The organism is Plantactinospora sonchi (assembly GCF_036422035.1).
GTDB classification, from domain to species: Bacteria; Actinomycetota; Actinomycetes; order Mycobacteriales; family Micromonosporaceae; genus Plantactinospora; species Plantactinospora sonchi.
Genome location: NZ_JAZGQK010000036.1, coordinates 57,672 through 115,342, shown reverse-complemented (window position 1 = coordinate 115,342; position 57,671 = coordinate 57,672). Strand labels below are relative to the sequence as shown.

Annotated in this window: 40 protein-coding genes and 1 pseudogene (2 of these 41 cut by a window edge); 26 read left to right on the top strand and 15 right to left on the bottom strand. The window is 71.9% G+C overall.

The window, feature by feature from the left end; translation table 11 throughout:
- Positions 1-1,269, top strand: partial view of an ABC transporter permease gene (locus V1633_RS33245; RefSeq protein WP_331218285.1) — the 3' portion only. 1,077 nt of this gene lie to the left of the window's left edge; only the last 1,269 of its 2,346 coding nucleotides appear in the window; its start codon lies off the left edge, out of view; it ends in the stop codon at positions 1,267-1,269.
- 101 nt (positions 1,270-1,370) lie between these two features.
- On the opposite strand, the gene V1633_RS33240 is transcribed toward V1633_RS33245, so the two are convergent.
- On the bottom strand, positions 1,371-3,014 hold the full coding sequence (locus tag V1633_RS33240) for a DUF885 domain-containing protein (protein WP_331218284.1): 1,644 nt from the start codon (positions 3,012-3,014) through the stop codon (positions 1,371-1,373).
- A 92-nt stretch (positions 3,015-3,106) separates the two neighbouring features.
- Here V1633_RS33240 and V1633_RS33235 point away from each other — a divergent pair, with 92 nt between their 5' ends.
- Positions 3,107-8,263, top strand: coding sequence for a HEAT repeat domain-containing protein (locus V1633_RS33235; RefSeq protein ID WP_331218283.1), 5,157 nt, complete (start codon positions 3,107-3,109; stop codon positions 8,261-8,263).
- A gap of 133 nt (positions 8,264-8,396) precedes the next feature.
- On the opposite strand, the gene pdxR is transcribed toward V1633_RS33235, so the two are convergent.
- Positions 8,397-9,836, bottom strand: a complete 1,440-nt coding sequence (pdxR, locus tag V1633_RS33230; protein WP_331218282.1) for a MocR-like pyridoxine biosynthesis transcription factor PdxR — start codon at positions 9,834-9,836, stop codon at positions 8,397-8,399.
- Between the two features lie 67 nt (positions 9,837-9,903).
- On the opposite strand from pdxR, the gene V1633_RS33225 reads away from it, so the two are divergent.
- Positions 9,904-10,842, top strand: a complete 939-nt coding sequence (locus V1633_RS33225) for a DMT family transporter (protein ID WP_331218281.1) — start codon at positions 9,904-9,906, stop codon at positions 10,840-10,842.
- A gap of 158 nt (positions 10,843-11,000) precedes the next feature.
- Positions 11,001-12,194: a glycoside hydrolase family 3 N-terminal domain-containing protein gene (locus V1633_RS33220; protein ID WP_331218280.1), complete on the top strand. Its 1,194-nt coding sequence runs from the start codon at positions 11,001-11,003 to the stop codon at positions 12,192-12,194.
- Between the two features lie 65 nt (positions 12,195-12,259).
- Here the strand turns inward: V1633_RS33220 and V1633_RS33215 are convergent, their stop codons facing one another.
- Complete coding sequence (locus V1633_RS33215) at positions 12,260-13,249, bottom strand: nucleoside triphosphate pyrophosphohydrolase (RefSeq protein ID WP_331218279.1); 990 nt, start codon at positions 13,247-13,249, stop codon at positions 12,260-12,262.
- Positions 13,250-13,295: 46 nt separating this feature from the next.
- A complete protein-coding gene (locus tag V1633_RS33210) occupies positions 13,296-14,027 on the bottom strand; it encodes a hypothetical protein (RefSeq protein WP_331218278.1) in 732 nt (243 codons plus the stop codon).
- 200 nt (positions 14,028-14,227) lie between these two features.
- Between V1633_RS33210 and V1633_RS33205 the strand changes: the two genes are divergently transcribed.
- Positions 14,228-14,638 (top strand): YbjN domain-containing protein, encoded by a 411-nt coding sequence (locus tag V1633_RS33205; protein ID WP_331218277.1) that lies wholly within the window; start codon positions 14,228-14,230, stop codon positions 14,636-14,638.
- Between the two features lie 51 nt (positions 14,639-14,689).
- Here V1633_RS33205 and mfd read toward each other — a convergent pair whose 3' ends face one another.
- Complete coding sequence (mfd, locus tag V1633_RS33200) at positions 14,690-18,328, bottom strand: transcription-repair coupling factor (RefSeq protein ID WP_331218302.1); 3,639 nt, start codon at positions 18,326-18,328, stop codon at positions 14,690-14,692.
- Positions 18,329-18,736: 408 nt separating this feature from the next.
- Between mfd and V1633_RS33195 the strand changes: the two genes are divergently transcribed.
- From V1633_RS33195 to fxsT, 7 genes are all read left to right on the top strand, one after another.
- On the top strand, positions 18,737-19,642 hold the full coding sequence (locus V1633_RS33195) for a helix-turn-helix domain-containing protein (RefSeq protein WP_331218276.1): 906 nt from the start codon (positions 18,737-18,739) through the stop codon (positions 19,640-19,642).
- Positions 19,643-19,958: 316 nt separating this feature from the next.
- The gene (locus tag V1633_RS33190; protein WP_331218275.1) at positions 19,959-20,858 is read left to right on the top strand and encodes a DUF4231 domain-containing protein; all 900 of its coding nucleotides are present in this window, start codon (positions 19,959-19,961) and stop codon (positions 20,856-20,858) included.
- A 237-nt stretch (positions 20,859-21,095) separates the two neighbouring features.
- Positions 21,096-23,456: an FxsB family cyclophane-forming radical SAM/SPASM peptide maturase gene (locus V1633_RS33185; RefSeq protein ID WP_331218274.1), complete on the top strand. Its 2,361-nt coding sequence runs from the start codon at positions 21,096-21,098 to the stop codon at positions 23,454-23,456.
- On the top strand, positions 23,453-24,280 hold the full coding sequence (locus V1633_RS33180; RefSeq protein WP_407952152.1) for an aminoglycoside N(3)-acetyltransferase: 828 nt from the start codon (positions 23,453-23,455) through the stop codon (positions 24,278-24,280). Before V1633_RS33185 ends, V1633_RS33180 begins: the two co-directional genes overlap by 4 nt.
- A 76-nt stretch (positions 24,281-24,356) precedes the next feature.
- Positions 24,357-25,037 carry a TIR-like protein FxsC gene (locus V1633_RS33175; RefSeq protein WP_331218273.1) on the top strand — a complete coding sequence of 227 codons (681 nt, stop codon included), beginning with the start codon at positions 24,357-24,359 and terminating at the stop codon, positions 25,035-25,037.
- Positions 25,024-26,286 carry a hypothetical protein gene (locus V1633_RS33170; RefSeq protein ID WP_331218272.1) on the top strand — a complete coding sequence of 421 codons (1,263 nt, stop codon included), beginning with the start codon at positions 25,024-25,026 and terminating at the stop codon, positions 26,284-26,286. The genes V1633_RS33175 and V1633_RS33170 overlap by 14 nt, the downstream gene beginning before the upstream one ends.
- Complete coding sequence (fxsT, locus tag V1633_RS33165; RefSeq protein WP_331218271.1) at positions 26,283-30,206, top strand: FxSxx-COOH system tetratricopeptide repeat protein; 3,924 nt, start codon at positions 26,283-26,285, stop codon at positions 30,204-30,206. The genes V1633_RS33170 and fxsT overlap by 4 nt, the downstream gene beginning before the upstream one ends.
- Positions 30,207-30,232: 26 nt before the next feature.
- On the opposite strand, the gene V1633_RS33160 is transcribed toward fxsT, so the two are convergent.
- Positions 30,233-31,168, bottom strand: a complete 936-nt coding sequence (locus tag V1633_RS33160) for an alpha/beta fold hydrolase (RefSeq protein WP_331218270.1) — start codon at positions 31,166-31,168, stop codon at positions 30,233-30,235.
- A 539-nt stretch (positions 31,169-31,707) separates the two neighbouring features.
- Between V1633_RS33160 and ppc the strand changes: the two genes are divergently transcribed.
- Positions 31,708-34,494: a phosphoenolpyruvate carboxylase gene (gene ppc, locus V1633_RS33155; protein ID WP_331218269.1), complete on the top strand. Its 2,787-nt coding sequence runs from the start codon at positions 31,708-31,710 to the stop codon at positions 34,492-34,494.
- Between the two features lie 104 nt (positions 34,495-34,598).
- On the opposite strand, the gene V1633_RS33150 is transcribed toward ppc, so the two are convergent.
- On the bottom strand, positions 34,599-35,126 hold the full coding sequence (locus tag V1633_RS33150) for an AAA family ATPase (RefSeq protein ID WP_331218268.1): 528 nt from the start codon (positions 35,124-35,126) through the stop codon (positions 34,599-34,601).
- Between the two features lie 80 nt (positions 35,127-35,206).
- Here V1633_RS33150 and V1633_RS33145 point away from each other — a divergent pair, with 80 nt between their 5' ends.
- Positions 35,207-35,668: a GNAT family N-acetyltransferase gene (locus tag V1633_RS33145; protein ID WP_331218267.1), complete on the top strand. Its 462-nt coding sequence runs from the start codon at positions 35,207-35,209 to the stop codon at positions 35,666-35,668.
- Positions 35,669-35,677: 9 nt separating this feature from the next.
- Here the strand turns inward: V1633_RS33145 and V1633_RS33140 are convergent, their stop codons facing one another.
- From V1633_RS33140 to V1633_RS33125, 4 genes and pseudogenes are all read right to left on the bottom strand, one after another.
- Entirely contained in the window at positions 35,678-36,388 is a 711-nt protein-coding gene (locus V1633_RS33140; protein WP_331218266.1) for an ABC transporter permease, read from the bottom strand.
- 6 nt (positions 36,389-36,394) lie between these two features.
- On the bottom strand, positions 36,395-37,300 hold the full coding sequence (locus V1633_RS33135) for an ABC transporter ATP-binding protein (RefSeq protein WP_331218300.1): 906 nt from the start codon (positions 37,298-37,300) through the stop codon (positions 36,395-36,397).
- Positions 37,301-37,302: 2 nt separating this feature from the next.
- Positions 37,303-38,163: an ABC transporter permease gene (locus tag V1633_RS33130; protein WP_331218265.1), complete on the bottom strand. Its 861-nt coding sequence runs from the start codon at positions 38,161-38,163 to the stop codon at positions 37,303-37,305.
- An 86-nt stretch (positions 38,164-38,249) separates the two neighbouring features.
- A pseudogene (locus tag V1633_RS33125) lies at positions 38,250-39,143 on the bottom strand (ABC transporter ATP-binding protein); the annotation flags it as partial.
- 332 nt (positions 39,144-39,475) lie between these two features.
- Between V1633_RS33125 and cysC the strand changes: the two are divergent.
- From cysC to V1633_RS33100, 5 genes are all read left to right on the top strand, one after another.
- Complete coding sequence (gene cysC / locus V1633_RS33120; RefSeq protein ID WP_331218264.1) at positions 39,476-41,005, top strand: adenylyl-sulfate kinase; 1,530 nt, start codon at positions 39,476-39,478, stop codon at positions 41,003-41,005.
- A 126-nt stretch (positions 41,006-41,131) separates the two neighbouring features.
- The gene (locus tag V1633_RS33115; RefSeq protein WP_331218263.1) at positions 41,132-43,159 is read left to right on the top strand and encodes a beta-galactosidase; all 2,028 of its coding nucleotides are present in this window, start codon (positions 41,132-41,134) and stop codon (positions 43,157-43,159) included.
- Between the two features lie 64 nt (positions 43,160-43,223).
- Entirely contained in the window at positions 43,224-44,003 is a 780-nt protein-coding gene (locus tag V1633_RS33110; RefSeq protein ID WP_331218262.1) for a DeoR/GlpR family DNA-binding transcription regulator, read from the top strand.
- Positions 44,000-45,079, top strand: coding sequence for a galactose-1-phosphate uridylyltransferase (gene galT, locus V1633_RS33105; RefSeq protein ID WP_331218261.1), 1,080 nt, complete (start codon positions 44,000-44,002; stop codon positions 45,077-45,079). Before V1633_RS33110 ends, galT begins: the two co-directional genes overlap by 4 nt.
- Before the next feature lie 47 nt (positions 45,080-45,126).
- Entirely contained in the window at positions 45,127-46,302 is a 1,176-nt protein-coding gene (locus V1633_RS33100; protein WP_331218260.1) for a serine hydrolase domain-containing protein, read from the top strand.
- A 59-nt stretch (positions 46,303-46,361) separates the two neighbouring features.
- On the opposite strand, the gene V1633_RS33095 is transcribed toward V1633_RS33100, so the two are convergent.
- A complete protein-coding gene (locus tag V1633_RS33095; protein WP_331218259.1) occupies positions 46,362-47,030 on the bottom strand; it encodes an NAD(P)-dependent oxidoreductase in 669 nt (222 codons plus the stop codon).
- Positions 47,031-47,122: 92 nt separating this feature from the next.
- Here V1633_RS33095 and V1633_RS33090 point away from each other — a divergent pair, with 92 nt between their 5' ends.
- Together V1633_RS33090 and V1633_RS33085 are read left to right on the top strand one after the other, a co-directional pair.
- Positions 47,123-47,506 (top strand): winged helix-turn-helix transcriptional regulator, encoded by a 384-nt coding sequence (locus tag V1633_RS33090; protein WP_331218258.1) that lies wholly within the window; start codon positions 47,123-47,125, stop codon positions 47,504-47,506.
- A 14-nt stretch (positions 47,507-47,520) separates the two neighbouring features.
- Complete coding sequence (locus tag V1633_RS33085) at positions 47,521-47,979, top strand: VOC family protein (RefSeq protein WP_331218257.1); 459 nt, start codon at positions 47,521-47,523, stop codon at positions 47,977-47,979.
- 357 nt (positions 47,980-48,336) lie between these two features.
- On the opposite strand, the gene V1633_RS33080 is transcribed toward V1633_RS33085, so the two are convergent.
- Complete coding sequence (locus V1633_RS33080; RefSeq protein ID WP_331218256.1) at positions 48,337-49,554, bottom strand: NADP-dependent isocitrate dehydrogenase; 1,218 nt, start codon at positions 49,552-49,554, stop codon at positions 48,337-48,339.
- 81 nt (positions 49,555-49,635) lie between these two features.
- On the opposite strand from V1633_RS33080, the gene V1633_RS33075 reads away from it, so the two are divergent.
- Together V1633_RS33075 and V1633_RS33070 are read left to right on the top strand one after the other, a co-directional pair.
- Positions 49,636-50,472 carry an MBL fold metallo-hydrolase gene (locus tag V1633_RS33075; RefSeq protein ID WP_331218255.1) on the top strand — a complete coding sequence of 279 codons (837 nt, stop codon included), beginning with the start codon at positions 49,636-49,638 and terminating at the stop codon, positions 50,470-50,472.
- 62 nt (positions 50,473-50,534) lie between these two features.
- Positions 50,535-52,193 (top strand): alkaline phosphatase D family protein, encoded by a 1,659-nt coding sequence (locus V1633_RS33070; RefSeq protein WP_331218254.1) that lies wholly within the window; start codon positions 50,535-50,537, stop codon positions 52,191-52,193.
- A 65-nt stretch (positions 52,194-52,258) separates the two neighbouring features.
- Here the strand turns inward: V1633_RS33070 and V1633_RS33065 are convergent, their stop codons facing one another.
- Positions 52,259-53,209: a malate dehydrogenase gene (locus tag V1633_RS33065; protein WP_331218253.1), complete on the bottom strand. Its 951-nt coding sequence runs from the start codon at positions 53,207-53,209 to the stop codon at positions 52,259-52,261.
- Between the two features lie 189 nt (positions 53,210-53,398).
- Positions 53,399-54,280 carry a bifunctional methylenetetrahydrofolate dehydrogenase/methenyltetrahydrofolate cyclohydrolase gene (locus V1633_RS33060; RefSeq protein ID WP_331218252.1) on the bottom strand — a complete coding sequence of 294 codons (882 nt, stop codon included), beginning with the start codon at positions 54,278-54,280 and terminating at the stop codon, positions 53,399-53,401.
- Between the two features lie 477 nt (positions 54,281-54,757).
- On the opposite strand from V1633_RS33060, the gene V1633_RS33055 reads away from it, so the two are divergent.
- From V1633_RS33055 to V1633_RS33045, 3 genes are all read left to right on the top strand, one after another.
- Positions 54,758-56,389, top strand: coding sequence for a peptide ABC transporter substrate-binding protein (locus V1633_RS33055; RefSeq protein WP_331218251.1), 1,632 nt, complete (start codon positions 54,758-54,760; stop codon positions 56,387-56,389).
- 110 nt (positions 56,390-56,499) lie between these two features.
- Positions 56,500-57,438 (top strand): ABC transporter permease, encoded by a 939-nt coding sequence (locus tag V1633_RS33050; RefSeq protein WP_331218250.1) that lies wholly within the window; start codon positions 56,500-56,502, stop codon positions 57,436-57,438.
- A gap of 13 nt (positions 57,439-57,451) precedes the next feature.
- On the top strand, positions 57,452-57,671 hold the beginning of the coding sequence (locus V1633_RS33045) for an ABC transporter permease (protein WP_331218249.1). 698 nt of this gene lie beyond the right edge of the window; only the first 220 of its 918 coding nucleotides appear in the window; it begins with the start codon at positions 57,452-57,454; the stop codon falls past the right edge of the window.

The window sequence follows — 57,671 nt, the reverse complement described above, 5'->3', positions numbered from 1 at the left end:
CTGGCGGCGCTGCTGCCCGCCAACCGCGCCCGGCGGTTGTCGGCGGCGGAGGCGATCAGCGCAGGCAGCGCACCCCGGACCGGGCGCGGACTACGGGTGCAGCGCTGGCTCGGCGGGACCCGGCTGCCCCGGCCGGTCAGCCTCGGGCTGGGCCTGCCGTTCACCCGGCCCGGACGGACCGTCCTGACCATGGCCGCCGTCCTGCTCGGGGTCACCACGGTCACCTTCGCCACCGGCCTGACCAGCACGGTGACCCGGTACGCCGACGCCACCGACGGCAACGACGCGGTCGGGGTACGGGCCCGCGACAGCACCTCGTTCGGCGGCACCCGGTCGACGCTGACCGACCCGCAGATCGAGGCGCTGCTACGCGGGCTACCCGGTACGGCCCGGGTCACCGTCAACCTCACGGTGACCTTCTCGCTGGTCGGCTCCACCCAGCCGGTGACGGTGAACTTCCTGCGCGGTGACGTCGACGCCCCGGGTTACCCGGAGCAGATCGTCGAGGGACGCTGGCTGGCCCGGCCGGGCGAACTCGTGTTGCCGTCCGAACTGCTGAGGGAACGGGGACTGGCCGTCGGGGACTCCGTCGTACTGGAACTCGGCGGGCGGCGGAACACCGCGACGATCGTCGGCGAGATCCTGGGCGGCCCGATCGGCGGACCCGCCATGCTCGCCGACTGGCAGACGTTCCACCTGCTCGCACCGGACCACCGGTTCGCCAACCACGAGTTGCTCTACCAGGTGGCGCTCACTCCCGGCACCGCCATCCCGAGTTACGTCGCCGCGGTCGCCGCCGCCGACCCGGGGCTGGACGCCTGGAACAACAGCGGCGGGGACGACTTCACCGTGGCCGCGGTCAGTCTCGCGGTGGTGCTGACCCTGATGCTGGGCACCGTCACCGCCCTCGGGGTCTTCAACACGGTGGTGCTGGAGACCCGGGAACGCCGTCGCGACCTCGGCATGCTCAAGTCCATCGGAATGACTCCCCGGCAGGTCACGGCGATGATGGTGACCGCGATGGCGGCCCTGGGTCTGGTCGCCGGGCTGTTCGGCATCCCGGTCGGGGTGCTCGCGCACCACCTGATCGTGCCGGTCGCGGCGGACGCGGCGCAGATCGGCGTCGCGAAACTCCTGCTCGACGTCTGGCAGGGTCCGGTGCTCGGCGTCCTGGCCCTGGCCGGACTGGTGATCGCGGTACTCGGCGCGTTCCTCCCGGCCCGCCGGGCGGCGCGGCTCACCATCGCGGACGTGCTGCACAACGAGTGAGTCCGGAGCCGACCGGCGAACGGCGGCGACCGCGCGGGCCCGACGGGCCGGCCGGTCGCCGCCGTCCGTCGTTCAGCTGACCCCGGCGCCGACCGTGGACGTCACCAGGCGTCGAGGTCGGCGCCGTCCAGCCCGAGCAGGGCGGGCAGGTGCCGGGGCGGCGGGGAGCCGTGCGCGAGCATCGCGTCGTGCCACTCGCGGAGTGGTACGCCGGACGGCCGGCGCGCGGCGACCTCGGCGACCTGGGTGTAGCCGACGAAGTACGTCGAGAGCTGGGTCGAGGTGAGCAGCGCCCGCCGCCACTTGCCGGTCGCCTCGCCCTCCTCCTGGAAGCCCCGCCCGATCATCAACTCCAGCCCGTCGGCCTCGGTCATCCCCTCGCAGTGCACGAGCTGGTCGAGAATCGCATTGATGGTCATCCGGAGCTGCATCTTGAGCTGCTGCAACCGGACCGCCAGGCCGCCGAAGCCACGCTCGGCCATCACCTGCTCGGCGTAGACCGCCCAGCCCTCGACGAACGGACCGGAGTGGCCGAGCGCCCGGACCCGGCTGCTGCCCCGGTAGCGCCGGGCGTGCGCCAACTGGAGGAAATGACCCGGCATCGCCTCGTGCACCGTCAGGTTCCGGACCATGTGGTTGTTGTATTCGCGGTAGAACGACCGGATCCGGTCGGCCGGCCAGTCGGCCGGAGTTGGCGCGATGCAGTAGAACGTCGGCACGTCGGCGGTCTCCAGCGGGCCGGGCGCGTCGCAGTACGCGACCGCCACCCCCCGGTCGTGCTCCGGCATCTCCTTGATGACACAGGGATCGTCCACCAGGGACACCAGTTCGGCGTCGGCCACGAAGTCGGTCGCCTCGTCCAGGGTCACCTTCGCCAGCGGCACGATCGAAGCGTCGTCCGGGTGCTCGTCGGCGAGCAGCCGCAGCGCCTGGCGTACCGCGTCGTCGGAGGCCGGGCCACCGACCAGCTCGACGGCCGCCGCGCGGATCTCCCCGGTGACCCGCTCCAGGTTGGCCCAGGCCCGCTCCAGCACCTCGCGGGCGGACAGTTCGGTGTCCAGGGTGTGCCAGAGCCGGGCCTCCCAGAGCCGACGGCCCAGCCTCGGATCGCGGCCCGGTCCGGCGTCGTCGTGCAGGCCGGCGCGCAGCCAGTCGGCGAATCCGGCCAGTTCGCGTGCCGCCACCTCGGCGGCCGGCTGCACCGTGCCGCGCAGCCCCGGCTCCCGGTCGAGCAGCGCCGGAAGCTGGTCGCGCAGCAGCGCCGCCGCGCCGTCGTACTGGCCGGCCGCCGTCTCGGCGTGGATCCGGGGCATGTCGCGGAGCAGCGCCCGGGCCGTGGCCAGCGCGTCGGGTACGGCGGCCAGTCGGCCGGCCAGGCTGGTCAGCCGTACGTCGGCCGGGGCGAACGGCCGGGTCAGCAGTTCGTTCAGCAGGTGGGCGGGGTTGTGCGCGATCGGGTTCCACTCGTGCGAGCGGACCTCGGTCAGCTCGAAGAGCCCCCGGTCGACCAGCGCGGAGAGCACCGCGTGGTCCACCCGTTCCGCCGTCGGCAGCTCCTCGGCCTCCACCTCGGAGAGCGCGTGGGCGGCGTCCCGGAGCATCGTCACCCGCCCGGTCACCGCGTCGGCGGACCAGTCCGGAAGCTGGTCGTCGGAGCCGTGCTCGCCGACCGAGGAGGCCAGGGCCGGGTCGGTGGCCAGCAGCGCATCGACGATCCGCTCGGCCAGTGGAACAAATGGTGGCATGCGCAGAACCTAACCGATCAGGCGGACGAAAACGTAAGGACCGGACCGCCGGCGGGCCCGGGAGGTGTGGTCCGGGACTACCATCGGACGCCGTGACGCGACCGGGCCGGCTGACGCGACGTGAACGCGATGCGGTGCGGCAGGCGGACGTCGGCTGGCTGGCCGGCCATCTCGACGCGACGGAGGAACTTCCGTCCGCGCTGGTCGCGACCCTGCTCCGGCACGACGACCCCGGACTGCGTCACCTGGCGCTGAGCCACCTCGACGCCCGGACCCGACAGGCCGGGCGGCACGGGTCCGAGCTGGGGCGGCTCGCCACGCTGCTGCCGGAGACCGTGCTCGGGCCGCCGGAGAGCGCACTCGTCCAGGCCGGGCTGTACCAGCGGCTGGGCCGACACCTGCCGCCGGCACGTCGCCCGGAGTGGCGTACCGCCGACCTGCCGGTACCGGTGCGGATCGCCTGGCTCCGGGCCGAGATCCTCCAGCATCCGGAGGTGCTCCGTCGGGAACAGCCGGGCGAGCTGCTCCACCGCGCGGTGGAGCAGCTCAACCTCGTCGACGCGTACCGGCCGGAGGAGCTGGTCCGGGAGCTGGTGGCCAGCGGTGTCGGGGTGCTGCACGCGACCGCGTTGCGGCTGGTCCGGGACGGGCTGCGCGACGCGTTGCTCGCACCCGCCCGGGCCCGGGAGCACCTCGTCGGACTGCTCGACACCCCGGACGTCGCGGTCGCCGCCGGTACGCTGCGCGAACTCGCCGAGCCGTGGGCCGCCGCCGGCCCGCTCCCCCGGGAACGGCTACGTCGGTTCCTCACCGCCACCCGGTCCGCACCGGACGGTACGCGATCGCCGGTCGTCGCCACGGTGGACGCCGGACTGCTGGCCGCGGCCCGGCACGGGCACGGCGACCTGCTCTGGGAGGTGGTCGCCGAACCGGCCATGCCGCCGGAGTCCCGCCGGTCGGCCCTGGCGATGCTCGGTGAACTCGCCGTCGGCGCGGATGTTCCCGACCTGACCGGTACGGCACGCGTCGATCCGCTGCTCTTCGGCGACGCGGTGTTCCGGTGCCTCCGGGCGATGCACCGACGCGGGGTCTTTCCCGACGAGGCCGCCGCACCGTCCATCGTGGAGATCGCACTCGCCGACCACGGCGTCGCGGCGGCCGAGTTCGCCACCATCGCCTTCCCCTGTCGACGCGCGGCGGTCGCGGCCCTGCTGGCGGCGCCGCCCGACGATCCGTCCTGGCCCCGCAGGCTGGCCCTGCTGGTCGCCCTCGCCGGACAGGGCGACGACACCCTTCCGGTCGGCGAGGCGGTCACCGCCGCCCTGGCCACCGCACGGCGACCGGAGCCCTTCCTCGCCGCGATCCGTACGCTGCGGTACGCCGCCGCCGAGCCGGTGGTCGTCGACATGTTGCCGGTGGCTCCCGAGGCGGCCCTGGACACCCTCGCCGCGATCGGCGGACCACGGACCGTGGCCGCCCTGACCGAACGACTGGGCCTGACCGACATCCTCACCGGCCCGGACCGCACCGACGCCGCCACCACCGGTCCGGCCGCCACCACCGAGCCGGCGCGTGCCACCGGCCCGACCGCCACCACCGAGCCGGCGAGTGCCACCGACCCGGCCGGTGCCCGGTCGGCCCGCACCGTCGGTGGCGTCGCGGCGTACCTGCGTCCGGTCCGGCACCGGGCCCTCGAACTGCTGTGGCACCTGACCGGAGACCCCCGACGGCGACGGGCGCTGCTCGCCCGACTCGACCCGCGTGACGTACCGGAGCGGATCGCCCGCGACCTCGGCGGGCCCGACCGGCGGGAACTGGCGCTGCTGGCGGCCGACGCCGACCCCGCCCGGCCCGTCGAGGTGCTGCTGCGGCTCGCCGCCAACGGCGACGCCGACGCCGTACCGGCCATCGCCGGCCTACTGCTGCGGATCGTCACGGAACTCGCGGCGTCAACCCGGCCGGACGCCCCGGTACGTCCCGGCGCCGACCGCAGGACCGACTGGGACGAATCACCCAGACGGCGGTCCGACGGGTGGTCACCCGCCGATCCCGTGGTCCCCGACAAGGTGGTCCGGGCCATCCACGCACTCGGCCGCCGACTGCACCAGCGGGGCAGGATCCGACCGGTCTGCCTGCTCGACCCGGCGACCTCGGACGAGGCCGGGCACGCACTCGTCGCGACCGTCGGGTTGGACCTGCTCCACCGTCCCGGACTCACCGCTGCCGAGCAGGTCATCCTGCTGACGCTGCTGGCCGGCACCCGCCGCACCGGCACCCGGGCCGGGATCCTGCGACTGCTCCGCCACCCCGACCGGCAGGTACGCCGACACGCCATCCCGCTGCTCGTCGGAGACGGGTCCGGCGACGACGCCGAGGCGCTCTCCGCCACCCTGATCGCGCTGACCCGCGACCGCGACCCGGAGACCGTACGGCAGGCGCTGGTGGTGCTCGGCCAGGTCCGGGCCAGGTGGGCGGCACCGGCGATCGCGGCCGGACTCGACCATCCCGCGATGAGCGTGAAGAAGACCGCCGCCTCGGCACTGGCCGACGCCGGTACGCCCGCCGCCGTACCGAAACTGGTGTTCTGGCTCGGTCACCACGACAACCCCGGTTTCCGTACGGCCCTGGTGGCGGCACTGCGGGCGATTCTCGGTGCCGCGTACCCGGCCACCGTCCTCGCGGCGGCCGAACAGCCCCGCGACGACCGTTCCCGCGTGCTGCTGCTGGACGCGCTGGACCGGCTGCTGTCGGCAGGTGCGGTCAACGCGCTCGCCGAACAGCGGTCCCCGGTGGCGTCGACCCTGCTCGGCCGGATCGCCACCGGCCGGTTGACCCTCGGCACCGGCAGTGTCACCGAACTGGCCGAGCAGTTCGCGGCCTACCGGATCGCCGCACCGGCCGAGCCGCCGACGCCACCCGCCGATCCGCCCGACCCCGACGTCGACGCGCTGGTGCGGGGCGGTTGGCAGCCGGTGGTCGCGATGCGGATCGTGGCCCGGCACGGCCGGCGGCCGGACCGACTGACCGCCGCGGACCGCGACCGGTTGCGTCCGATGCTGGCGGACTGGTTGCGCCTGGCCGGGCAGCGGCCGGCCGAGCTGCGCCAGATCGTGCGACTCGCCCTGGCCGTCTGCCCCGCGCCGTGGTCGGCCGACGAGGTCAGGGTCTTCGCCGGGACGACCGGCGTCCTGCTCACCGCCCTGTCCGACGCCGTCACGCAGCCGGCCGCGAGCGCGGAGACGGGCGCGACCGCGGCGACCGGCGCGACCGGGAAAACCGGCGCGACTGAGGAGACCGACGCCAACGGGGAGACCGGCGCGAGCGTGGGGACCGGTACCGCCTCACCGACCGGCCCGGCTCCACGGACCGGCACGACGCCGACCGGCACGTCACCGGGTGGCGGCCCGGACGACGCCACCGGCGTACCCGAGTGGGACGTGATCCTCGCGGTGCTCGACGCGGTGGCGCCGACGCTGCACCCGGCCCAGGCACTCGGTATCGCCACCCGGCTCCGTACGCTTCCGCCACCCACCGGCGGTGCCGGGTGGCTCGGCGTACTCCGCCGGTACGGGGCGGTGCTGACCCGGCCCGACGTCGAGCGGGCGCTCGTGGCGGCGCAGTCCGGTCCCGACCCGTGGCGGGCGGAGCGCGCCATCCTCCGTACGGCGTTCGTCGTCGACGACGCCGCCCCGGCCCCGCCCGACGACCCGACGGTCGGGGCCGGGACCGCCGACTGGCGTCGGGGCATCAGTCTGGCGGTACGGAGCCCGGAGGCACTGGCCACCTTCCGGGCCGGCGACGCCTACCCGGTCCCGGCACGGGAACGCCTGGCCGGCCTGATCGAGGTCTTCTCCTCGGCGCCCCCGGCGGTACGCCCCACGCTGCTGGACTGGCTGGAGGCCCTGCAGCCGATCGGCGCACCGCCCTGGACCCGGGCCGAGCCGGCCCGGCCCACGGGATTGACACCCCGCGCCCCGCAGCTCACCGACCTCGACCAGCCGCGCTCGGCCAGCCAACGGGAACGACTGCTCGACATGTTGGACTCGGCCGGTGCCGACCGCCGCGACAGTGCGGCGGCCCAGCTGATCCGCTGGCCCGAGCCGGAGATCAGGCAGGCGGTACTCCGGGCGTACCTGAACGGGCGGATCGAGGTACCGGCCGTCGCCGATCTCGCGGAAGCCCTGGCCACCAGTGATCCGGCCGAACTGCCGACCGGTGACCCGGATGGCGCGGGTTCCGCCGAGCCGGTCCGCGAACGGGTCGCCCGGGTCGCCGTACACCTCGCGCCGGCCGATCTGCGCCGCCTGACACCGATGCTGCTGACCTGGTGGGAACAGGGCGGACCGGCCGTCCGGGCGGCCGTCGAAGAGGCGCTGCACAGCCGTCCCGGGGACGCCGACCGGCTCGCGGAACACCTGCACGACCGCCTGGCAGCCGGCGCCTGGGGCTTCCTCGACCTGCTCGCCGGTCGACCCCTGCTCCGTACCCCGGCCCTGGCCGAGCTGCGACGACGGCTCCGCGCCGAGCGGGGTCCGGAAGCCGCCGACCGCCTGGTCCTGGTGACCGGTCCGCTCACCACCGGCCCGGACGGCACCGCCGGGCCGGACACCACGCCCGCACGGGCGACCGCCGGGCAGGCCACCGCCGGGCAGGGCACCGCCGCCACACCGGCGATCGGCGGGCGGGGCACCAGCGCCGAGCCGGCCCGGCGGGCCCGGCCGCCACAGCCGGCCGGACCCTCCCAGCCGGAACTGGTCAGCCTGGTCCGGACCGGTCACCCGGAACAGGCCCGGCGGGCCCTCGGTCGGCTCGCCGAGACGTGGGAGGAGCCCGGCCGGACGGCCCGGAGACCCGCCGCGCGGCCGGACCCCGAACCGGCGGACCTGCTGGCCGAGCTGCTCCGTCACCCCGAGCGCCGGCTCCGGGCGTACGCGCACCGGATCGGTCGCCGGGTCCTGGACCGGACGACGTACCTCGAACACAGCACGGTACTGCTCGGCGACACCGAACCGGAGATCGTCCGTACGGCGACCCGGGCGCTCTGCCACGCGACGTACCGGCCCGCGATCCCCGCCGTCGTCACCCTGCTCGCCCACGCCGACCCGACGGTCCGCAGAACCGCCGCGGACGGTCTCCGACTGTTCGGACCGTCGGCGGTTCCCGCGCTCCGGCACGCGGCCGGCCGCGCCCGCCCGGACCGGCGGCACCACTACACGGCCCTGCTCGACGAACTCGGCAGCGTGTCCTGACCGCTGCCCCGGCAACCGACCGGTCGTTGGGGTGGGGGGTCGCCACACCGCCGCCCGGTCGGGTCGACGACCGCGTCACCGGGCGGACGGTCATCCGGACAAGCCGGGTCGACCGCGTCACCGGACGGGACGGTCAACCGGCCAGGTCGGCGAGCGTCGCCACCGCCTGCGTCAGTACGTCCGGCGGGTGGGTGGCGTAGCCGAGGACCAGTCCGGGCGGGCCGCCCGGATCGACGCGGAGCCGGGACAGCGGCAGGGGTCCGAGTCCGGCCTGCGCGGCGGACCGGGCCAACGTCACGTCGTCGGTCCCGTCCGGCAACTCCACCACCAGGTGCAACCCGGCCGCGATGCCGGAGATCCGCGCCGACGGCAGATACCGGCGTACCGCCGTCACCACCGCGTCCCGGCGGATCCGGTGCATCCGGCGCAGCCGCCGCAGATGCTGGTCGTAACCGCCGCTGGCGAGCAACTCGGCGAAGGCCAGCTGCTCCAGTACCGGGCCGCAGACGTCGGCGGCCAGTTTCCCGGACCGCACCGCCGCCCGCCACCGGGGCGGTACGGCCAGCCAGCCGAGCCGCAGCGCCGGAGCGAGCGCCTTGCTGGCCGAGCCGATGTGCGCGACCAGTTCCGGGGCGACTCCCTGCAGACAGCCGACCGGGTCGCGGTCGTACCGGAACTCGGCGTCGTAGTCGTCCTCCACGATCAGCCCGTCGACCCGGCGGGCCCAGCCGAACAGTGCCGTCCGCCGGTCCGGCGCCAGCACCACCCCGGTCGGGAACTGGTGTGCCGGAGTGACCAGTACCGCCCGTACGCCGGTGCGCTCCAACGCGGTCACGTCGAGCCCACCGGCGTCGACCGGTACCGGCACCAGACCCACCCCGTGCGCGACGAGGTGTTCGCGGATCGACGCGCTGCCCGGCTCCTCCATGCCGACGGCGGTGACGCCGGCGGCCCGCAGTGCCCCGGCCACCAGCCCGAACGCCTGTCCCGCTCCGGTGGTGGCGAACAGGTCGCCGGGGTGCACCCGGGCGGCCCGGACCCGGCCGAGGTAACCGGCGAGTTCGGCCCGGAGCCGGGGCGCACCGGCCGGGTCCCCGTAGTCGAGGTCGACGGCGCGGGCCTGACGCAGCGCCCGCTCGTACGCCCGCCGCCAGGCCACCCGGGGAAACATTCCCAGATCCGGTACGCCCGGCCGCAGCGGCCGGATCCGGTTCACCGGCTGCGCCCGACCGGACTCCCACCGGTCCGGCCCTTCCCGCCCGGACTCCCGTCGACCTGGTTCTGCCTGACCGGAGTCCTGCCGACCGGATGCCCGCTCCGGCTGGCCGGGCGCCACCGTGGTGCCGGAGCCGCGCCGGGACAGCAGCCTGCCCTCGGCGACCAACCGCTCGTACGCCTCCACCACCACGCCCCGGGAGAGCCGCAGGTCGATCGCGAGGTCCCGGCTGGACGGCAGCCGGTTGCCGGCGACAAGCCGACCGCTGACGATCGCGTCACGTAGTGCCCCGGTGAGCCGGTCGGCCAGCCCGGGGCCGGTGCGGTCGAACTCGACCAACGCTTCCAACAGCGCCAATTGGTCCTCCAGAATGCGACGCCAATGGACCTGTAGAGCGGACCATCCGCACCCTAGCCTCGGCCTCGTGACCAACTCGAACCTGGCTGCCGTCCTGCTCTGCGTCAGCGGAATGGTGATCGTCGGCAGCTCCGTGTCGATCAGCCAACTGATCCTCGACTACCCGCACCTCACCGGACAGGCGGCCCGGTACGCGCTGGCCGCCGTCGTGCTCTTCGCGCTGGCCCGTCGCTTCCCCGGGCTGCTGACCGGCGGCGGCCCCCGACCCGGTCGACCGACCCGGCGGGAACTGGTCATCCTCACCGCGCTCGCGGCGACCGGAATGGCCGGATTCAACGCCTGCATCCTGATCGCACTGCCGCACGCCGAGCCGGCCATGGTCGGCACCGTCATCGGGGCGGCACCGCTCGGCCTCGCCCTGCTCGGTCCGCTGTCCCTGCGCCAGCGCCCGGCCGGCCGGCTGGTGGCCGCCGCCGCGATCGTCGTCGCCGGAACGGCGCTGGTCCAGGGCAGCGGACGGGCCGACACGATCGGCGTACTCGCCTCGCTCGGCGCGTTCGGTGGGGAGATCGCGTTCACCCTGCTCGCCGCCGCCGTCCTGCCCCGGCTCGGGCCGGTACGGGTGGCGGCGTACAGCTGCGCGCTCTCCGTACCGCTGCTCCTGCTGGCCGCGCTGCCCGCCGGCGAGTACGCCCGACTGCGCCTGCCCACGCCGACCGAGGCGACCACCCTCGGCTACCTGGCCGCGTTCATGACCGTGGTCGCGTTCCTGGCCTGGTTCACCGGTCTACGCCACCTCGGGGTCGAACGGGCCGCTCCGCTGGTCGGGCTGATGCCGATCGCCACCCTGCTCACCGCCGCGATCCAGGCCGGCCGGCCACCGGAGATCGGCGCCAGCGCCGGTGTCCTCGTCGTCGCGCTCGGCATCGCCGTCGGTCTCTCCGCGCACGCCCGGCCGGTACCGTCACCCGACCCGGCGCACCGAATGGCGTCCGGCAGCGTGTGACATGACCGGGCCGCACGTCGCGAGACTGCACCAGCGCGGCAGGCGGCGGGCGGCCACCTCCGGGTGGCCGCCCCCCGTACCGCCGGCCGGTCCACCCACAAGGAGGAGCAGGGGCGATAAACCTCCTGGCCGTGGTCGGCGCCCCTAGCGTGGGACGGGTGGACAACCTCCGCCTGACCCGTCGGCTGCTGCTCAGCGGCATCGGCTCGACCGCGGTGGCGGCGGGTACGGCCGGCTGCGAATCAGGTCCGGGCCGGCGGCCGCCGCCGGAGGCGGTGGCCACGCCGCGCTCCCCGACACCGCACCGGACCGCCCCCGGGCGGACCGACGAGGCGTCGCTCCGCCGCCGGATCGCGAGTCTGCTGGTGGTCGGCTTCCGTGGCGAGCAGCTCCGCCAGGCCCCCTGGGTCAGCACGGCGATCCGCGACGGCCTCGGCGGGGTCATCCTCTTCGACCGCGACCTGAGTACGGACGCGGTCCGCAACATCCGCTCGCGACAGCAGGTCACCGCGCTGGTGAAGAGCCTGCGTCAAGCCTCTCCCCGGCTCATCGTCTCGATCGACCAGGAGGGCGGCCGGGTCGCCCGGCTCAACCCCGGCAACGGCTTCCCGGCCACCAGATCCGAGGCCGAGATCGGCGCGGCGAACTCCACCTCGACCACCCGTAGCTGGGCCCAGGGGCTGGTGCAGGAGCTGACCTCGGTCGGCGTCACGCTCAACTACGCGCCGGTCGTCGACCTGAACGTGAACCCGAACAATCCCGCGGTCGGCAGACTCGGCCGCAGCTTCTCCGCCAACGCCGAGGTGGTGGTGAAGAACGCGACCGAGGAGATCCAGGTGCACCGGGCCGCCGGGATCAAGACCTCGCTCAAGCACTTTCCCGGTCTGGGCAGCGCGACCGCCAACACCGACTTCGCGGTGGCCGACGTCAGCGACTCGTGGCGTCCCACCGAACTCGAACCGTTCCAGCGGTTGATCAGCGCCGGTGCCGCCGACTCCGTCCTGGTCGGCCACGTACTCAACCGGCAGCTCGACCCGGACCGCCCGGCCTCGCTGTCCCGGGCCGTCGTCACCGACCTGCTCCGGGGCCGGCTGGGTTTCAAGGGCCCGGTGGTCAGCGACGACATGCAGGCGGTCGCGATCACCAGCCGGTTCGGCCGGGACGAGGCCGTCGCGCTCGCCCTGGCGGCCGGCGTCGACCTGCTCGTCTTCGGCAACCAACAGGTGTACGACCCGAACATCGTCACCGAGACGGTCAGCGGGGTGCTGAACCTGGTCCGGTCGGGACGGTTGACCGAGGCCCGGATCGACGAGTCGGTCGCCCGGGTCGACGCGCTCCGCCCGAAGGGCTGACAGCGGGGCGCACCGTCAGTGGAAACAGTGGACCGACCGAAGTGCTCGACCCTCGCCCCGGGCGCTCATTCGGCGGGGCGCTCGGCGGCCCGGAGCGTCGCCGCGTGGTCCAGGGTCGCCTGCCGCAGCGCCGCCTCGGCGTCCAGCCCGGCCGCCCGGGACCGGGCCACCGTCGCCAACAGTTCGGCGCCGAGCCGTGCGGCGGGCGCCGACTCCGCCGTCGGGGACGGCAGCGGCACCTCCAGGCCGGCCCGGTCGGCCCGGTGCAGGACCTTCGCGGCCAGCGCCAGCGCCGGCTGGGAGAGCGCGATGCCGTCGAGTGCCGAGGCGCGGGGTTTCTCGGTCCGCTTGATCTGCTCCCAATTCTCGGTGATCTCCTCGATGGTCTCCGCCGACACCCCGGCGAAGACGTGCGGGTTGCGCCGAATCATCTTCGCCACCAGCCCGCCAGCGACGTCGTCGATGTTCCAGCGTTCACCGTCGGGAAGTTCCTCGGCGAGCCGGGCGTGCAACACCACCTGCAGCAGTACGTCGCCGAGTTCCTCGCGGAGCGCGACCAGGTCTCCGGCGGCGATCGCGTCGTACGCCTCGTAACACTCCTCGAGCAGGAACTGGGCCAGGGTGGCGTGCGTCTGGGCCCGCTTCCACGGGTCACCGCCGGGCGACAGCAGCCGGTCCATGACCGTCACCGTGTCGAGCAGCCGGGCACCGGGCGGATCCCAGGAGCCGTACATCAGTTCCAGCTCGGCCAGCCCCGGTTCGCGGGCCAGTCGCAGCCCCAACTGTCGGGCCAGGTCCTCGTCGCCGGCCGGGCCGGCCAGCCAGGTCGCCGTACCGTGCGCGGCCGCCGTGGCCAGCAGTGCCGGTACCGGGTCGTCGGTGACGGTGACCTCGGCACCCGCCGCGCGCACGGCCGTGGTCAGCTCGCTCTCCGCCGCCGCCAGGACCGGATGGGCGCGTACGACGTCCCAGGCGGCGGCGGTCAGCAGCCCGGCCGGCAGCCGGGGCGAGGTGACCAGCAGGACGATCCGGGCGGTCTCGTCGGGCACGGTCATCTCGGTGGCGCGTTCCGTCGTCGTGTCTCGGTGGTCGGCCCGGTGGTCAGCGGGCGTCGACCACCATGTCCGGTCCTTCGTCACCGATCTGGACGACCACCAGGGCCGCGTCACCCAGCAGCAGCAGCGGGTACTCCTGCTGGCCGTAGCGGGGGTTGAGCTTCACGCGGTAGTCGGCCACCGCGGTGGTCAGCGTCTGGCGCAGGGCGAACCCGCCGCGCAGCGTGTCGCCGTCGTACCGCTGCCGGACCTGCTCGACGTCCACCTCGGGCGGCATCACACCGGCGGCCTGGCCACGGGCCATCAGGTCCGCCAGGTCCTGCTGGCTCGGCGCCACCGGTTGCCCGGTCGGCGCGGCGGAGATGCAGCTCTGCAGGTTGATGGCGTGCTGCACGTAGCGGGAGCCCACCGGCAGGCCCTGCTGCCCGGCCCACTCGTCGGCCGGGGGTGCCTGCGCCGGCTGGAAGCCCTTGTCGGCGGCGAGGCGGCGGCAGACCTCTTCCATGACCAGCACCCGGACGACCTCTCCTCGGGTGGGGGCCTTGACGGTCGACTCCGGTGGCGCACCGGCCTCCGGGGCACCGGCCTCCACGGTCGGGGTTGACGTCGGCGGCACCTTGCTCTTCGCGTCGTTGAGCACCGAGGTCACCTCGTTCTCGGTGATCTTCCGATCACCGACGTACGCGGCGACGTTGGGCTCGGAGCGGCAGGCGGAGAGAGCGGTGGTGCCGAGCACGGCAATGACCGCGATCGAAGCCAGACGACGGGCACGCTGCATGCCCGACACTCTCTCACGCGCCGCTGAGCCGCCGCAGCCGGGCCACCCCCGCTTCGGTGGCCGGTCTGTCGGAGTCCGACCCTACGATGATCACCGTGCGACACCCAGTGTGGGTGGCCCGCCTTCCCCGTGCCCGGGCGGCACGCGGAACCGACGCGGGCCGGGCGGGGAACGGCGACTCCAACAGAGCGGGAGAACAGATGACGGACGAGATCCTCACGCCCGAGGACGTGTCGACCGACCGGCTGCAGAAGATCTTCGACCAGGCATACCTGGAGACGTCGATCGACGACGACGGCGACCTGGAGGTTACCGACGGCATCAGCTGCTGGGTGCGGGGCAGTTCCGACGGCCGCCGGATCCAGCTGATGACCCTGGTCCAGGCCGATCCGGCGGCCACCATGGAGTCCCGTCTCCAACTGGCCAACCGGATCAACGACGAGATGATGGTCGTCCGGGCGGCCGCCACCGGCGAGGACGGCTTCTGCTTCGACCACTACCTCAACGTCGCCGGTGGCCTGCCGGTCCGCAACCTGGTGATGTCCGTCCGGGACTTCCTGCACGCGGTACGCGCCGCCTTCCAGTTCGACGAGGCGGGCATCCTCGGCTGACGCTCCGACGGAGTCCGGCCCCGACGCCCGGCGGCGTCGGGGCCGGGCTGGTCACCGGCTCGCCGTGGCCGCGGCGCCGACCTCGCCGAGCACGTCGCGCAGCAGCTGCGCGCACCAGTCCAGCAGGGCCTGGTCGCGCAGCGGCTCGCCGCCGATCCGCCGGGTCGTCGGCCGGGGGACGCTGACCTGGTCGGTCGCCGCCTTGTAGACCGCGTCCGGGTGGTAGCGCTTGAGCCGCAGCTGCTTCGAGTCGGGCAGCGGCAGCGGCGAGAACCGTACGTGCCTGCCCTGCATCGAGACGTCGGCCAGCCCGTACGCCCGGACCAGCAGCCGGAACCGGGCCACCGCGACGAGGTTGACCACCTGCTCCGGCGGCTCGCCGTACCGGTCGGTCATCTCGGCGACCACCTCGGTCAGTCGTGCCTCGTCCCGGGCCTCGGCGAGCTTGCGGTACATCTCCAACCGCAGCCGCTCCACCGCGATGTAGTCGTGCGGCAGGTGCGCGTCGATCGGGAGATCGACCTTCACCTCGGTCTCCTCCTCGGGCCGCTCGCCCTTGAACGCCTGCACCGCCTCGCCGACCATCCGCACGTAGAGGTCGAAGCCGACCCCCTCGATGTGCCCGGACTGCTCGCCGCCGAGCAGGTTGCCGGCACCCCGGATCTCCAGGTCCTTCATCGCCACGTACATGCCGGCGCCCAGCTCGGTGTGCTGGGCGATGGTGGCCAGTCGCTCGTGCGCGTGCTCGGTCAGCGGCTTCTCCGCCGGATAGAGGAAGTACGCGTACGCCCGTTCCCGACCCCGGCCGACCCGGCCCCGGATCTGGTGCAGCTGGGCCAGGCCGAGCAGGTCGGCCCGCTCCACGATCAGGGTGTTGGCGTTCGGGATGTCGATCCCGGACTCCACGATCGTGGTGCAGACCAGGACGTCGTACTCCTTCTCCCAGAAGCCGACCATGACCTTCTCCAGGGCGTCCTCGCCCATCTGCCCGTGCGCGACCGCGACCCGGGCCTCCGGCACCAGCTCCCGGATCCTGCGCGCCGCCCGGTCGATCGACTCGACCCGGTTGTGCAGGTAGAAGACCTGGCCGTCGCGGAGCAGCTCACGGTGGATCGCCGCGGCGACCTGCTTGTCGTCGTACGCCCCGACGAAGGTCAGCACCGGGTGCCGCTCCTCCGGCGGGGTGGCGATGGTCGACATCTCCCGGATGCCGGTGATCGCCATCTCCAGGGTCCGCGGGATCGGCGTCGCCGACATGGTCAGTACGTCGACCGCGGTCCGCAGCTGCTTCAGGTGCTCCTTGTGCTCGACCCCGAACCGCTGCTCCTCGTCGACGATCACCATGCCGAGCTGCTTGAACCGGGTCGCCGACTGGAGCAGCCGGTGGGTGCCGATGACGATGTCGGCGCTGCCGTCGGCGGCCGCCTCCAGGGTCAGCTCGGCCTCCTTCGGCGTCTGGAACCGGGACAGCTGCCGGATCTGCACCGGGAACTGCCCCATCCGCTCGCTGAAGGTGTTGTAGTGCTGCTGGGCCAGCAGGGTGGTGGGCACCAGTACCGCCACCTGCTTGCCGTCCTGCACCGCCTTGAACGCGGCCCGGACCGCGATCTCGGTCTTGCCGTAGCCGACGTCGCCGCAGATCAGCCGGTCCATCGGGACCGACTGTTCCATGTCCCGCTTGACCTCCTCGATCGCCGCCATCTGGTCCGGCGTCTCGGTGTACGGGAAGGCGTCCTCCAGCTCCCGCTGCCACGGGGTGTCCGGGGCGAACGCGTGCCCCTTCGACGCCCGGCGGGCGGCGTAGAGCTGGACCAGCTGGGCGGCGATCTCCCGGACCGCCTTGCGGGCCCGGGCCTTCGCCTTCTGCCAGTCCGAGCCGCCCATCTTGTGCAGCGTCGGGGTCTCGCCACCGACGTACCGGGAGAGCTGGTCGAGCTGGTCGGTGGGGACGAAGAGCCGGTCGCCGGGCTGGCCGCGCTTGCTGGCGGCGTACTCGATGACCAGGTACTCCCGCTCGGCGCCGTTCACCGCGCGCTGCACCAGCTCGACGTACCGGCCGATGCCGTGCTGCTCGTGCACCACGTAGTCGCCGGCCCGCAGCTCCAGCGGGTCGATGGTGTTGCGCCGTCGGCTCGGCATCTTGCGCATGTCCCGGGTCGACGAGCCCCGCCCGCCGGTGATGTCGTTGCCGGTCAGGACCACGAACCGGGCCGCCGGGTCGAGGAAACCGTGGTTGAGCGAGCCGCAGGTGACGACCAGCTCGCCGTCGGCCGGCTCGGTCGTGATCTCCTCGGCGGTGGCGGCGCCGAGCCCGGCGTCCCGGAGCACCTCGACCGCCCGCTGCGCCGGCCCGTGCCCCTCGAAGACCAGTACCACCGCCCAGCCGTCGCCGGACCAGCGCTTCAGGTCCTCGACCACCCGGGCGGTCTCGCCGTGGTAGAGCGGGGTCGGCTGGGCGGCCAGCGCGAACGCCTCCCCGGTGTCCGGGGTGACCGTCACCTCGGGCTCCGGCTCCACCTCCCACGGCGCGACGGTGGCCGCCGGCCCGGGGCTCGCCTCGGTGAGCCCGAACGGTGACACCGACCACCAGGGCTGGTCGAGCGACGCGACGGTGGCGCGTACCTCGGCCAGGGTCTTGAAGGCGGCGGCGCCGAGGTCGACCGGGGCCTGGCCTCCGACGGCGGCCGCGGCCCAGCTCGCCTCCAGGAACTCCGCCGAGGTACGGACCAGGTCGTGCGCCCGGGTCCGGATCCGCTCCGGGTCACAGAGCAGGACGTGGGTGCCGGCCGGCATGCAGTGCGGCAGCAGTTCGAGGGAGTCGGCACCGACCAGCGCCGGTGCCAGCGACTCCATCCCCTCGACCGGGATCCCCTCGGCCAGCTTGTCCAGGATCTCGGCCAGCTCCGGGTGCTCCACCGACAGCGCGAACGCCCGCTGCCGCACCTCGTCGGTGAGCAGCAGTTCCCGGCACGGCGGTGCCCAGAGCGCCGGTACCGCCTCGATGGTCCGCTGGTCGGCGACGGCGAAGGTACGGATCTCCTCCACCTCGTCGCCCCAGAACTCGACCCGGGACGGGTGCTCGTCGGTCGGCGGGAAGACGTCCAGGATGCCGCCCCGGACGGCGTACTCGCCACGCTTGGTGACCAGGTCGACCCGGGCGTACGCCAGGTCGGTCAGCCGGCGGGCGGTCTGCTCCAGTTCCGCCTCGGCGCCGACCGCGAGCCGGACCGGTTCCAGGTCGCCGAGCCCCTTGAGCTGCGGCTGCAGCAACGAGCGGACCGGCGCCACCACCACCCGTACCGGCTCCTCGTGCCCGTCGTCGGCGTCCGGGTGCGCCAGCCGGCGCAGCACCCCGAGCCGCCGCCCGACGGTGTCGGAGCGGGGCGAGAGCCGCTCGTGCGGCAGCGTCTCCCAGGCCGGGAAGACCACCACCTGGTCCGGTGGCAGCAGGCTACGCAGCGCGGCGGCAAGATCGTCCGCCTCCCGACTGGTCGCCGTCACCGCCAACACCGGCCGGCCCGCACCCCCGACGTCCTCGGTCGCGGCGACGGCGGCGACGACAAACGGCCGCAACGCCGCCGGCGCCGTCAGATCCACCCCGTCCGCGTCCGACCCGCCGCCCCGGGCCAGGTCACGGGCCCTCGCCAACGCGCGGTCCCGCAGCGCGGCAGCCAACAACCCGGTAAGCACGGCCATGATCACACCCTCTTGCCACAACACCTGGGCACGCGGAACGAGCCCCGCGCCCAATCCGGACGGGGGGTCTGAGCTGTAAGGAAGGGCCCCTTGTTATCGCATTTTGTATAGGAAGGGCCCCCTCCTAACACCTGGGCCAAGCCTATCCCCTGAACCCGACGTACCCCGGACCACAGCCGACACCGCCCCACCATCCGGGCTGGCCGGTCCACGGACCCCGGTCGGACGTCAGCCACGCCGACCAGAAAAACGGACGAAAGGGTCGGCGGGGCAAGGTCGAACACTTTCCGGCCGACCGTCAGGGGGAGCCGACAACCCGGGGAGCCGTTCGCCGCGTTCACCTGTCGTGGGCCGTTCTCCGGAAAAGATCCGTCCAGGAAAGATCCGTCCGGGGAGGTGATCATGTCCGACTGGTACGACTACCCGGATGCCGACAACGACCGGATCCAGGCCCGGTGGCGTCGACTCGGACGTCCGGACGGCATGCTGTTCTACGAGGTGCGCTGCGCCAACGTCGAGAGCCGCTGGCGGGCTGCCCGGTCGACCGGGATCTTCACCGTCTGTCTGGCCCGGTCCGGCGGCTACCTGCGCCGGCTGAACGGACGCGAGCGGTTCGCCGACCCGACCTCGGCGCTGCTCACCGGCCCGGCCGAAGACCTCGTCGTCTCCCATCCCCTGACCTGCGGCGACATCTACACCGCGATCGAGATCGACGACGCGGTGCTGGCCGAACGGTCGGACGGCGAGCGGTGGCTGACCGGGGCCGGCTGGGACGGCCGGGTCTCCGACCGGCTCGACCTCGCACACCGGGCCCTGATCACGGAGTGCCTCCGCGGCATCGACAGCTTCGCGCTCACCGAACGGCTGCACCAGCTGCTCGACGGGCTGCTGGCCACCGGCGCCTCCGGTGGCGCGACGGACCGACCCGACGACGAACTGTCCCGGGCGGTCGGCCGCAGACCCGCGACGCTCGCCGCGCACCAGCGGCTGGTGAACCGGACCCGCGAGGTGATCACCGGCGGTGGTTACGCCCTCGGCCTCACCGAGTTGGCGCGGCAGGTCAACTGCTCACCACACCACCTGAGCCGGGTCTTCCACCGGGTCACCGGGCAGAGCCTCACCACGTACCGCACCCAGATCCGAACCCGGGCGGTGCTGACCGCACTGGCCGGCGACGACCTCGACACGTTGCGCGCGCTCGCCGCCGACCACGGCTTCGCCGACCAGCCGCACCTGACCCGTACGCTTCGTCGCCAGCTCGGTCACTCACCGGCTCAGCTGCGGGAACTTCTCGCCACCGCACCCTAGGCAGGTCTGTCCCCCACGCTACACCCGTCCTGGCGAACCGAGCACGGATGTTCAACGCGCCCGGCCGAGCGGCCCGGGAACATGAGGGCAGGGGTACTGCCGCCCCGACCACCGGCCGAGGTCGGTTCGTCGGACGCCACACCGGCGTCACCGGGAGCGGTGTGGGAGTGCGCGGACCTGCTCGGGGAGGCCCGCAGCTTCCACACCATCCCCAATCCTGTCGCCGACCTGGCGAGCCCGCGCCGCCGCGCCCTACAAACGGGAGGGTGGCGAGACAACTACGGTCGGTGTGGTCACTCGTGACTACCATGCGGGCGTGTCCGACATCGATCCGCAGTCCGCCGTCAGCACGGTGTGGAAGCAGCAGAGTGTCTGGTCGCGGGCGGCCAACGCGACGCGACGCCGGATCATCCGGGCCCGGCGTACCGTCGCGGGGCTCACCATCGGCGCGGCGACGGCCGGCGTCGCCGCCGCGCAACTCGGCGACGTCCACCGGGACGTGAGCCGGATCCTCGCGGTCCTCGCGGCCTCGGCGCTGCTGCTGGTACCGCTGGCGGCGCGCGGGACGGCCCGGGAGAGGATCGACGCCTGGACGCGGATGAGGTCGATGTCCGAGGCGCTGAAGGCGGAGACGTTCCGGTACCTGGCCGGGGTCCACCCCTTCTCCGGCCCCGACCGGGCGGCTGTTCTCCTGGAGCGCTTCGACGCGCTGACCGACGACGCGGCCGACCTGCTCGGACACACCGTGGGTCTCAGGTCGGACGCCGGACCGCTGCCCGAGGTGACCGACCTCCCCTCCTACCGCAGGCACCGGGTCCAACGGCAGTGCGAGCACTACTACCGGCCCGCGGCGCGACGGATGGAACGGTCGGCGACAGCGATCCGCCGGGTGACCGTCGGACTGACCCTGGCCAGCGCGGTGCTGTCCGGTGTCGTCGGGGTCTTCGGCAACGCCACGCTCGCCGCCTGGGTCGGTGTCCTCGCCACCGCCACCTCCGCCCTCGTCGGGTACGGGGCAGCGCAGCAGTACGAGCACCTTCAGATGGAGTACGCGCGAACGGCCGACCGGCTGGAGCGTCTGCAGCACGCCCGGGACACGGGTCGGGCATACACCGACGACGATTCCTTCGTGGCGGAGGCGGAGCGGATCGTCTCAGTGTCGAATGAGGCGTGGCGAGCAAAGTTGATCGAAGAAGTCAGCGTAGAGCAATCGTGACTTAACAGGCCGTGTTATATATGCTCACTCACAATCGCCGTCCGACCGCAAGGTGACCCGTCGACCCTTCGAGTCCAAAGGGGACCACCGTGGAGCGCACCTCAGGCCCGTCGACCCCGCCTCCGATCCCGCCACTGGATGACCTCCGGCGTACGCCGCTGGGCAGGATTCCGATCGCCCGGGCCCACGCCGTGACCCGCTCGGCCAATCGCGCCGGTGGCGGCCAGGCGGCCGTAGATGTCGCAGCCTTCTCCTCTTCGATCTGAGACCGACGGATCCGGCGTACGGACCGGCCGCGCCGCGCCGCTGAGCCAGTATGTCCTGAAGCTGGCAAGTCGCTGCGATCTCGCCTGCGACCACTGCTACGTCTACCAGCACCCGGACCAGAGCTGGCGGCGGCAACCGCGAATCATGGCACCGGCCACGGTGACGATGGCCGCGAAACGGGTCGCGGAACACGCCGCCACACACCGGCTCGAGTCCGTCCGGGTGGTGCTGCACGGTGGGGAGCCGTTGCTCGCCGGCCCCGCGGTCCTGCGGAGCACCGCCGACGAACTGCGGCGGTGGATCGAACCGGTGACCGGTCTCGACCTGCGCATGCAGTCCAACGGACTGCTCCTGAGCCCGGAGATCTGCGACATCCTCGTCAGGCACGAGATCAAGATCGGGATCTCGCTGGACGGAGACGCCGCCGCCAACGACCGGCACCGGCGGCACGCCAACGGTGCGAGCAGCCACGCCCAGGTGCGGCAGGCCCTCGAGCTGCTGCGCCGTCCGGAGTACCGCGAGGCGTACGCGGGGCTGCTCTGCACCGTCGACCTCGCCAACGACCCGATCGGGGTGTACGAGGCCCTGCTGGCCGAGGATCCGCCGCAGATCGACTTCCTGCTGCCACACCACAACTGGGACCGACCGCCGGTCCGCCCGGCGGGCGAGCCGACCCCGTACGCGCGATGGCTGCTCGCGATCCACCGCCGGTGGTCGGCGGACGGGCGGCCGGTGCGGATCCGACTCCTGGATTCGCTGCTGGCGACCGCCGCCGGGGGCGTGAGTCGTACCGAGGCGGTCGGCCTGGGTCCCGCCGACCTGGCGGTGGTCGAGACCGACGGCACGTACGAACAGGTCGACTCCCTGAAGTCCGCCTTCGACGGCGCGGCCGGCACCGGACTGGACGTCTTCCGGCATCCGGTGGACGACGTGGCGGCCCATCCGATGATCGCGGTTCGGCAGCTCGGCCTGTCCGGTCTGTCCGCGACCTGTCGGGAGTGCGCGGTGGTACGGCAGTGCGGGGGAGGGCTCTTCCCGCACCGCTACCGGTCGGCGACCGGCTTCGAGAATCCGTCGGTGTACTGCGCCGATCTGAAGGAGCTGATCACGTCGATGCCTGTCGGGTCGCCCGCGTCCACAACGGTTCCCGACCGGTTGACCGCCGCGGACTCGTTGAGCGAACGAGTGCTCGACGATCTCGGCTCCGGTCGCGGGACCGAGGAATCGGTACTCCAGCTCCCGGAAATCCAACTGTCGATGATCCGTGGCATGCTGCGCGACCTCGCCGAGTCGGCGGTCGGGACGCCGCTCGCCGAGCGTGGCTGGGAGTTGCTGGCCCACCTCGACGAGTCGGCCCCGGACGCGGTGCGGGTCGTCCTGGACCACCCGTTCGTACGGAGCTGGGCGGCCAGCCGCGGGGGCGGCTCCCCTCGACCGACCGCCAGCGACCTCCGTTACCTCGGCTGCCTCGCGGCGGCCGCCGCGATCCACGCCGGGTACGAGACCGACGTCGAGGTACCGGTCCGGGACGGGGTGCTGAACCTGCCGACGGTCGGCGCGTTGACGCTCGGCCCGGACGTCGGAACGGCCCTGCTCTCGGTCGGCAAGGAACACGTCCGGGTACGCGCCGACGACCACAGCGTCACCATCCGTCCGGGGCGGGACGGCAACGGTCCGGCCTGGCGGCCGCCGTTCCGGGTACCGGTCGGGAACAGGTCACTGCTGGTGGAGGACACCGACCCGTACCGGGACTGCTACGGCACGCTGACGGTGGCCGAGCATCTCTCCCCCGCCGCCACCCTGCGGTGGGCCGACGAACTGGACCGGGCGATCCGCCTGATCGACGAGGAGGCCCCGGGATACGCCCCGGGGGTTCGCGCCCTGTTGCACGCCGTGGTGCCGCTGCGGCCGGCCCCCGGCGGTGGACACCACAGCGCCTCCGCCGCCGTGGCCCCCGGTGCCGTCGCCATCACGCCGGTTCCGGACGACAAAGCCCGGGCGGTCCTCCTGGTGCACGAGGTGCAACACCTGAAGTTGAACGCGATGCTCGACGTCTGTGACCTCTACGACCCGGCGGAAACGAGGCGGGTCTCGGTAGGTTGGCGCGAGGAACCCCGTCCGGTCGGCGGCGTGTTGCACGGGATCTACGCCCACCTGGCGGTCGCGGACGTCTGGCGCGGCTGGTCCGGTCCGGTCGCCCACGGACACTTCCGGCAGTACCGGGAGTGGACCGGGGACGCCCTCGACAACCTCACGAAGCTCGGCGTGTTGACCCCGGCCGGCGAGCGGTTCGCCGCACGGATGCGCGAGACATTGGACAGCTGGTCGTGATCGGCGGGACCCACCCGTCGACCGGCCCGGAAGTCGGCATCGTCGGGCGGGACCGTCTGACCGTCGACCTGCGGGCCCTGGGTCTGACGGCCGGCGCGACCGTGCTGGTGCACTGCGCCCTGTCCCGGATCGGACCGGTCGTCGGTGGGCCGGCCACGCTGCTGGCCGCCCTCCTCGACGTACTGGGTTCCGCCGGAACCCTGGTGGTTCCGACGCAGACGGCGGGCAACTCCGTCACGTCCCGCGCCTTCCGTGACGCCACGGCCGGCATGACCGCCGCGCAGATCGCCGAGGCGGAGGCCGACATCCCACCGTTCGACCCGGACCACAGCCCAGCAGAGGGCATGGGTGTCCTCGCCGAGCACGTCCGGCAACAGCGCGACGCGGTACGCAGCCGGCATCCGGAGACGTCGTTCGCCGCGATCGGCGCCGGGGCCACGGCGTTGACCGCCGTCCACGACCTGGAGTGTCATCTGGGCGAACGCTCGCCACTCGGCGTGCTGTACGCGGCCGACGCCGTCGTCCTGCTGCTCGGTGTGGATTACTCCGCCTGTACGGCGCTGCACCTGGCCGAGTACCGACGGCGGCGGCCGGCCGGCAACCGGAGCTACCGCGCCTACGTGCTGGACGAGGGTCGACGGGTCTGCCGCGACTTCCAGGCACTCGACCTGGACGACCAGGACTTTCCACTGATCGGTCGGGTGCTCGACGACACGCCGTTCGTTCGGATGGGCCGGGTGGGCAACGGTGTCTGTCGGCTCATCCGGATGCGACCGGCCGTCGACCTCGCGGGCGACTGGATGGACGAGCATCGCGGGCCGTAGCTGGGATGTCCCGAAGGGTTGCGGATGTCGATACTGTTGACAATCGAGGAGCGTCTCCGCCGGGCGGGAGCGGTAGGTGACAGAAGAACAGTTCGGGGTGGCCCCAGGTGCCCCCGTCTTCTTCCTCAGCTATGCCCACGCCAAGCACAGCACACCGGCACCACCGCAGGACGCCAACAAGAGGGTTCTCGATCTCTTCGTCGACCTTTCCAACCACGTGGTCGAGTTGCTCGGCCTCTCCGCCGGCAGTACGGCCGGCTTCATGGACCGCGCGCTCGACGGCGGACAGCGCTGGAGCGACGACCTGGCCTTCGCCGCCGGCCACTGTCAGGTGTTCCTCGCGCTGATCTCGCCCCACTACGTGAAGAGCCCCTGGTGCGCCCGGGAGTGGAACGCCTTCACCCGGCGACGGTATCGACTCCGGCCCGGAGCGCAGGCCTTCCCGGGGGAGACTCCGGTCATCCCGGTCAACTGGTCGGTGGTGGAGAAGCGGCAGATGCCCCAGGCGATCGTACGGAAGCAGATCTTCACTCCGACCCGCCTTCGGGGGCACATCGCCCCGGAGTACCACCACGAGGGCATCTACGGTCTGCTGAGTCTCGGCGCCAACGGCCGCGACACCTACGACGCTGTCGTCTGGCGGCTGGCCCAACGCATCGCCAGGGCGTTCCACACCCACTGGGTCGAGCCACAGGTCCCGGAGAACATGCGGGAGCTTCCCGACACGTTCGAGGAGGACGAGCATGAGCTGGACTGATCCCGCCATCTCGACCCACTCGGCGGAACAGCGCCGCCGGGACCAGGACCCTGACACCTACTTCTTCCTGAGTTATGCACACTCCGTCCCGTACTCCTCCGCGGACGACCAGGCGGCCCATCAGCCGGCGAACGACCCGGCACCTCACCAACCGCCTCCCCGACCGGACACGGACCACTGGGTCAGTCGGTTCTTCGGGCGGCTGGAGCAGGAGGTGACCCGGCGGGCCACGAAGATCAGCAAGCACAGGGTGTCGGCCGATCCGACGCCCGCCAGCCTCGGCTTCTTCGACGGCCGGGTCTCCCCCGGTGCGGACGGCAGACGGGTTCTCGCCGAGGCGCTCAGTGTCGCGCACGTCTTCGTACCCCTCTACTCGCCGAACTACTTCAGCAACGGATGGGCGCTCGGCGAGCGGGAGTCCTTCCTGGCCCGGCTCGCCCGACTGCGTCCCGCCGACGCACGGCGGCACGTCCTGCCGGTGCTGTGGAGTCCCTTCCCACCCGGGCACGACCGGCCGGAACTCACCGAGGCGCTGGACCTGGTCACCGATCCCGAGTACGCGGAGAACGGCCTGCGTGTCCTCAGCAGGCTGCGCGCCTACCGCACCCAGTACGACAGCATCCTGGAGACCCTGGCCGCGCGGATCGTGACGGTGGCCGAGAACGAGCCGCTGCCCCGTTCGCCGGCCACCGTGCTGACCAGCAGGCCACCGACCGAGGAGGACGGCACTCCGCTCGTGGTGACCGTGCTCGCCAGGGCGGGGACGGTACGGTGGCGGCCGTATGCGGGCCAGCACGAACTACCCGTCGCCGAGTACGTCGCCGCGACCGCCGAGCGGCTCGGTCTGCCGACCCGGATCGTCGACTTCACGGACGCGCGTGACCAGGCCATGGAGTGCCCGGCCATCGTGTTGATCGACGGCGAGCTGGGTGAGCCGGAGATCAGGGTCGCGGTGTCGGGACTCCCCCGCTGGGTGGTTCCGATGGTCATCGGGACGGACGGTGCGCGTGGCACGGCCGCCGCCGAGCGGATCGCCGGTAGCTTGCAGGACGCCGGACTGCCTCAGGTGAGGCCACTGCACAAGGTGGACGAGTTCGAGCGGAAGGCGCCACTGCTGGTGATCGAGGCACGCAAGCAGTTCCTCAGGCACGGGCCGGTCAATCCGCCGGCCGGGCCATCCACCCCACGCCCGAGCCTGCGGCCGGGCGACACGTCGTCGGTACGGCGAGTGCAGGAGGAGGACCTATGACCCAGGGGCGTGACGGCCAGGTCATCACCTTCTATTCCTACAAGGGCGGCACCGGCCGCACGATGGCACTGGCCAACACCGCGTGGATCCTCGCCGCGAACGGGCAACGCGTGCTCGTCGCCGACTGGGACCTGGAGTCGCCCGGTCTGCACCGCTTCTTCGCGCCGTTCCTGGACCCGGAGCAGGTGGCCACCACCGGTGGCGTGATGGACCTGATCCTCGACTACGAGTGGGAGAACACCCGCCGGCCCAGGTCGGCCGGGACGGACGGCGGGCCCGCCGACACCCCGCCGGACTGGCACCGGCAGCTTGCCCGGGTGGAGAAGTACGCCTTCTCGATCTCCTGGGACTTCCCCGGCGGCGGCAGTCTCGACCTGCTGCTGGCCGGTCGGCACAACCCCGACTACGCCACCAGCGTCACCGGGCTGAACTGGGACAACTTCTACAACCGGCTCGGCGGAGCGCTGTTCTTCGACGCGTTGCGCGATGACATGAAACGTCGCTACGACTACACGTTGGTCGACAGCCGTACCGGTATCAGCGACGTCGCGGAGATCTGCACCATCCACCTGCCCGACGTGCTCGTGGACTGCTTCACCCTAAGCGACCAGGGGATCGACGGTGCCGCGGATGTCGCCGCCCGGGTCCGCGACCACGAGGGCAAGCGGGTACGCCGGGTCCTGCCCGTGCCCATGCGGGTGGACGAGGGCGAGAAGGAGAAGGCCGACGCCGGCCGGGCGGTCGCCATGCGGCGCTTCGCCGGTCTGCCGGCGGGGATGACGGAGAGCGAGCGGAGGGACTACTGGCTCAGCGTCGCGGTGCCGTACCGGGCGTACTACGCCTACGAGGAGACGCTTGCCACCTTCGGCGACGTACCGGGCAGTCAGACCACCCTGCTCTCCGCGTACGAGCGGCTGACCGCGCACGTCACCGGCGGGCGAATCTCCGCCCTGCCACCGATCGACGAGGCACTGCGCCGGCGGACGGTGCACCGTTTCGAGCGCAAACCGGCGATCGTCGACGAACCCATCGCCGTCCGGTACGTACCCGCCGACCAGGCCTGGGCGGAGTGGGTGCAGAGTGTGCTCAGCGGGGCAGGTCTGCGTGTGCTGACGGTGCCGGTGGGCGAGCCGGCACCGGTGACCTCCGCGCCCGGATTCCGCGATCTTGTGCTCCGCTCCCGGAACAGCCTCGCGGCACTGGCCGACAGCGCAGGCCCGTCGACGTACTCCCCGGCGGCCGCGGCCACTCTCGCGGTCCACGTCGACGACTCGCCACCCCCCGCCGACGCCGCCGCCGGCAGCTGGATCTCGCTGCACGAACTCGCCGCCGGGGAGGCAACCCGGAAGTTGCTGGACTTCGTCGGCCTGCCGCAGACCGGCCAGAGCACAGCGGTGCCGCGCGGCGCCCGCTATCCCGGGGTCCGGGCGCCGGTCTTCAATCCACCCGGCCGCAACGCCCGGTTCACCGGTCGTGAGCAGCTCCTGGTGCGGCTGCGCGACGAACTGCGGGCCGGCGGCAACGACGGCATCCCGGTGGCGCTGCGCGGCGGCCCGGGCATCGGCAAGACGCAACTGGCGATCGAGTACGCGCACCGGTTCCGCGGCGCCTACGACGTCATCTGGTGGATCCACGCGGACCCGCCCCAGTTCGTCGACGTCGCGATCTCCGACCTCGGCGCGGAACTCGGCCTGCCCGCACAGCCGACCATCCCGGAGATGACCCGGGCCGTACGGCAGCAGCTGAGCCGGACCGACGGCGGACAGCCGCTGCAGTGGCTGCTCGTCTTCGACAACGTCGACCAGTACGAACACGTCCGGGCCTTCCTGCCGCAGGGCCGGGGGCACGTTCTCGTCACGACGCGGAACCCGGACTGGGGGGATCTGGCCCGGTCCGTCGACGTGGAGGCGTTCGAGCGGGCGGAGAGCGTGGCCCATCTGCGGGCCCGGATCGGCGAGGGCTCGATCACGGTCGCCGAGGCCGAGCGGGTCGCCGACGCTGTGGAGAACATCCCGATCTTCGTCGCCACCGCGGGTGCCTGGCTGGCGGACACCGGGACGCCGGTTGACGACTACCTGGCCGGCATCGAACAGACCGGGCCGGGCCGGGACCTGTGGGACCAGCCCCTGCAGCGGCTCCGGGAGAGTTCCCCGGGCGCGTACCGGCTCCTCCAGCTGGCCTCGGTCCTCGCTCCGGAGATCTCGCTCAACCTCCTCTACGGCGACGAGGTGGCGAAGGTGATCGCGCCGCACGACCGGGCGGTCGCCATCCAGGTCGCCGACCGGGTCTCGAAGCGGGACATCGCGGCGGCGCTCGTGCAGCGGATCAACCGGCTGGCGCTGGTCAAGGTGGACCTGCACGCCCAACAGGTCCAGGTCCACCGGCTGCTGCAGGCCGCGCTCCGGGACCGGATGTCCGAGGACGAACTGGCGGCGGTGAAACACGACGTGCACCTGGTGCTCGCCGGCTCCCGCCCGTCGGGCGAGGTCGACGACCCCGCGCTGCACCCACGCCTCCGGATCCTCTGGCCGCACCTCGACGGCTCCGAGGCGGTCACCTGCCCGGACGAGGACGTCCGTCAGCTGGTCATCGACCGGGTCCGCTACATCTACCTGCTCGGCGGCTTCGAGCAGGGCGCACGCTACGCGGAGCAGGCGGACACGGCCTGGTCGCGCCGGCTCGCCGACCTCGATCCGGAGAGCGAGCGGCACCGCAAGCTGCGGGTCCAGTTGCTGCACCTGCGGTTCAACCGGGCGAACCTGCTCCGGGGCCTCGGCCGGTTCACCGACGCCTACCAGCTCGACCGGGAGACCCTGAGCGCGCAGGAGGCCCTGATCGGCGAGACCCACCCGCACGCCGTGATGACGGCCGGCGGTTACGGTGGCGACCTGCGCGCCCTCGGCCGGTACCGCGAGGCGCTCGAGCGCGACCTGCGGACGTACGCGGGTTCGGTCGACACGTTCGGTGAGGACCATCCTCGTACCCTGCGTGCCTCCAACAACCTCAGCGCCTCCTACCGGCTCATCGGCGACTTCCGTCGGGCACTCGAAACCGACGAGCGCACCTACCGCCGGCTGCGGGTCGTGCTCGGTCCCGAAGACCCCCAGACCCTGCTGTCGGCCAACAACCTGGCCCGGGACCTCCGGGAGGCCGGGGAGTACGAGGCATCGGTGAACCTGCTGCACGGGGTGGTGGAGGGCTACCGGAACCTGCTCGGCGAGCAGTCCCGGGACACGCTCAACGCGAGGACGAACCTGGGCGCCTCGCTGCGCAGCACCGGAGAAATCAACAAGGCGGCGGAGCTGCTCGACGAGGTCTACGAGCGACTGCGGATCAACCTCGGGCCGGCCAGTCCGGACACCATGTTCGCCCGGCTCAGCCGCGCGGCGAACCTGCAGATGACCGGCGAGGCGGAGCGCTCCAGGGCAGAGCTGGTCGCGACCGAGGAACTGTTCGTCCAGGTGTTCGGCGCGGAGCACCCGTACGTGCTGGCCTGCCGTGAGAACCTCGCCGTGGCGTTCGCGGACCTCGGCGACCTGGCCACCGCCCGTACGCTGACCGTCGCCACCGCCGACGCGCTCGCGGACGCCCTCGGGGACATCCACCCGTTCACCATGGCGGCGGCGAACAACGTCGCGGTATTCACCATCCTCACCGGAGATTTCGCGCGGGGGCGTGCCCAGCTCGCGTCCACGGTCGAACGCCTCCGTGAGGTGTTCGGCGACGAGCACCCGGACACACTCCGCAGCCGGGGCAACCTCGCCATCGCGACCCAGGAGGAATCACCGGAAACCTCGAACATCGAACGCATCCGGATCGCCGACCGGCTCGCGAACCGGATCGGTCAACACCACCCGAGCGTGACGGGCTTGCGGGCGGGTCGCTATCTACGCCGGCTCCTCGACCCACACCCCTACTGATCGGCGCCGGGAGGTCCGGGCACCCGTCAGATGAGCGCCCGCACCGGCGGCGCGTACGCGTCGCTGGCCAGCCAGTGCAGGATGCGGGGCAGCTCCTCCATGGCGTCGAAATGCGCCGCGCCCGGCCGTACCTGGATCTCGGCGCCGGGAATCTGGGCGGCGAGCCACCGGGTGTGGCTGGCCGGCGCGAAGGTGTCGTCCGCACCGTGCCACAGACGGATCTTCGTCACCGTGGTGTCGATCATCCGCAGATCCAGCTTCCAGCTTCGACGCAACGCCAGTACGTCGTCGATCCACCCGTAGGGCCCGGCCTTCAGGGCGCTCTCGTAGTTGTCCGTGATGAGCTGACGTAACGCCGGGGTGTTGACGACCCGCCGATCCGCCGCGGTCATCTGGAGCATGAGGTCCTCCAGGAGGAACCTGGGGTCCTCGATGGTCCGCTCGGCCCGACGGCGGATCTCCTCCACCACCGACGCGGTGTCCGGGTCGATGCCCCCGAAGCCGCGGACGTTGTCCGCGTTCATGCCGGCGAACCAGTCCAGTTCACCAGCGTCCGAGGGGGCCAGTCCGACCAGTACCGCCACTCCGGCGACCCGGTGTCGCAGCCGCTCGGAGGCCGCACAGGCGAGGGCGTGCGGCCCGCCACCCGACCTGCCGGCGACCGAGAACCGCTCCAGCCCGAGCTTGTCGGCGATCATCTCGACGTCCCGGGCCGCGTCGGCGACGTGCCGACCCTCGAACCGGTCCGAGTCGCCGTACCCGGGACGGTCGTAACTGATCAGCTTGATCCCGAGACGGTGCAACACGATGCCGCGAGGTTTCGGGCCTCTTCGACTGCCCGGGGTACCATGCATCAGGAAGATGGGGAAGCCGTCAGGGTCGCCCGAGACCTCGAACGCCACCCGCCGGTTGTCAGCGCGGTAGGCGAACTGGGCCTCCGCCGGCTCGCCTTCTCGGGCCACGTTACCCCGCCTTCCGGTGCCACCCGTCATGTCCGTCGCTGCCGTCGGCCCACGCCCGACGCCTTGCCACAGGGGCCCTGATCGCCCTTGCCGAGCGGCTCGTCGCCGATCACCTCGTCGCGGAGTTTCGACCGCCCTGCCGCGCATCGACCGCCTGCCGCCGAGCGTTGGTCCGTCACCGACCTGCCCACTCCACTCAGCCTTCGAGCCTAACTGTCGCCTCGGTCACACCGCTACGGCGACTGCGACAAGACGCCGGATCTGTCGGAAAAGACACCGAACGGTCCGTCCGTCGGGACTCCGTCGGACCACCGGTGCGGCCGACGACCGGTGGCCGGTCACGCACGATGGTGATCGAGATCGCTTCCGAGGCCGGGCCCGACATTCGACAAGCCGCCCCCACCAGGGCGGATAGGCTCTACGGACGTGGGCCGGGCGGCTGTGCCGACGTGACCGGCGTTCGCGCCACAGACCGGTCCACGGATACGATCCACGGTGTCGGACAACGCTGTCCTCCGTACTCGATCAAGGAGCGCACGGTGACCGACCAGCATGATCACGACGGCCCCGACGCCGCCCTCCGGGCCGACATCCGCCGCCTCGGCCGGCTGCTCGGCCAGACCCTCGCGCGTCAGGAAGGGCCACCGCTGCTCGACCTGGTCGAGGAGATCCGCGCCCTGGTCCGGCACGACGCCGAGGCCGCTGCCCAGCGGCTCTCCGCGATGGACGTGACCACCGGCACCAAGCTGGCCCGGGCCTTCTCCACCTACTTCCACCTCGCCAACATCACCGAGCAGGTGCACCGGTCCCGGGACCTGCGCCGGCAGCGGGCCGCGCACGGCGGCTGGCTGGACCAGGCGGCCCGGCTGATCCGGGAGCGCGGGGTGCCGCCGGAGGAGGTCGCCGCCGCCGCCCGCCGACTCGCCGTCCGACCGGTCTTCACCGCCCACCCCACCGAGGCGGCCCGGCGGTCCATCCTGTCCAAGCTGCGCGCCGTCGCCGACCAGCTCGACGCGGAGGCATCGGCGGCCGTCCTGTACGGCGCCACCGACGAGGCCCCGGCCAGCCGACGCCTCGCCGAACTGCTCGACCTGCTCTGGCAGACCGACGAGCTGCGACTGGACCGGCCCGACCCGACCGACGAGGCCCGCAACGCCATCTACTACCTGCGCGACCTGTACGCCGAGGCCGCTCCGCAGGTCCTCGACGATCTCGCCGACACGCTCCGCGGCCTGGGAGTGGAGACCGCCCCGACCGCCCGGCCGCTGACCTTCGGCACCTGGATCGGCGGCGACCGGGACGGCAACCCCTTCGTCACCCCGCAGGTCACCCGGGACGTGCTGCTGATCCAGTACGAGCACGGCATCCAGGCGACCGAGGCGGCGATGGAGTCCGTGATCAACGAGGTGTCGGTCTCCCGGCGACTGCGCGGGGTCTCACTCGACCTCTCCGCCAGCCTCGCCAAGGACCTCGACGCGCTGCCCGAGGTGGCGGCCCGGTTCCGTCGGGTCAACGCCGAGGAGCCGTACCGGCTCAAGGCCCGGTGCGTCAAGGCGAAACTGGCCAACACCCGACGCCGGCTCAACCAGGGCACCCCGCACGTGCCGGGTCGGGACTACCGGGGCACCGCCGACCTGCTCAGCGACCTGGAGCTGATGCGCGCCTCGCTGGCCCGCAACTCGGGGCAGCTCACCGCCGTCGGCCGGCTCGCCTCGGTGATCCGTACCGTCGCCGCGTTCGGGCCGCATCTCGCCACGATGGACATCCGGGAGCACGCCGAGGCGCACCACGCGGTGCTGGCCCAGTTCTACGCCCAGGTCGGCGAGGTCGCCGACTACGCGTCACTGAGCCGCCCCGACCGCACCAAGCTGCTCGCCGAGGAGCTGGCCGGCCGTCGGCCACTGTCGACGATGGACACTCCGTTGACCGAGCCGACCCGCAAGACGTTCGACGTCTTCGGCACCGTGCGGGAGATCCAGGAACGGTTCGGCGTCGAGGTGATCGAGTCGTACATCATCTCGATGACGCTCGGCGTGGACGACGTACTCGCCGCCGTGGTGCTGGCCCGGGAGGCCGGTCTGGTCGACGTGCACACCGGCCGGGCCCGGATCGGCTTCGTCCCGCTGCTGGAGACCCCGGCCGAACTCGACGCCGGCGGCGACCTGCTCGACGAGATGCTCTCCCTGCCGGCGTACCGGGCGATCGTGGCGGCCCGGGGTGACGTGCAGGAGGTGATGCTCGGCTACTCCGACTCCAACAAGGAGGCCGGGATCACCACCTCCCAGTGGTCGATCCACCGCGCCCAGCGCGCGCTGCGGGACGTGGCCGCCCGGCACAACGTACGGCTGCGGCTCTTCCACGGCCGTGGCGGCACCGTCGGCCGGGGCGGCGGGCCGACCCACGAGGCGATCCTCGCCCAGCCGTACGGCACCCTGGACGGCGAGATCAAGGTGACCGAGCAGGGCGAGGTCATCTCCGACAAGTACACCCTGCCGTCGCTGGCCCGGGAGAACCTGGAGTTGACCCTGGCCGCCGTGCTGCAGAGCACGCTGCTGCACACCGAGCCGCGCCAGCCGGCCGAGGCGCTCCAGCGGTGGAACTCGACCATGGACGTGGTCTCCGACGCGGCGTACCGGTCGTACCGGTCGCTGGTCGAGAACCCGGACCTGCCGGCGTACTTCTGGGCCTCCACCCCCACCGAGCTGCTCGGCGCGTTGAACATCGGTTCCCGGCCGGCGAAGCGGCCGAACACCGGCGCCGGGCTGTCCGGGCTGCGGGCGATCCCGTGGGTCTTCGGCTGGACGCAGACCCGGCAGATCGTGCCGGGCTGGTTCGGTGTCGGCTCGGGTCTGGCCGCCGCCCGGGAGGCGGGACTCGGTGACGTTCTCTGCGAGATGCACCGGGCCTGGCACTTCTTCGGCACGTTCCTGTCGAACGTGGAGATGATGCTCTCCAAGACCGACCTGAACATCGCCCGGCGGTACGTCGAGACCCTGGTCCCGAAGAAGCTGCACCCGATCTTCCACACGATCGAGGCCGAGTACGAACTGACCAAGCGTGAGGTGCTGGCGATCACCAACTCGCCCGCGCTGCTGGAGAACTCGCCGGTGCTGCAGCGCACCCTCGCGGTCCGGGACACCTACCTGGAGCCGCTGCACCACCTGCAGGTGGCGCTGCTGCGGCAGTACCGCGACTCGGGTGCGGCCGGTCGGGCCATCGCCACCGCCCCGGGCGGACGACGCGCCCCCGGCGACGGTACGGCGTTGGAGCGGGCCCTGCTGACCACCGTCAACGGCATCGCCGCCGGGATGCGCAACACCGGCTGAGCACGGCGGGGACACGCGACACCGGCTGGGCCGACGCCGCGAGGCCGGGGTGTTCCGGACCGGACGCGACCGGCTGGGCCGACGCCGGCGTCACCGTCGACGGCTCAGCCGGCGATGACCGCCTCGTCGAGTGACGCCTGGATCCGGTCGACGGTCTCGGCCGCCGACAGGTCGGTGCTGTCCAGCCAGAGCCCGACCCGGGGCATCAACGTCCGCAGTTCGGCGTCCAGGTGCTGCCAGAGCGCGAAGACCTGCTTGTCCCGGCCGGCGTCCCTGCGGGCCACCACCTCCAGGTCGGGTACCAGCTGCACCAGGGCGAAGGGCCGGGTCCGGAGCAGCCGCAGGTAGGTGTCGAGCACCGAACCGGCGACCACCACGTCGTCGATCACCGGCAGGAAGCCGGCGTCGGCGAACGAGTCCGCGAGCAGGCAGATGTTGCGCCGCCGGAGCAGCAGTTGCGCCTCGGCCTCGTCGACCGGCGGGCCCTGCGGCGGCACCAGGCCGTTGACGATGAAATGGTGCCCGACCACGTCACCCTCGACGTGGGCGGAGCGGGCGAACCTCGCGGCCAGCAGGCGGGCCACCGTCGTCTTCCCGGCCCCCGGCACACCCGAGATCAGAATCGCCCGCACCGGTCCAGCCTATGTGCGGGTAACCTGCCAGGGAGCGGCCAGCCATGATCAGAGACGTCGGGCGACCGGGGAGGCGACGGATGCGGGTGACGGTCCGGAGGGCGGTCGCGGAGGACTCGCCGGCCCTCGCCCGGCTGCGCTGGCAGCACAGCGAGGAACGCGGACACCAGGATCTCGAACGCGTCGCGTTCCTGGACCACTTCACCTCGTGGACACTCGACCACCTCGGCACCCACCTGGCGTTCCTGGCCGAGGTGGACGGCCGGCTGGTCGGGATGGCCTGGCTGATGCTCGCCGACCGGGTGCCGAGCCCACGACGTCCGGACCGGCGTACCGGCGACGTCCAGTCGGTCTACGTGGTGCCCGAACTGCGCAACGCCGGGGTGGGGCAGGCACTGCTCGACGCCGTGCTCGCCGAGGCCCGGAACCGGGAACTGGAGCACGTCACGGTGCACTCCAGCGACCGGGCGGTGCCGTTCTACCTGCGCCGGGGCTTCCGGGACGCGCCCACCTGGCTGGACTGGGTCCCGGAAGCCCGTTGAGCACCCCGGTCAGCTCGTCTCACCGGCGGCGCTGAACGAACGGAGCCGGTCGATCGCCCACCCGGTGCAGCCGACCGTGAAGATCAGGCCCATCACCACTGCCACCGGCACGGACACCGTGCTCTCCAGCAGCGCCGTCGGCGCGATCCGGTCGGTCAGGCTCAGCACGTACTGCTGGACCGAGAGGACCCGGGTCCCGCTGATCACGTTGGTCAGCAGGCCCTCCCAGATCAGCACGTAGACCAGGCCGAGCAGCACCGGCCGGCGGGTGACCAGGCTGAGCAGCAGGAAGATCGCCGAGTAGACCAGCGCGCCGAACGCGCTCGCGGCGGCCAGCCCCAACCCGAAGCGTACGGAGCTGGCGAGCACCCCGACGACGTACAGCGGAATGGCCGTGGCCAGCGCGGTCACTCCGGCGGCGACCGCGAGCTTCGGCAGGATGATCTGCCAGCGGGGCAGCGGTTTGGTGAGGATGTGCAGCAGGGTCCCGTCGTCGATCTCCGAGCCGAGCACTCCGGTGCCGACGATCAACGCGGTCACCGGCAGCATCACCGCGACGCCGAGGCCGAAGACGATCGGCGGAACCCACTCGCCGGGAGCGACCCCGGCCCAGCGGACCAACACCGCCAGTCCGACCAACAGCAGTGGCAACGGAAAGAGCAGCAGGAACCGGCGCCGGCCGAAGAGCCCACGCGCGGTGATCCAGGAAACGGTCGACATGACTGGTCAGGCCTCCACCAGGTAGGAGAACACGCTCTCCAGGGACTCGTCCGAGGGGAGCAGCCGGCGTACCCGGATCCCCGAGGCCAGGGCGATCTTCGGCAGCATCCGGGTGAAGCTGCCGTAGTCGCCGGCCCGTACCGTCAGGCCCTCGCGGTCGATCTCGACCCCGTTCACCGACGGCTCCGCCATCAACGCGACCGCCAGCCGCCGGTCGTCGGTGGAGCGGACCGCGAAGACGTGCGGTCGGTTGGTCATCAGTCGCCGGATGGTACGGAAGTCGCCGGAGGCGGCGAGCCGGCCGGAGACGATCACCTGCACCGTGCCGGAGACCTGCTCGACCTCCTCCAGGATGTGCGAGCTGAACAGGATGGTCCGGCCGGCGTCGCCGAGCGAGTGCAGCAGTTCCATCATGTGCATCCGCTGCCGCGGGTCCATCCCGTTGAACGGCTCGTCGAGCAGCAGCACCTCCGGGTCGTGGACCAGCGCCGCGGCGACCCGCGCCCGCTGCCGCATCCCCTTGGAGTAGGTGCCGATCCGGCGGTCCTGCGCCCCGGTCAGTTCGACCAGTTCGATCGCCCGCCGGGCCGCCGCCTCCGGCTCGGGCAGCCGGTGCAGCCGGGCACTGGCCAGCGCGAACTCGTACGCGGAGAGGAAGTCGTACGCCGCCTCGCGTTCGGTCACCAGGCCGAGCTTCCGGTACACGTCGGGGTTGCGCCAGGTGGGCGCGCCGCCCAGGGTGACGGTGCCCCGGGACGGGGCGAGGAACCCGGCCATCATGTGCAGCAGGGTGGTCTTGCCGGCGCCGTTCGGCCCGAGCAGCCCGGTCACCCCGGCACCGAGACCCATCGTGACGTCGTTGACCGCGACCACGTTGCCGTACCACCGGGAGACCCCGGTGAGTTCCACCATTGTCACTTTGCGGCGACCTTCCGGTAGCGGGCGAGCAGCAGCAGGATCCCGAGGGCGACGAAGGCGAGCGCGGCGATGGCGTACAGCGGGCCGTAGCCGCCGACTCCGAACTCGCCACCGGACTCGAACGCCCAGTCGCCGATCCCGCCGACCAGGGTGACCGGGCTGGCCAGGCCGGCGAGCTGCGTGGCCCGCTCGTACGGCAGCACCATCAGGACCCCGTACACCGGGGTGGTGAGCAGAAAGGCACCGACGATCGCCCCGGCCGCGACCGCCCGCCGCCGCAGCAGCGCGGCGACCAGCAGGGACAGCACCGAGAAGACCACCGCGTGCACCGCGACGTAGCCGAGTGCGGCCAGGTAGTCGCCGAACTCGCCCCAGACCGCGCCGATCCGCTCGGCGCCGAACGCGGCTCCGGCGAACATCACCGTCAGCGGGCCGGCCAGCAGCAGGAACGTCGCCGTGACCAGGGCCGCCAGCCGGGCCATCGCGTAGTCGCCCCGGCGCAGCGGCCGGGCGAAGTAGAGCGGCAGCACCCCGCTGTGCAGGTCACGGGAGGCGAGTTCCGGTGCGACGATGGCACAGAAGAAGATGATCAGAATGCTGAGCGTCTCCGGGAACTCGGCGTAGCTCAGCGCCGGCTGGCCGGTCTGGGCGCGGACGGCGGTCAGCACCGCGGCGACCGCCCCGACCACGCCGACGATCATCCACGGGAAGATCTTCGCCTTGGCGCTGCGGCCGAGTCCGAAGGCGGCTCGCAGCCCGTGCAGGTAGAGCGTGCTGACCAGGTGCCGCCGGCCGAGGCGTGCCCCGGTGTAGCGCTGGTAGCCGATGTCGTGGATCACTCCGGTCGGCTGGTTCACAGCGCACCTCCCCCGCTGGTGCCGGCGCCGGCCAGCTCGTCCGGTGTCGTGCCGGGCGGTGTGGTCGGCGGTGTCGCCGACGGCCCGGTGGCGAAGAGTTCGGCGACCCGGTGCCGGCGCTGGTCGAGCCGGTGCAACGGCAGGTCCAGCTCGGCCACCGCGGTCAGGATCTGGTCGTACGTCGTCTCGTCCGCCAACGGCACGAGCAGCAGCCGGCCCTCCCGGCGTACCGGCAGGCCGGCCTCGGTCAGCCGGGCGGCGAGTTCGTCGGTGCCCTCGCTGACCTCGACCGAGAGCACCTCGGTCGCGGTGGTCATGTCGGAGAGCTGGGCGGAGCGCAGCAGCCGGCCGCCGTCGATCGCGACCAGCGCGTCGCAGATCCGCTCGACCTCGCCGAGCAGGTGTGAACAGACCAGTACGGAGATGCCGAACTCGCTGCCGATCCGGTCGATCAGTCCGAGCATGGCGTCCCGGCCGGCCGGGTCGAGCCCGTTCGTCGGCTCGTCGAGCAGCAGCAGGTCCGGGTCGTGCACCAGGGCCTGGGCGAGCTTGACCCGCTGCTTCATACCGGTCGAGTAGCCGCCGACCTGGCGGTAGCGCTCCTCGTAGAGACCGACGTGACGCAGGGTCTCGGAGGCGCGCTCCCGGGCGGCCGTCTTCGGCAGCCCGCTCATCCGTGCCATGTGGGTGACGAACTCGGCGGCCGACAGGTCGGGCGGCAGGCAGTCGTGCTCGGGCATGTAGCCGACCCGGGACCGGACCTGGTGCCCGTCGACGGTCGGGTCGAGGCCGAGGACCTGGACTTGGCCGGCGGTCGGATCCAGCAGCCCGAGCATGATCTTGATGAACGTCGACTTGCCCGCTCCGTTGGCCCCGACCAACCCGACAATGCCCGGCTCGATGCCGACGGTCAGGTCGGCCAGGGCGGTCACCCCGTTGCCGTACGTCTTGGTCAGCGACTGGGTCGCGATCAGTGTCACGCCGTCAGCGTAGGTGCCGGGAGGTCGTCGCGGGGTCCGGGCCGACCCTGGGAATCCCCCGAGCCGCCGACCCCTAGGACGGTGTCAGGGGCGGCTCCGCCCCTGACGCGGCTTCCCCCGACACCCACCGGGTCCCGCGGGTAGCGTCTCCATCTGGTGCGGACGCTTTCGGTGTCATTCGGCGCGGCCGAACTCCACACCGTTGGGTAACCTCTCATAGTTGCCGATCAACGACGCCCCGGCTGCCGGGGGACGTCCAATCGGGAGTGGCCGGTCTCGACCGATCGACGACCGGCTGAGAAACTGTGTGCCGGCCAGTAGTTGGGGGTGCGATGAGCAACGGGTGGGTGCTGCCCGATGAGTTGCTGCGTGACGCTCCGGCGTACACGCCCCGCCCGTATGAGCTGGCCGATCTGGAGCTACTGCTCTCCGGAGCGTACGCCCCGCTCGCCGGCTTCATGGGCCGCGCCGACCTGGCCTCGGTGGCCCGGCGCGGACGACTCGCCGACGCCACCCCCTGGTCGGTTCCGGTGACGCTGCAGGTCCCGGCGGAGGTGACCCGCGGGATCGACCTGAACAACCCGATGGAACGCGGCCTGATCCTCACCGATCCCGAGGGGGCGCCGACCGCGCTGCTCGAGGTGACCGACATCTGGCCGACCCGGCAACCGTGGTACGGCGTCGGCGGCCCGGTACGCCGGATCGGCGACGGCGGGCACGGCCCGTTCCAGCGGCTGCGCCGGGGCCCGGCCGAGGTCCGGGAGCTGCTGCCCCCGGGCCGGGTGCTCGGCATCATCGCCGACCGGCCGCTGCACCGCCCCCAGCTGGCGCAGATCGCCCACGCGGTCCGTACCCTCGCCGCGCACCTGCTGATCCTCATCCCGGTGGCGGAGAACAGCCTGGACGGGTTCCCCCCGGAGGTGCTGGTCCGCAGCGTCTTCGGCGCCCGGGACCGGATGCCGCCGGCCACCATCGTCGCGGTGCCGATGGCCCGACGTGGCAACGAGATCTGGGACGCCCTGCTGCGGGCCCGGGTGGCCCGCGCCTACGGGGTGACCCACGTGCTCTCCACCACCGAGATGCTCACCGGCGGCGGGCTGCGGATGCTGGTCCCGCGCGAGCTGGCGTACGACAACCGGGACGGCCAGTGGCGCTGGCAGGACGACATCCCGCCCCGGAACCGGCGGCTGGCGTTGGCCCAGGAGGAGATCGACGACCTGCTCGACCGGGGTTTCCCGCTGCCGGAGTGGCACACCCCGCCGACGGTGGCGAAGGAGTTGAGCCGGGCCCGGCCACCGCGCCGGCACCGGGGCCTGGTGCTCTTCTTCACCGGTCTGTCCGGCTCCGGCAAGTCGACCATCGCCCGGGGGTTGGCGGACGCGTTGCGGGAGAGCGGGGACCGGACGGTCACCCTGCTCGACGGCGACGTGGTCCGCCGGGAGCTCTCCGCCGGTCTCGGCTTCAGCCACGCCGACCGGGACCTGAACATCCGGCGGATCGGCTGGGTCGCCGCCGAGGTGGCCCGGCATCGGGGGCTGGCGATCTGCTGCCCGATCGCGCCGTACGCCCGGGCCCGGGCGACCGCCCGGGAGATGGCCCGGGCCGCCGGGGCGGGTTTCCTGCTGATCCATGTCGCCACCCCGCTGGCGGTCTGCGAGCGGCGGGACCGCAAGGGCCTGTACGCGCGGGCTCGGGCGGGCCAGCTCACCGGGATGACCGGCATCGACGACCCGTACCAGGAGCCGACCGACGCCGATCTGGTGCTGGACACCAGCGACGTGACGGTCGAGGAGTGTGTCCGGGGCGTGCTGGCGCACCTGACCGAGACCGGTTGGGTGGAGCCCCGGCTGCGCCCGGCCTGACCACGTGCACACCTGTTGACAGGGGCCCCTTCCTCTACCGGAAGCGTTAGGAAGGGGCCCTTCCTTACACCCTCGACTGAGCGATAGTGTGCAGATCTGTTTGATTTCGTTGAGGAGGGTGTCAGGGTGGGACGTCTGGTGCCGAGGGTGTCCGGCCTCAGCTACGGCGGCGACTACAACCCGGAGCAGTGGCCCGAGGAGGTCTGGCCGCAGGACGTCGCACTGATGCGCGAGGCCGGCGTCAACCTGGTCACCGTCGCGGTCTTCGGCTGGGCCTGGTTGGAACCGGCACCGGGCCGGTACACCTTCGACCGGCTGGACCGGATCATGGACGGGCTGCACGAGGGCGGGATCCGGGTCTGCCTCGCCACCGCCACCGCCTCCCCGCCGCCCTGGTTCTCGTACGCCCACCCGGAGACGCTGCCGGTCGACGCGGACGGGCGCCGGTTGACGTACGGCAGCCGGCAGGCGATCTGCCCGAGTTCGCCGACGTACCGGCGGGCCGCCCTGGCCCTGACCGAGCAGCTCGCCCGGCGGTACGCCGACCATCCGGCGCTGGCCGTCTGGCACGTGCACAACGAGTACGCCTGCCACAATCCGCACTGCTGGTGCGACACCTCCGCCGACGCCTTCCGGAGCTGGCTCCGGGACCGCTACGCCGACCTGGACGGGCTCAACACGGCCTGGGGCACGGCGTTCTGGTCGCAGACGTACACCGACTGGGCCCAGGTGCAGCCGCCCCGGGCCACCCCGACCTCGTCCAACCCGGGGCAGGTGCTGGACTTCAAGCGGTTCAGCTCGGACGAGCACCTGGCCAACTTCGTCGCCGAGCGGGATCTCCTGCACCGGCTCTCCCCCGGCGTACCGGTGACCACCAACCTGATGACCGGCAGCTGCGTCGACCTGGACTACTGGGCCTGGGGGCGGGAGATGACCGGCCCGGACCGGCTGCTCTCCAACGACCACTACCTGCTCGGCGAACATCCGCTCGAACCGGCGGCCCAGATCGCCTTCGCCGCCGACCTGAGCCGGTCGCTGGCCGGCGGGCCGTGGCTGCTGATGGAGCACTCCACCAGTGCGGTCAACTGGCAGCCGCGCAACCTGGCCAAACCCCCCGGCCAGCTGGTCCGGGACGCGCTGGCGCACGTCGCCCGGGGCTCCGAGGGTGCGCTCTACTTCCAGTGGCGGGCCAGCCGGGCCGGCTCGGAGAAGTGGCACTCGGCGATGCTGCCGCACGCCGGCACCGACTCGAAGATCTGGCGCGAGGTGGTGACCCTCGGCGGGCACCTGCGGGCGCTGGCCGGTATCGAGGACGCCCGGACCGAGGCCGAGGTCGCGGTGCTGCTCGACTACGGCAGCGTCTGGGCTCAGGAGGCACCGAACCAGCCGAGCGTGGACATGGTCGGCTTCGACGAGATCCGTCGCTGGCACAGCGCGCTGTGGCGGGCCGGGATCACCGCCGACCTCGCCCCGCCCGACGCCGACCTGGGCCGCTACCGGCTGGTGGTCGCCCCGGCGCTGTACGCGGTGCACGACACCGCGGTGGCCAACCTGACCCGGTACGTCGCGAGCGGCGGCACCCTGGTCGTCGGCCCGTACAGCGGGCTGGTGGACGAGTTCGACCAGGTCCGGCCGGCCCCGCTGCCGGGCGCCTTCGCCGACCTGCTCGGCATCCGGGTCGAGGAGTTCTTCCCGCTCCCGGCCGGCGGTACGGTCCGCCTCGACACGGACCTGCTCGACGACGGCCCCACCGCCGGCGTCTGGACCGAGCTGCTGGCCGCGCCGGACGCCGAGGTGCTGGCCCGGTACGCCGACGGCCCGGTCCCCGGCGCGCCGGCGGTGACCCGGCGCGACACCGCCGGCGGACCGGCCTGGTACCTGAGCACCCGCCCCGACGACCGCACCCTGGGCCGACTGCTCGCCGGGATCGCCGGCGAGGCCGGTGTCCGGCCGCCGGTGCCCGGGTCACCGGACCTGGAGGCGGTACGCCGTCGACACGCCGACGGACGGTCGTACCTCTTCCTGTTCAACCACGGCGACCGGCCGGCGGAGGTCGACGCGGGCGGGGTCGACCTGCTCACCGGCCTCCGGCACGCCGGACCGACCCCGGTCGGGGCCGGTGGTGTCGTGGTGCTCGCCGAAGGACCGGCGTGACGGCCGGACGGCACACGGACGACCACCGGCGGCCCGCGCCGACGACCACCGGGGAGGCGGCTTGATGCTGGCCCAGCAGCGCCAGGAGGCGATCCTGCAGCGGGTCCGGGCCACCGGCGGGGTCCGGGTGAGCGAACTCGCCACCGAGTTCGGGGTCTCCGACATGACGATCCGCCGCGACCTGGACGTGCTGGCCGAGCGGGGTCTGCTGGCCAAGGTGCACGGCGGGGCGACCAGCGCCCCGCCCGGCGCGACCGACGAACCGGGCTTCGCGGCCAAGTCGGCCCGGCAGCGGGCGGAGAAGACCGCCATCGCCGGCCGGGCCGCCCGGCTGGTCACCCCCGGGATGGCGGTCGCGCTCTCCGCCGGTACGACCACCGCCGAACTCGCCCACCGGCTCGCCGGGATCGCCGGGCTGACCGTGGTGACGAACTCGATCCCGGTCGCCGAGATCCTGCACCGGTCCGGCCGGCCGGACCAGACGGTGGTCCTCACCGGCGGCGTACGGACCCCGTCGGACGCGCTGGTCGGTCCGGTGGCGGTCGCCGCGATCCGGTCGCTGCACCTGGACCTGGTCTTCCTCGGGGTGCACGGGATGACCGAACGGGCCGGATTCAGCACGCCGAACCTGCTGGAGGCGGAGACCGACCGGGCCCTGGTCGACGCGGCGGAGCGGCTGGTCGTGCTCGCCGACCACACCAAGTGGGGCACCGTCGGGATCTCCTCGATCGCCCCGCTGGCCGGGGCGCACACCGTGGTCTCCGACGACCGGCTGGCCGAGGAGGCCCGGCAGACACTGCGCGACCACGTGACCGAACTTGTGCTGGCTGAGGTAGGGGAATGAAACGGAACTCGGTGAAGCTCGCCGACGGGCGCGAGCTGATCTACTTCGACGAGCGGGACGACGCGGTCCGGGAGGGGCCGGACCGGCGGGACCTGCCGCTGCCGCCGCCCGCCTCCCAACTGCGCTACGACCCGCTGGTCGACGAGTGGGTGGCGGTCGCGGCGCACCGGCAGGGCCGGATCTTCCTGCCGCCGAGCGACCAGTGTCCACTCTGTCCGTCGACTCCCGAGCGCTCCAGCGAGATCCCCGCTCACGACTACGACGTGGTGGTCTTCGAGAACCGGTTCCCGTCGTTCAGCGACCGACCCGGCGACCCGCCCGGACAGCTGACCCCGTACACCGCGATCCGACCGGGGACCGGGCGGTGCGAGGTGGTCTGCTTCACCGCCGACCACCACGCCTCGTTCGGCACCCTGCCGCCGTCCCGGGTCCGGACCGTGCTGGACGCGCTCGCCGACCGTACCGCCGCGTTGTCCGGGTTGCCCGGCGTGGAGCAGGTGTTCTGCTTCGAGAACCGGGGGGTGGAGATCGGGGTCACCCTGCACCACCCGCACGGCCAGATCTACGCGTACCCGTTCCTGCCGCCCCGGGCCCGGTTGATGCTGGCCGCCGCGCGCCGGCACGCGGAGCGCACCGGCGGCCGCAACCTCTACGCCGACGTACTGGCCGCCGAGCGGGCCGCCGGGGACCGGGTGGTCGCCGGGAACGAGCACTGGACGGCGTACGTGCCGGCGGCCGCCCGCTGGCCGTTCGAGGTGCACGTGGCGCCGCACCGGGCGGTGCCGGACATCCCGGCGCTGGACGACGCCGAACGGGACGCCTTCGGCCCGCTCTACCTGGACGTGTTGCGCCGTCTCGACCGGCTCTTCGACCGGCCGATGCCGTACGTCTCGGCCTGGCACCAGGCGCCGGTGCACGCCGAGCCGGAGCTGAGCCACCTGCACCTGCAGCTGTTCAGCATCCGCCGGGCGGCGGACAAGCTGAAGTACCTGGCCGGTTCGGAGTCCGCGATGGGGGTGTTCATCAACGACGTGCCGCCGGAGCGGGCGGCGGCGATGCTCCGGGACGCCGGCTGAGCCCGGGCGGACCGGTCCTGTCGTAGGCCGGCCGTAGATTGCGGCGCATGAGCCGACCCACCGCCTCCGCCGGACCGGACCGACTGCCCGACGCGATGGCGCTCCGGGTGGCCCGAGGTGAGCTGCCCGGCCTGGTGCTGCTGGTCGCCCGGGGCGACGAGGTGCGGGTCGACCCGATCGGGACGCTGACCGTGGACGGCACGGCGCCGATGCGGCCCGACACCCTCTTCCGGGTCACCTCGATGACCAAACCGGTGGTCGCCGTGGCCGCGATGACGCTGGTCGAGGAGGGCCGGCTCGACCTGGCCGAGCCGATCGACCGGCTGCTGCCGGAGTTGGCCGGCCGCCGGGTGCTGCGCCGGCTCGACGGTCCGCTCGATGACACCGTCGAGGCGGACCGCCCGACGACGGTCGAGGACGTGCTGACGTTCCGGATCGGACACGGGATGATCTTCGAGCCCGAGTTCCAGCCGCCGTACCCGGTGGTCACCGCCGCCGACGAGCGGGGTCTGGCGATCGGGCCGCCCGACCCGGCGGTCACCCTGCCACCGGACGAGTGGCTCCGCAGGTTCGGGACGCTACCGCTCATGCACCAGCCCGGCGACCGGTGGCAGTACGACACCGCCGCGCAGGTGCTCGGCGTCCTGGTCTCCCGTGCCGCCGGGCAGCCGCTGCCGGACCTCCTCCGGCAGCGGCTCTTCGCCCCGCTCGGCATGGTCGACACCGACTTCTCCGTGCCGCTGGCCCAGTACGACCGGCTGGCGGGGCACTACGCGGCCGACCCGGAGACCGGTGAACTGGTGGCGCGGACGATCTCCGGCCCACAGCGCTGGACGGTCCCGCCGACGTTCCCGGCCGGCGCGTCCGGGCTGGTCTCCACCGCCGTGGACTACCTGGCCTTCGCCCGGCTGCTCCGCGACCGGGGTGTCCACCGGGGCGTACGGCTGCTCTCCGAGGAGTCGGTCGCCCGGATGACCGCCAATCACCTGACCCCGGAGCAGATCGCCATGGCTGGTCCGGTGCTCGACGGCCACGGCTGGGGCTACGGCCTGGCGGTCGAGGTCACGTCGGAGGGGACGACGCCGGCCCCGTACGGCTGGACCGGCGGCTACGGCACCGGGTGGTTCACCGATCCGGGCCGGGATCTGATCGCGATCGCCCTGACCCAGACCGACAACTTCCTCTTCAACGGCGGCTGGGACGAGGTCCGGAAGCTGGTGTGACCTCCACAGGCCAACTCGAACCGGGCCGGTCGGGTCGCCGCCGGCGACGGCCTCACCGGTCAGTCGTGCACCGAGACGCGGGTACGGTGCCGGGTCGGTGACCCGATCTCGTCGAGCACGGCGACCGCGAGGTCGGCGTAGGAGAGGGTGGCCGGTCCGGCGGCCGTCTCGCCACCGAACCGGTACCGACCGGTCCGGGGACCGGTCGGGTCGAGCAGCGCGGGTGGGGTGAGTACCAGCCAGTCGACCCCGGTACGGGCCGCCCGCAGCCGGTCCAGCCCGGCGGTGTGCGCGAGGGCGTACGGCCGCAGCTCGGGCGGGAACACGTCCGGGTTGTCGTACACCGGGCGTCCCCGCCCGTCGAGCAGGTTGGCGAAGAGGCCGACGAACACCAGCCGGGGTACGCCGGCCCGGGTCATGCCGGTGAGCAGGGCGTCCACGACGTCCACGAAGTACGCCTGGTCGAACCGGTCGAGGTTGGCGAACTCCTCAGGTCCGGAGGCGGGTGTGACGGCACAGACGACCGCGTCGTGGCCGTCCGCGTTGTCGTACACCGTCTCCGCGTCGCGGACGTCGCCCGACCGGAGGACGACACCGGGGCTGACCAGGTCGGCGTGCCGGTCGGTGTCCCGGACGACGGCGGTGACCCGGTACCCGCGTTCCCGGGCCTCGGCGGTGACCGCCCGTCCCGCCCTGCCACCGGCTCCGAAAACGACGATCCTGCTCATGGTGACGCTCCCCTCCGGCCGGTTGTCGGCTCGTCGGGGACGGTATCCGCGAGATACTGGTTACTTCAAAGGTACCGGGATAGCCTCCGACCGTGACTCCGCCTCCGAGCGTGACTCCGGCGCTGGATCCCGAGATGTTCGACCCGATGTGCCCGTCGAGCGCCCTGCCGTTCCAGATCGGCGACAAGTGGACCGGGATGGTGGTGCTCTGCCTGGAGCACGGCCGGCGGCGGTTCACCGAGATCCGGGGACCGCTGCGGGGCATCACGCCGAAGGTCCTGACCCAGACGCTGCGGGCGATGGAACGGGACGGTTTGGTGGTGCGGACCGCCTACCCCGAGCACCCACCCCGGGTGGAGTACGAGTTGACGCCGCTGGGCCGGAGCCTGCTGACCCTGATCGACGCGGCCCGTACCTGGAGTCGGAGCCATCTGGCCGAGTTGCTGCGAGCCCGGCAGGCGTACGACGCAAACTGACAAAATGGTCGGTCATGGAGCAACGCGTACATTTCATGACCGCCGCCACCCGCGACCTCGACCGGGCCCGGCACTTCTACGTCGACGGCCTGGGCTGGACGCCGACGCTCGACGTACCGGACGAGATCCTCTTCTTCCAGGTGGCGCCCGGGGTGATGCTCGGACTCTTCGAGGCGGACGCGTTCGCCGCCGACCTGGCCAACGACCTCGGCTCGGGTTCGGCGGTGGCGACCGCACCGGGCGGGTTCACCCTGTCGCACAACGTGGCGAGCGTCGAGGAAGTCGACCGGGTGCTGGGCCGGGCGGCCGAGGCGGGCGCGACGATCGTCAAGTCCGGGCGCCGTGCCGCCTTCGGCGGTTACCACGGCTACTTCGCAGACCCGAACGACCTGCTCTGGGAGGTCGCCTTCAATCCGGGTTGGCAGGTCGCCGAGGACGGCCGGGTGACGCTCAGCCCGGTCGAGCCGGAATGAGCCGGTGGCCGGCAGCCCCCGGTGCGTAGGTGGACCCGGTACCACCCCGACGCACGGGCGGGCCGGAAATGAGGGCGCGGGGGCCGGAAATGAGGGCGCGGGGGCCGGAAATGAGGGCGCGGGGGGCCCGGGACAGGGCCCCCCGCAGGGAAGGGACGGCCGGCTGTGCGCAACAGCCGGGAAGACCGTTCCTACCGGTACGGGCCTCTCGCGGCGGCCTCGACCGGGCCGGTCTTCCTGGACGCGACTGGCATCACGTCCACCCTGTCCAACGACCCAGGTCGCGGGACGGTAACGGCGACGGGACGACAAAAAGGGGCCCTTCATACACAAAGGGCCCCTTTTTTACCGATCAACTCAGGCGGCGAGCCTCCGGGCCAGGTTGCTGTCCAGGGTGGCCATGAACTCGTCGGTGGTCAGCCACGGGGCGTCCCGCGAGATGAGCAGCGCCAGGTCCTTGGTCATCTGGCCACCCTCGACGGTGTCGATGACCACCTGCTCCAGGGTGTTGGCGAACTCGGTGACCGCCGGGGTGTTGTCCAGCTTGCCCCGGTGCGCCAGGCCCCGGGTCCAGGCGTAGATCGACGCGATCGGGTTGGTCGACGTCTTCTCGCCCTTCTGCCACTGCCGGTAGTGCCGGGTCACGGTGCCGTGCGCCGCCTCGGCCTCGACCGTCCGGCCGTCCGGGGTCATCAGCACCGAGGTCATCAGACCCAGCGAGCCGAAGCCCTGCGCCACGGTGTCGGACTGCACGTCACCGTCGTAGTTCTTGGCGGCCCAGACGAAACCGCCCTCCCACTTCAGCGCGGCGGCGACCATGTCGTCGATCAGCCGGTGCTCGTAGCTGATCCCGGCGGCGTCGAACTCGGCCTTGAACTCGGTCTCGAAGATCTCCGCGAAGATGTCCTTGAACCGGCCGTCGTACGCCTTGAGGATGGTGTTCTTCGTCGACAGGTAGACCGGGTAGCCGCGGTCCAGTCCGTACCGGAACGAGGCCCGGGCGAAGTCCCGGATGGAGTCGTCGAAGTTGTACATCCCCATCGTGACGCCGCCGCCGGGGAAGTTGGCGATCTCCATCTCGACCGGGGCGCTGCCGTCGGCCGGGGTGTAGGTGATGGTCACCGTGCCCGGACCCGGCACCACGAAGTCGGTGGCCTTGTACTGGTCACCGTGTGCGTGCCGGCCGATGATGATCGGCTTGGTCCAGCCCGGTACGAGCCGCGGCACGTTCGACATGATGATCGGCTCGCGGAAGACCACGCCGCCGAGGATGTTCCGGATGGTGCCGTTCGGCGAACGCCACATCTTCTTGAGGCCGAACTCCTCGACCCGGGCCTCGTCCGGGGTGATGGTGGCGCACTTCACGCCCACACCGTGCTGCTTGATCGCGTTCGCCGCGTCGATCGTCACCTGGTCGTCGGTGTCGTCGCGGTGCTGGATCCCCAGGTCGTAGTAGTGCAGGTCGACGTCGAGGTACGGCAGGATCAACTGCTCACGGATCTGCTTCCAGATGATCCGGGTCATCTCGTCGCCGTCGAGTTCTACCACCGGGTTCGTAACCTTGATCTTCGCCATCGGCCGGCGCTCCTCTCCGGGACACATGCTCTAGCAGTACGAGCGTACTGGCCCGCTCCGAGTGCCCCTACACTGCCCGGCATGATGATCAGCCGGACGCTCGGATCGGCCACCGTGATCGCCCTGCCGGACGCCGAGGGGATCTTCTTCCAGCCCCGTGAGGAGGCGTTTCCCGACGCCGACGCCGAGCACTGGCGGCGGGCCGACGAACGCGACCCGGCAGCGGTCACCCCGGACGGCCGCTGGCGGCTGCCGTTCCGCTGCTTCGCGATCCGACTCGACGGCGGCCCCGGTGCCGGGCGACTGATCCTGGTCGACGCCGGGATCGGCCCGGCGGACGCCCCGGCCCGCAGCTGGGCGCCGGTGCCGGGCCGGCTGCCGGAGTCACTGGCCGCCGCCGGCATCTCCCCGGACGAGGTCGACACGGTGGTCCTCACCCACCAGCACACCGATCACGTCGGTTGGGCGGTCACCCGCGGGCCGGACGGGTCGACGGGTCCGGCGCCGTACTTCCGCAACGCGCGCTACCTGCTGCAACGTACCGAGATCGAGAGCATCCGCCGCCAGGGACCGGACGGGCTGGCCGGGCACCTGCTCGACCCGCTGGCCGCCACCGGCCAACTGCACGCCGTCGACGGCGACCAACGACTCACCCCCGGGGTACGCCTGCTCGCCACCCCGGGCCACACCCCCGGCCACCAGTCGGTACTGGTGGAGAGCGCCGACGAGGATCTGCTGATCACCGGCGACCTGCTGGTGCACACCGTCCAGCTGCTCGCCCCCGAGCTCGCGTACGCGCACGAGGCGGACCCGGCCACCGCCCGGCGCTCCCGGGAGACACTGCTGGCCCGACTGGCCGGGCGACCGACGGTCACCCTCGGCACGCCGCACCTGAGTACACCCTTCGTTCTGCTGTAATACCACTTCAGGCCAATTGTCGGGGGTGGTCCCGTTCGCCCACCAGCCATGATCGTCAATGCATGACTTCTCCGTACCCGTTCAGCCGCCGACGTTTCGTCTCGGCCGCCGGCGCCGCGACCGCCGGCCTTGTGGTCGGACCGATGCTGCTGACCCCCGACGGTGCCGCCGCACACATCCCGTCCACCGCCGGCGGCCCGCTGCCGACCAACCTCTTCACCCTCGGCGTCGCCTCCGGTGACCCGCTCCCGGACGGCGTGGTGCTCTGGACCCGGCTCGCCCCACAGCCGCTGGCCGGCGGCGGTATGCCGAACCGCCCGGTGCGGGTGCACTGGGAGGTCGCCGAGGACAGCCGCTTCCGGCGGATCCGCCGCCGCGGCGCCGCGACCGCCCACCCCGACCTCGGGCACTCGGTGCACGTCGAGGTCTCCGGACTGGCCCCGGACCGGGAGTACTACTACCGGTTCCGGGCCGGCCAGGAGATCTCCCCGGTCGGTCGGACCCGCACCGCCCCCGCCGACCGCGCCCGGAGCCGGCACCTCCGCTTCGCCTTCGCCAGCTGCCAGGACTTCCAGGCCGGGGCGTACACCGCGCACCGACACCTGGCCGGCGAGGACCTGGCGTTCGTCGCCTTCCTCGGTGACTACATCTACGAGGGCCGGCCGAACACCGCCGCCTACCGGGTGCACGAGGGGACCGACGAGCCGTACTCGCTGGTCGGCTACCGCAACCGGCACGCCCAGTACAAGACCGACCCGGACCTGCAGGCGTCACACGCGGCGTTCCCGTGGATCGTCACCTTCGACGACCACGAACTGGACAACAACTGGGCCGACGAGATCCCGCAGGACCCGGCCCAGCAGACCCCGGAGGCGTTCCGGGCCCGCCGGAAGGCGGCCTTCCAGGCGTACTACGAGAACATGCCGCTACGCCGCTCGGCGCTGCCGCGCGGGCTGGACATCCGGCTCTACCGGCGGCTGCGCTTCGGCGACCTGGCCAGCGTGCACGTCCTGGACACCCGGCAGTACCGCAGCGACCAGCCGGCGACCCTGGCCGACGCGATGAACCCGGAACTGTCGATGACCGGGCCCGAGCAGGAGCGCTGGCTGGTGCACGGGATGCGCTCCTCCGGCAGCCGGTGGAACCTGCTGGCCAACCAGGTGATGTGGGCCTCCAACGACCGCCAGGCCGGCCCGGAGCGGACCTACGACCTCGACAACTGGGACGGCTACCGGGTGCAGCGGCGCCGGCTGCTGGAGTTCTTCGGCTCCGGGCAGGTCGACAACCCGGTGGTGCTCACCGGGGACCGGCACTGCACCTGGGTCTGCGACCTCCGGCCGGACTTCGACGACCCGACCTCCCCGGTGGTCGGCGCCGAGATCACCGGTACGTCGATCACCTCCGGCGGCAACCCGGACACCGCCGGCTTCCACCGGACGTACGACCCGATCATGGCGGAGAGCCCGCACTGGAAGTACATCGACAACCAGCGCGGGTACGTCGTCTGCGACGTGACCCCCGAGCGGATGCTCAGCTCGCTCCGGCTGGTCGACACGGTCTGGGCGCCCACCGCCACGGTCCGGACCGCCGCCGAGTTTGTCGTCCTCGCCGGTGAACCCGGCATCTCGGTCGCCAGCCAGGAGTCGCCCGCCGTCACCGCCGCCACCCGGTCCCGGGTCGCCGCCGGCCCGAGCTACGCCGTCGACAACGACCAGATGTAAGGAAGGGCCCCTTCCTATCGCATTCTGCATAGGAAGGGGCCCCTCTCAACACCTCTCGGCGCGGGTCACATGTTCGCGACGTCGCCCTGCTTCGCCCGTACCGCCTCGGCGGCGGCCTTCAGGCTCTCGATCTCGTCGGCGTCCAGCGGGGTCTCCACGATCCGGCGTACGCCCTCGCGGCCGAGCTCGGCCTCCACGCCGAGGTACACACCGGAGATGCCGAACTCGCCGTCGACCCAGGCGCAGACCGGCATTACCTCGCCGGAGTCGGTGGCCACGGCCCGGGCCATCCGCGCGGCGGCGGCCGACGGGGCGTAGTACGCCGAACCGGTCTTCAGCAGCGCGACCACCTCGGCGCCGCCGTTGCGGGTCCGGACGACCAGCTCCTCGATCTGCTCGGCGGGCATCACCTCGCGCAGCGACTTGCCGTTCACGGTGCTCCGGGACGGCACCGGCACCATGGTGTCGCCGTGCGAGCCGAGGGTCAGCGTCTTGACCGACGCGACCGGTACCGACAGCGCCTCGGCGACGAAGTTGCTGAACCGGGCGGTGTCGAGCATGCCGGCCTGGCCGAGCACCCGGTTCTTCGGGAACTGGGTGGCGAGCTGTGCCAGCGCGGTCATCTCGTCCAGCGGGTTGGAGACGACGATGACGACGGCGTTCGGGGCGTACTTGGCGACGTTCTCGGCGACCTGACGCACGATCTTGGCGTTGGTCTCCAGCAGGTCCATCCGGCTCATGCCCGGCTTGCGCGGCAGGCCCGCGGTGATCACCACCACGTCGGAGCCCTCGATGACCTCGTAACCCTCGCCGCCCTTGCCGGTCGTCTGGCCGACGACCCTGGTCTCGAAGCCCTCGATCGGACGGGACTGGTTGAGGTCCAGCGCGAGGCCCTCGGGCTTGCCCTCGACGATGTCGGTGATCACGACCGTGTCGAAGACGTCGTACTCCGCGAGGCGCTGCGCGGTCGTGGAGCCGTAGAAGCCGGCGCCGACGACGGTGACCTTTTTGCCCATGGTCGTCCCACTCTCTGATACCGGTCGGGTTATTTCCGGACGGTATCAGCCAGGGCGGCCCGGTTCCGGCCAGGGGCGGATTCCGCCTCGCGTTTACGCCCGTTCGGCAACCCTCGCACCGGTCGACCGACTCCGCGCGAGCCGGCGCGCGTCACGCCGGTCGAGCGACTCCGCGCGAGCCGGCGCGTGTCACGCCCGTTCGGCCGCCTCGACGATGGCCTCGGCGCGCTCGACGACGTTGGTCAGCAGCATCGCCCGGGTCATCGGGCCCACCCCACCGGGCATCGGCGCGATCTTGCCGGCGACCTCGGCGACCTCGGGGTCGACGTCGCCGGTGTACCGGCCCTTGCCGTCCGGGCCGATCACCCGGGTGATGCCGACGTCCACCACCGCGGCGCCGGGCCGGACCATGTCGGCGGTGAGCAGTCCGGGCACGCCCGCCGCGACGATCACGATGTCGGCGGCCCGGGTGTGCGCCGAGAGGTCCAGGGTGCCGGTGTGACAGAGGGTGACCGTGGCGTTCTCGCTGCGCCGGGTCAGCAGCAGGCCCAGCGGCCGGCCGACGGTGTTGCCCCGACCGACCACCGCCACCTCGGCGCCGCGCAGTGGTACGTCGTGGCGGCGCAGCAGTTCGACGATGCCGCGCGGGGTGCAGGGCAGCGGCCCCGGGTAGCCGAGCACGAGCCGGCCGAGGTTGACCGGGTGCAGTCCGTCCGCGTCCTTTTCCGGGTCGATCAGTTCGAGGACCCGCTGGGTGTCCAGGTGCGCCGGCAGCGGCAACTGCACGATGTAGCCGTGGCAGGCCGGGTCGGCGTTGAGCTCGGCCAGAACCGCCTCAAGCTCCTCCTGGCTGGCGTCGGCCGGCAGTTCGCGCCGGATGGACGCGATGCCCACCTCGGCGCAGTCGCGGTGCTTGCCGTTGACGTACGCCTCGGATCCGGGGTCGTTGCCGACCAGCACCGTGCCGAGGCCGGGTACCACGCCCCGATCGGCCAGCGTTTTGACCCGGTTACGCAGTTCGTCCTTGATCTGTGCCGCGGTGGCTTTTCCGTCGAGAAGGGTGGCCGTCACAGCCAGATCGTCTCACGAGGCAACCCCGCGGCGAGCCGCCACCCGGCCGGTCGGCCGGCGCCTCAGCCGGTCGGCCAACCCCCGGTCAGCCGGCCGACCAGGACGAGACGATAACTCAACGTGACCGTGTTGTTAGTCACTCTCGGTAAGAATTTGTGGAATTTTGCACACTGAGCAACCGACGGTAGCGACTATAGCCGACAAATCGTCCAGCTCGCCGGCACGGCTCCAGAGCTTCGGAGTGATCCACTTTAGGAGCGATATATGTCGGATGACCAAATACGCACATGATCAGCGAGCCCCGCGCTATAGCAGCTCAGCGACATTATGTGCAAGCGCTGGAAGCAAGCTGTGTTACTAACTCGTAATCATCCAGTTTGGCCCGAAGTCCTGGGGCGGCCTACTTTTGCCGAGCGTTGCTCAGCGTTACCCATCCATCGGGGGCGACTGCTCAACGTAAGGAGATGAGGAGGCTCAATGCAGGTTCGTAGGCTCGCTGCCTGGACCGCCCTCCCCCTTGCCGCGACCCTCGGCCTCGCGGCCTGTGGCGGCGGCGGTTCGGGGGAGAGCGACGCGAATGCTGTGGTGTCGGTCCAGATCGGCGAACCCCAGCACTTGATCCCGACCAACGCGAACGAGTCCAGCGGCAACCAGGTGCTCGCCGCCCTGTTCACCCCGCTGGTGAAGTTCGACGCCCAGAACAAGCCGTACGAGGTCGCCGCGGAGTCGATCACGAACTCCACCGACAACACGGTCTGGACGGTCAAGCTCAAGGACGGGTTCACCTTCCACAACGGTGAGAAGGTGACCGCCGACAGCTACATCAACGCCTGGAACTACGGCGCGTACGGCCCGAACGGCCAGGGGAACAGCTACTTCTTCGAGAAGATCGCCGGCTACGAGGACCTGCAGTCGGAGGACCCGGACGGCGAGGGCCCGCAGAAGGCGCCGGAGCCGAAGGCCAAGACCCTGAGCGGGCTCAAGAAGGTCGACGACACCACCTTCACGATCACGCTGGCGAAGCCGTACAGCGAGTTCAAGTCGGTGCTCGGCTACAACGCGTTCTTCCCGCTGCCGCAGGCGGCGTTCTCCGCGCCGGGCGTCATCAAGGAGGGCTTCGAGGACGCCCCGATCGGTGACGGACCCTTCAAGATGAAGGGCACCTGGCAGCACGACGCCAAGATCGAGGTCGAGCGGTACGACGCGTACCCCGGTGACAAGCCGAAGATCAACGGTGCCGAGTTCCGGATCTACCAGCAGCTCAGCGCCGCGTACGCGGACGTGCAGTCGGACAACCTCGACGTGATCGTCACGGTGCCGACCGAGAACCTGAGCACCGCCACGGCGGACCTGGGCGACCGGCTGCAGAAGAGCCCGAACTCGTCCTTCCAGTTCATCGGGTTCCCGACGTACCAGCAGGAATTCAGCAAGCCTGAGGTCCGCAAGGCCATCTCGATGGCGATCGACCGGGACGAGATCATCAAGTCGGTCTTCAAGGACTCGCAGGTGTCGGCCCGCTCCTTCGTCTCCCCGGTGGTCGCCGGCTACCGCGACGACACCTGCGGCGAGGCGTGCGAGTTCGACCCGGCCAAGGCCAAGGCGGCGTACCAGGCCGCCGGCGGTCCGGCTCAGATCAAGATCACCTACAACGGTGACGGTGGGCACAAGGACTGGGTGGACGCGACCTGCAACCAGCTCAAGGCCAACCTGGGCGTGGACTGCGTCGGCGCCGCCGAGCCGAAGTTCTCCGACCTGCTCACCAAGGTCGACAACAAGCAGCCGGTCGGCCTGATCCGACTGGGCTGGCTCATGGACTACCCGTCCATGGAGAACTACCTGGGCCCGCTGTACTCGACCGGTGGTTCGTCGAACTACTACGGCTACAGCAACCCGACCTTCGACCAGCTGGTTGCCGAAGGCGCCGCCGCCGCGACGCCGGAGGCCGCGATCACGAAGTACCAGCAGGCGGAGGACATCCTGGCCAAGGACATGCCGGTGATCCCGCTGCGCTTCGGTCAGAACGTCTTCGCGCACTCGACCAAGGTCAAGAACGTCGAGGTCGACCTCTTCCAGGTCGTCGACATGACCAAGATCGAGCTTGTCAGCTGAGCTGACCCGAAGGCCCGGTCCGGGCCACCCGGTGACCCTGGGTGGCCCGGACCGTTCCACACCTCGCGCACCACTCCCCGCATTGCCATCCCCACGGAGAGTAAGCAAGTATGTTCCGCTACATCGTGCGGCGCCTGCTCCAGATGGTCCTGGCGTTCTTCGGGACCACGCTGATCGTCTACGCGCTGATGTTCGCCGGACAGGGCGACCCCATCCAGGCCCTCGCGGGTGAGCGCCCGGTCAGCGACGCGCAGCGGGCATACCTGACCGAGAAGTTCCATCTCGACAAGACCGGGATCGGCGGGTTCTTCTACCGCTACTTCGACTACATCGGCAACCTGCTCCGCGGCGACCTCGGCCAGTCACTCACCGGCCGGAAGATCAGCGACATGCTGGCGCAGGCCTGGCCGGTCACCGCCAAGCTCGCGGTCATCGCCCTGCTCGTCGCGATCATCGTCGGCGTGACCTGCGGCGTCATCGCCGGGCTGCGCCGGGGCGGCATCTTCGACAACGCCACCCTGGGCCTGACCCTGCTGGTGCTCGGCATCCCCACCATCGTGCTGGCCCCGATCGCCCAGTACTTCCTCGGCGTGAAGCTGTCGCTCTTCCCACCGACCGCCGGCGCCCAGCCCAGCCTCTACGCGTTGCTGCTGCCCGGGCTCGTACTCGGGTCCCTGTCGCTGGCCACGGCGCTGCGGCTGACCCGGACCTCGATCGCCGAGAACCTCCGGTCGGACTACGTCCGGACCGCGAAGGCCAAGGGTCTGCCGACCCGGCGCATCGTCAGCGTGCACGTACTGCGGAACTCGCTGATCCCGGTGATCACCTTCCTCGGCGTCGAGCTGGGCAACCTGATGAGCGGCGCGATCATCACCGAGGGTGTCTTCAACATCCCGGGCGTCGGTTTCAACCTCTTCCGTGGCATCCGGACCGAGGACGGCCCGCTGGTGGTCGGCCTGGTCAGCGTCCTGGTCGTGGTCTACCTGGTGTCGAACCTCGTGGTGGACGTCCTCTACGCGGTCCTCGACCCCCGCATCCGGTACGAGTGAGGGAAGAACAGAGATGAGCGAGGCACAAATCGTCGGTGCGGCAGAGGCCGGCAAGGCCACCGACCCGACCACCCGGCCGCGCAGCCTGGCCGGCGACGCCTGGCGCGACCTTCGCCGTAACCCGATCTTCTGGGTGTCGCTGGTCCTGGTCCTCGCGGTGACCGCGATGGCCATCGTGCCCGGCCTGTTCACCGCGAACGACCCGCTGGACTGCTCGCTGAACCGGCAGCACG

What these genes read in the sequence shown, in the direction of transcription:
- V1633_RS33240 (WP_331218284.1), bottom strand. Translation starts at nt 3,014, where the DNA reads ATGCCACCATTTGTTCCACTGGCCGAGCGGATCGTCGATGCGCTGCTG.
- V1633_RS33215 (WP_331218279.1), bottom strand. Translation starts at nt 13,249, where the DNA reads ATGACCGTGCCCGACGAGACCGCCCGGATCGTCCTGCTGGTCACCTCG.
- V1633_RS33210 (WP_331218278.1), bottom strand. Translation starts at nt 14,027, where the DNA reads ATGCAGCGTGCCCGTCGTCTGGCTTCGATCGCGGTCATTGCCGTGCTC.
- V1633_RS33205 (WP_331218277.1), top strand. Translation starts at nt 14,228, where the DNA reads ATGACGGACGAGATCCTCACGCCCGAGGACGTGTCGACCGACCGGCTG.
- V1633_RS33195 (WP_331218276.1), top strand. Translation starts at nt 18,737, where the DNA reads ATGTCCGACTGGTACGACTACCCGGATGCCGACAACGACCGGATCCAG.
- V1633_RS33185 (WP_331218274.1), top strand. Translation starts at nt 21,096, where the DNA reads ATGTCGCAGCCTTCTCCTCTTCGATCTGAGACCGACGGATCCGGCGTA.
- V1633_RS33170 (WP_331218272.1), top strand. Translation starts at nt 25,024, where the DNA reads ATGAGCTGGACTGATCCCGCCATCTCGACCCACTCGGCGGAACAGCGC.
- fxsT (WP_331218271.1), top strand. Translation starts at nt 26,283, where the DNA reads ATGACCCAGGGGCGTGACGGCCAGGTCATCACCTTCTATTCCTACAAG.
- V1633_RS33145 (WP_331218267.1), top strand. Translation starts at nt 35,207, where the DNA reads ATGCGGGTGACGGTCCGGAGGGCGGTCGCGGAGGACTCGCCGGCCCTC.
- V1633_RS33140 (WP_331218266.1), bottom strand. Translation starts at nt 36,388, where the DNA reads ATGTCGACCGTTTCCTGGATCACCGCGCGTGGGCTCTTCGGCCGGCGC.
- V1633_RS33135 (WP_331218300.1), bottom strand. Translation starts at nt 37,300, where the DNA reads ATGGTGGAACTCACCGGGGTCTCCCGGTGGTACGGCAACGTGGTCGCG.
- cysC (WP_331218264.1), top strand. Translation starts at nt 39,476, where the DNA reads ATGAGCAACGGGTGGGTGCTGCCCGATGAGTTGCTGCGTGACGCTCCG.
- V1633_RS33110 (WP_331218262.1), top strand. Translation starts at nt 43,224, where the DNA reads ATGCTGGCCCAGCAGCGCCAGGAGGCGATCCTGCAGCGGGTCCGGGCC.
- galT (WP_331218261.1), top strand. Translation starts at nt 44,000, where the DNA reads ATGAAACGGAACTCGGTGAAGCTCGCCGACGGGCGCGAGCTGATCTAC.
- V1633_RS33100 (WP_331218260.1), top strand. Translation starts at nt 45,127, where the DNA reads ATGAGCCGACCCACCGCCTCCGCCGGACCGGACCGACTGCCCGACGCG.
- V1633_RS33095 (WP_331218259.1), bottom strand. Translation starts at nt 47,030, where the DNA reads ATGAGCAGGATCGTCGTTTTCGGAGCCGGTGGCAGGGCGGGACGGGCG.
- V1633_RS33085 (WP_331218257.1), top strand. Translation starts at nt 47,521, where the DNA reads ATGGAGCAACGCGTACATTTCATGACCGCCGCCACCCGCGACCTCGAC.
- V1633_RS33080 (WP_331218256.1), bottom strand. Translation starts at nt 49,554, where the DNA reads ATGGCGAAGATCAAGGTTACGAACCCGGTGGTAGAACTCGACGGCGAC.
- V1633_RS33075 (WP_331218255.1), top strand. Translation starts at nt 49,636, where the DNA reads ATGATGATCAGCCGGACGCTCGGATCGGCCACCGTGATCGCCCTGCCG.
- V1633_RS33070 (WP_331218254.1), top strand. Translation starts at nt 50,535, where the DNA reads ATGACTTCTCCGTACCCGTTCAGCCGCCGACGTTTCGTCTCGGCCGCC.
- V1633_RS33065 (WP_331218253.1), bottom strand. Translation starts at nt 53,209, where the DNA reads ATGGGCAAAAAGGTCACCGTCGTCGGCGCCGGCTTCTACGGCTCCACG.
- V1633_RS33055 (WP_331218251.1), top strand. Translation starts at nt 54,758, where the DNA reads ATGCAGGTTCGTAGGCTCGCTGCCTGGACCGCCCTCCCCCTTGCCGCG.
- V1633_RS33050 (WP_331218250.1), top strand. Translation starts at nt 56,500, where the DNA reads ATGTTCCGCTACATCGTGCGGCGCCTGCTCCAGATGGTCCTGGCGTTC.